This is a genomic window from Paraburkholderia sp. (assembly GCF_047605525.1).
Classification (GTDB): Bacteria; Pseudomonadota; Gammaproteobacteria; order Burkholderiales; family Burkholderiaceae; genus Paraburkholderia.
In genome coordinates this window covers 172,889-229,583 of the sequence record NZ_JASGFN010000007.1, presented here as the reverse complement: position 1 = coordinate 229,583, position 56,695 = coordinate 172,889, and the positions used below count along the sequence as shown (strand labels likewise).

Sequence of the window (56,695 nt, the reverse complement as noted above, 5' to 3'; positions counted from 1 at the left end):
CGAACACATGCAGCGCGTGCTCGTCGCGGCCGTCCGCGTCGAGGCACACATGTGCCTGTTCGACGACGAACACCGCGCTGCGCGCGCGCAGCACCACATACAACTCCCGTGCAGAAAGCTGATCGAATTCCAGCGTTTTCCAGTTCATCACGCTCCCCTGCGCTCAACAGTTACGGCGGCATCGGCCGCGACGGCCACGCCCGAATCGCGCGGCCGTGCATCACGGCCCTTCGTCAATGAGCTACACGGTACGTGCGCGAACCACCTGTTTCCGTGCGCCATCCCACTGACGCTGGACTTTAACGATTCTTAAATGACGGCGATCACGCCGCGCGGACCGATCAATACACCCCATCACCGCCGACGATCGATGGACGTCGGGATCGATCGATAAACCTTTGAGCATGAGAGAAACCACAGCATGACGAAGACCGCATTGAGACGCATCGTTTACGAATCCGGCCGTCTGGACGTGTGCGTCGACAGCCTCGCCGACGACGCCGATCTGTACGCAGCCGGTCTGTCGTCGCTCGCGACCGTGCATCTGATGCTCGCCATGGAAAACGAATTCGGCGTTGAAATCCCCGACCGCATGCTGACGCGGCGGCTCTTCTCCAGCATCGATTCGATGGCCGCCGCGATCACCGAGCTGCAACAGGCAAAAGCAGCATGAGCGCGCCGCTGGGATCGAGCTGCTGCACGGCTTCGGGCTCGATCCGCGCGCGGCGCTCGCGTTTACCGTCACGCAGGATTTCGAAGGCGATCAGTGCACGTTCTTCAAGTTTCCGCACGAGGATCTCGAACGGCCATACCGTGCTCGTCGACGTGGACGGCTTCGCAAGCTGTCGCATCTCGCCGAGCAACCCGATCTGCTGTTCCCGCATGTCGAATTCGTCAAGCACGCGCGGCCCGCGCTCGAAGGCATCGCGCTCGCGGATGCATCGGCGGAATTGTTGTGCGCGCATCTGGATGCGGCATGCGCTGGTCAATCCGGTTTCGCCATGGCGTGCCGCGTTTCCCGCGCATCTCGACACGCTGTTCGAACGCGGCGACGCGTACTTCCATCCGTACTCGTTCAATCTGATGCGGCAGCTCGGCGCGAACTTCGAGTTTCTGTCGAAGTATCTGCCGTCGCTGTTCGTGCAAGGCTTCGAGATTCCGCCGACGATTCCGGCCGTCGCGACCTCTGCGAGGACTCTTCGACGTGCTCGAAAGCGCTTATGAAAGAACGCTGCCGCCGCTCGCCGCGCTGGTACGTTGACGCGCGCGGTGGTCTCCGGTCGAAATGCGCGGCGACGCTCCGCACGCATTCGACACCATTGATCTGACCAGACGGCTCGATCACGGCGACGGCGCTGTTTCGTTGACGTTACGTTTCGCTCATCGCACCACGTCACCGCGCGCCGCGCGATGCTCAAATTCGGGGACCCTGATTCGTCTTTGCAATGGAACCATGCCTATGCAATGACCGGCAGCGTACGCGTGCCGCATGCGCAACGCCGGTGGTCGCGCACGCATGAGGCGTCCACGTCATATGCGCGCCGGCGCGGACTGGCGTGATCGACGCGACGAGATAGCCGAAGGGCGCACTGAATGGTCTCGTGCAACTATTGCAGCCGATTCAGGCTGCGATCACCGGCGCAGACCTGAACGGCCTCGATATCCATCTGCTCAACGAGCGCGCGCAAACGTTTAGCGGCGAGCTCGAACCGGTCCCGCCGCGCGAGCCTCGCGTGCACGAACGTCATGACCTCAGTATGAAGATTGACGTCACGCGCAACGACGGTGGCGATGGCCGGCAGTTCGTCATCGAAACAAAGCGCTTTGCACGCTTCGTTCGTATCATCGATGCACACTTCCGTCGACGTCATCCTTCGTCATTCACTTCGCGCCGCCGGATGGTTGCGCGAGCATCGAGCGGCCGTGAACACCGTTGAAACATGCGCGGCACCCACGGGTGAAGTACGCGCGATCAATGCGTTATCCGCCATCTTCCACGGCTGGTGGTCGTCACGCACTAGTCGCATCGTCGCGAAGCACATGGAACCTCGCGACACGCGAAGCCAACTGTCTGTTCTGTTAAATCACTGTTGGCTCGCGCGCGACTTTTGCCGCTGCGAAAGGGCTCTGCGCGCGATAGCGCATGCCGTGCATTTAACACTTCTGAATCATTTCCTGCACTTCACGAAGAGCGCATCAAAACGTGCATGCGGCGGCAAGTTCAATTCTGAGACATCTTCGACAAGCCCCCTGGCGCGCGCTGTGAGGCCCGTCGTATCAAGGGATTGCGCCGGTTCGAAAGCTCTCATGTCATGCACTCCCCGAACGGAGGGGTTGTGCAAATCTGAAACAAAAAGGCGTCGGCGGCTTCCCGGTGCGCCAGCGCTATGTTCGCTGCGCCGCATCAGCACGCGTTTCTCCTCCCGTTGGCACGGTCCTCGCTATTAGGTGAGCGCAGCACAGCGCCACCGCAAACGGGAGCCACAAGAAACGCGGCGGCGTAAAGGCCACTACGGGGCCGATCCTGCAAATCCTCGCTGCTCGCCAGGCAGCATCTTCGGGGACGCAGGCATCGGATCAAACAAACAGGGAGTCGCTCGATACGCGGCTTCCACGCGAGGACCGATCATGTTGACACTTCAATCCGATCTGCACGGTAACCATCTGCTGGGCGCATTGCCGTCGCACGAATGGCAGGCGCTAGCTCCTCATCTCGAACTGGTTCACCTGCGTACCGAACAGTTGCTGTGCGACTCCGGTCAACGCATCCATCACGTGTACTTCCCCACCACCGCGATCATCTCGATGCTCTCGACGATGGAAGACGGCAGCTCCGTCGAAATCGCCGCGGTCGGCCGCGAAGGCATGACCGGCGTGCCGGTGCTTACCGGCGGCGAGACGATGCCGAACCGCGTGCAGGTGCAATGCGCGGGCTTCGCGTATCGCATGAGCGCGCAGGCGCTCAAGCAGCAGTTCGCGCGCTCCGATTTTCTGCGCCGCCTGATGCTGCTGTATATGCACGCGCTGCTCACGCAGGTCGCGCAGACCGCCGCGTGCAATCGTCACCACTCGCTGAACAAGCAGTTGTGCCGGTGGCTGCTGATCGAGGTCGATCGCGTCGCCTCGAACGATCTGACGGTCACGCAGCAACTGATCGCCGACATGCTCGGCGTGCGCCGCGAAGGCATCACCGAAGCGGCCGGCAAGCTGCACGACGAAGGTCTGATCCACCATAGCCGCGGCCATATCAAGGTGCTCGACCGCAAGGGTCTCGAGGCACGCGCGTGCGAATGCTATGGACTCGTCAAGCGCGAATTCGATCGTCTGCTGCCGCGTCTGCGCCAGGCCGAAACGGTCGAATGAGCGGCGCATGAGCGTCATCGAGCGTTGCATCATTCGACTACCGGAATCGACTCAGATATGTTCAGAAATACCGCGCGGTGTCTCGACGCACTCCTCGTGATTGCGGGTGGACTGCTCGCCCATTGGATGCGATTCTCGACACCGATCGCGCTGTCCGATGTCGAGCGCCTTCTGATCGCTTTCAACTGCGTACTCGTGCTGCTGCTGTTTCCGGGCTTCGGCGTCTATGAGACGTGGCGCGGCAAGGCGCTGGCGCCGGTGCTCGCAAGAGTCGCCGCCGCGTGGCTGACGGTGGTTGCCACCGCGCTCGTGCTCGCGTTTACGCTGCACCGGATGGATACGGTGTCGCGCCTGTGGTTCGGCTACTCGACGCTGATCTCCGGCGTGCTGCTCATCGCGGCTCGCTGCGCGATGCACGTGGTATTACGCAGCCTGCGCCGCCGCGGCATGAACGCGCGCACCGTCGCAATCGTCGGCGCGCCGGGCTTTGCGCGCACGCTGCTCGCGCATCTCGAGCATGCGCCGCAGGCGGGTTTCAAACCGGTCTGCTTCTTCGATACCGGCGCCATGACCGATGCGCTCGGCACGGACATCGAAGGCGCGCATAACTATGGCGCGCGGCTGAACCGCCTGCCGGTGCTGACCGATCTGAACGCGTTCGCCGCCAGGGTGCGCGAAGAACGCGTGAACGAGGTGTGGCTCGCGCTGCCGCTTTCGCAGGAACATACGATCTATCGTTTCACGCACACGTTCCGGCATGACTTCGTCAACCTGCGCTTCATTCCCGACGTGCGCGGCCTGTCGCTGTTCAATCACACGCTCGTCGACGTGGTCGGTCTGCCGACGCTCAACCTGAGCGCGACGCCGTTCTCGCCGCCGCAGATGTGGCCCAAGCTGATGTTCGACCGTCTGTTCGCGGCGCTCGCGCTGCTCATGCTCGCGCCGGTCTTCATCGCGCTCGCGATCGGCATCAAGCTCACGTCACCCGGGCCGGTGTTCTTCCGGCAGACCCGCAAGGGCGTCGACGGACAGCCGTTCGCGATCTACAAGTTCCGCTCGATGAGCGTGCATCAGGAAGCGCACGGCCAGGTCACGCAAGCCACGCGCAACGACTCGCGCGTGACGAAGCTCGGTGGCTTCATGCGCCGCACGAGTCTCGACGAGCTGCCGCAGTTTCTCAACGTGCTACTCGGCCAGATGTCGGTGGTCGGCCCGCGTCCGCACGCGGTCGAACACGACGATCTGTACAAGGACCAGGTGTACGGCTACATGCACCGTTACCGCATCAAGCCCGGCATCACCGGCTGGGCCCAGGTCAACGGTTATCGCGGCGCGACCACCAAGGTCGAAAAGATGGAAGCTCGCGTGAAATTCGATCTCTTCTACATCCACAACTGGTCGTTCTGGTTCGACATGAAGATCGTGTTCATCACGATCTTCAAGGGCTTTATCGGCCGCAACGCATTCTGAGCATGCGAGGACGGGAACCGCTAATACCAGTCCCGTCATCGTCCCGACCTGCCGGCGCAGCGCCGACCTCACCCGTTGCCTCATCGCGCTCGATGCGCGGCGATTCGCACGAAACGGCGGTGGACCCAAAGCGCGCTTGCAGCCGTCAGCGCAGCCACAAGCTCAAACACAAACGCAAATACCGGCTAAATACAAACGCCAATGCCGGCGGCTCGATCGCAAGCCGCCGGCATTGGCGCGAATAGCAAGACCTCGAGGCGAAGCGTGGCGGCCGTCAGGCCGCCGCGGCGACGCGCTACGCCGCTTTCACAGAAACGCGCTGACGTCGGTCTGAAAACGCACGGCGAGCGCCTTGGCGACCTTTTTGCTGATCGCGCGCCGGCCCGCGAGAATATCGCTGACCACGGTCGGCGACGCGATACCGGCCAGATCCTTCTGCTTCAGTCCGTGCGTGATCAGCAGATGTCGCAGCACCTCGCGCGGCTCCGCTTTCGGAATCGTCACGTTGTGCGCTTTCCAGTTGCCGATCAGATCGGTCACGATCGCATGCAGATCGGCGAGCGGACTCTTGTCGTCGCTGTTCAGATGCTCGGCCAGCGAATTCGCGATCCGCGTCATCCGCTGATAATCCTCTTCGGTGCGAATGGGTGTGATCGGCAACTGGCCTTGCAGTGCGGCCCAGGTTTCAGAGATGTCGGGAAAAGATCCCGGAAAGCGATCGGCATTCATGAGATTAAATTCGTCCTCGTCCAAAGTCGCATAGGCACGTTTCGGTACGTGTGAACACGTGTCGCCGGATAACGCACGTACGACGACTACCCGTCGTAATGAATCGCCGCCGGAGCCGGCCGCCGCCCGTATCGAAAACGATGCAGTGGGACAGCGGCGAGCCCACGCCGGCGAAACGTCTGCTTCAGGTCGTTGTGGCCACGCGAGGCAAGCCTGCGCCAGTGAATACCGCGTCAATGGCGTACAGCGCGTACCCTGCTGATATTGATTTGTGAAGTCCTGCCATGCTTCCGATTCAATGATCCGCCCGCGACTGTCCTTGCAGGCAAAGCGCACACCGGCGGCATACGCTCTACACGCGAGAGCCAGACGGAGCGGATCGACAACCTGGCCGCCCGGATACGTCGAGGCCGAACGGCCAGCTACTGCTCGCTGCGAAGTCACTGCTTTACGACGAAACCTCATCGTTCTTCCATCGATCACTTCCCGCGCGAGGGACCTTGGCGGGAACCCCGGCACGGTCTGGCCTCAGTGCCCCCAGTTGCCTTTCGGTGCCGCGTCGCCGGGCCAGCCGGGCTGCCGCGCCACCACTTCGTGATCGCCCCACTCCACCGCCGCGACGCGCTCACGCAGGTCCGCCGCCGCAATCGCCCGCGTGACCTCGGCCATGAACGCGCGCCGGAACACCGCCGCCGAAAAGCGCCCGGCATTTGCACGGCAGGCCGCGGGGGTGATGGACTTGTGCAGCCGCTCGAAGCGGTTGATCGCATCGCGTATCGACACGGCCGTCTGGCGCGCGAAGAAAACGCCGGTGGGTTGCGCCTCGCCGACCGGCACCACCGTTTCGAGCGCGCCGCCGTTGCCGAACGCGATGACCGGCGTGCCGCAAGCCTGCGCCTCGAGCGGCACGCGGCCGACATCTTCGCCGGCGGCGCACACGAACGCGCGCGCGCGTTGCAGATAGTCCTTGAACACGTCGAACGGCTGATAGCCGAGGATCGTCACGTTCGCGCCGGCTCGCGCGCGAATCGATGCCATCCGCGGGCCGTCGCCGATCACCACCAGCCGGCGCTCCGGTGTCGCGTTGAACGCCTCGACAAGCAGATCGATGCGCTGGTACGGCACCATCCGCGACACGGTCAGATAGAAGTCTTCCTTCCGCGCGCGCGGTTCGAATTCGTCCAGGTCGACCGGCGGCGGAATCACCGCCGCGTCGCGCCGGTACGTTTTCATCAGATGGCGCGCGGCGAACTGCGAATTCGTGATCAGACGATCGACGCCGTTCGCCGAATTCGCATCCCTGCCGCGCAGGTAATGGAGCATCGCGCGCGCGGCCCACGACGTCGGCCCGCGCAGCAGATTCGCTTCGCGCAGATACTGGTGCTGCCGGTCGCACGCGTAGCGCGTCGGCGCATGCACATAGCTGATGTGCGTCTGATCGGGGCCGGTCAGCACGCCCCTCGCGACCGCATGGGAACTCGTGATGATCAGGTCGTAGCGGGACAGATCGAACTGCTCGACGGCGAGCCGCATCAACGGCAGATACGCGCGGTAGCGGCTGCGCGCAAACGGCAGACGCTGGATGAACGACGTGATGACCGGCTTGTTCGCGAGCAGCCGGCGATCTTCGAGAAAGTCGACGAGGCTGAAAAGATCGGCGTCGGGAAAGCACTTGATGATCTGCTCGAGCACCTTCTCGGCACCGCCGGGTGCGACGAGCCAGTCGTGCACGATCGCGACTTTCATATTTGTTTCCTACATGTCAGAAAACGCCACTGGGGCTCAACAGGAAGTGTATGTGCCCCATTCCTTACCGTGCGTGCGCGCGCCCACATTCGACGCGCGACAGTGAAGTCGTGCTGCTTTCCGACGCTCTGTTTCGCGCGCGTGTCGAAGCGCCCGGCGCGCGCGGGTAATCAGCAACGCGCGCGTATCGGGCGTCGAGAGGCAGGCCTCCGTACCGGATTGTTTACGCGCGGCGCCAGGCATTTTCCGCCAGGTGCGCGTGATCGCCACGCCGCTCGCGACACAGGTGCTCAGCGAGACGTGCCCGGAATTTTCAGTGGAGCGGTATTTACAGCGAATGGCGCGGGCGATCGAACAGGCCCTGCGCCGAGGAAGAGGAACTGCGAGGAGGATGCAGCGCGCGAGTCTGCCGAAGGCGGCTCACGCACTGCATGAAGAGCAGACGCGATCAGGAGCGTCGCTGCCTAGTTCCGGTCATATGTGATCGTCTGCACGCCGGTGTCCGTGCCGAGCAGGCACAGGTTCGCGCCGCGGCCCGCGAACAGGCCCACCGTCACGACGCCGGGCCATGCGTTGATGTGGGTCTCGAGCGTGCGCGGATCGCTGATGCTGAGACCCTTCACGTCGATGATCTCGTTGCCGTTGTCGGTGATGAACGGCACGCCCTCCTTCGTCACGCGCACGATGGGCACGCCGCCGAGCGCCGTCACGCGGCGGCCGATCGCAGTGCGCGCCATCGGCACGACTTCGATCGGCAGCGGGAAATTGCCGAGCGTGTCGACGAGCTTGCTGGCATCCGCGATGCAGACGAACACCTCCGACACCGACGCGACGATTTTCTCGCGCGTGAGCGCGCCGCCGCCGCCCTTGATCATCGCGCCGCCGCGATCGATCTCGTCGGCGCCGTCGACGTACACCGGCAGCGAATCGATCTCGTTGAGATCGAGCACCTTGAAGCCGTGCGATTGCAGCCGCGCGGTGGTGGCGAGCGAACTCGACACCGCGCCGCGATAACGGGATCGGGTGGCGGCCAGCGCGTCGATGAAGCAGTTCGCGGTGGAGCCGGTGCCGACGCCGATCACCGAGCCTTGCGGCACGTTGGCGTTCACGTAATCGGCGGCGGCCTGGCCGACCAGTTGCTTGAGTTCGTCTTGAGTCATGGGGGATGCGCGGGGGAACGGGGAAAAGCGCTAGTTTAGCGGAGAGGCGCGCGGGCCACTGGACTGGTTGGCCAGCGTGGCGCGCATCGAGCGCGCGCTCTCCAGGCTCATGCGATAAAGCGCAACAAAAACGCAGAATCATCCTTCGCCCATTCCATACCGCTGTAGTTGCTTGTTAGCTTCGCAGGTCCGCAAGACTACAGAGGACTTTCGAATGTTGCGGGAATACGATTCGGATAGCGTGCGCGTAAATCAGATCGGCCTGTCGCTCGATATCGCGGTGCCGCTCGGCTTCGCAGGCTCGATCAAGGCCGCGCGCGTCGCGCGGATCACTTCAAACCGCTGAACGAGCTATATCGGACGTCATGCTTCTCAATGAAATGAGAATCCAGGCTTGGGCTCAGTCTTGAAGTAGCCGTATTCCGCTAACTTTGATCAGGCAGGTTGCTGGAGATGTCCGATAAAATATGACCCCGGATCGCCACCCTCGGATGTATGAAATTTTTGGAGCCTATCTTAATCAGGATTACGACCGGTGGGGCACAACAATTCGTCAAATAGTCTCCTGCTATAAGGAAGACAGCTCACGGGAATATCATCATGAACTCATCAATGAAATTAATTCATTCGTGAATGAGCACCCTACTGATCTTGATTCCGCATTCGAAAAAAAGTATGACACTGGATTTTCCCCAAAATGGTGGGGATACACAACACAGGCCTTTTTTGAGGAGCTAAAGCGACTCCTACGGGAATAGCTGGGCAAGTGAAAATGTTTTTTTGCAGCGCGGAATCCACAATGATATGCCGTTCTACATTCTGACGATTTATCTTGAATATAAATCCCGGCTGTTGAGTCCCCGGAGGTGGAAAATTCATGGAAGTAACAGCAACGCATCATATCGACAGCAGTGAGCCTGACGAAAACGGAATGTACGACTATTACTACGAATACGACATCTACGAGTTTACTGACGGAAATATTAGCTATATAGCCAGGTCCTACATCGACGAACCATTAGACGCGCATTTCCTGAAGATGAAAGCCGATGGTGAACACGAGTGGCGAATAATGGGCGATCGGGATAGGGATACTCCCCTATTCACGGACGCTGTCACCTATCTCAGAGGCAAAGGAAAAATTAATATCCAATGCTTGTTTGAGGGCGGCTACAAGGATATTTGAAAACTCTCGAAGAAACTGAAGTCGTCTCATCGAGATGATATTCGCCGAATTTTTGTTGCAAGGGGATACTGTAATTGAAACGGCTCCTGAGCGAGTAGCCCGCCGTTTACCCCCATCACAGGCAACCACCCGGAAACACCACCGTGATCCGGGCGTACGCGCCCAACCGCCAGGCACTACTTCTTCACCGCCCGCTGCCGCACCGCCTCGAACAGACACACACCGCTGGCAACGGAAACGTTCAGACTCTCCACCGTGCCCGCCATCGGAATGCGCATGACGACATCGCAGGTATCGTGCGTAAGACGCCGCATGCCCTCGCCTTCCGCACCCGTTACGATCGCCACCGGACCATCGAGCTCCGTTTCATACAGGCTCTTCGTCGCCTCGCCGGCCGTGCCGACCACCCACACACCCGCGTCCTTCAGCTCGCGCAGCGCGCGCGCCAGGTTCGTCACGGTGATGTACGGCACGGTATCGGCCGCGCCGCTCGCGACCTTCGCGGCGGTCGCGTTCAGCCCGACCGCGCGATCGCGTGGCGCGATCACCGCGTGCGCGCCGGCCGCGTCGGCCACCCGCAGGCACGCGCCGAGATTGTGCGGATCGGTCACGCCGTCGAGCACGAGAATCAGCGGCGAGCCGGTGATGCCGTCGAGCAGCTCGGCCAGGTTCTGCGCGAGCGGCAGATCGCCCGCGCGCGCAACCACACCCTGGTGGCGCTCGGTGCGCGCGAGGCCCCACAGACGCGTTTCGTCGGCGGCGATCAGACGCACGCCGGCCTCTTTCGCGGCATTCAGGAATTCGGTCATCCGACGGTCCTTGCGCGTCGCGTCGTAATAAACATCCTCGACCGTCGACGCATCGTGCCGGATACGCGCGGTCACTGCGTGGAAACCGTATAAGACCTTGAGACGTGCCATGACTGAACAACCTTTGATTGGGCGCGCACGACGCGCGCCGCTGTGATGAAGATGAAGCCGGAAATCTGTACGTGCTTTCGTACGTGCTTTCGCGCCGCCGCGCGCTACGACACCAGAACGCCAAAACGCAGACCGCGCGCAACCGGCACGGCTTCACGTGCCCGCTGCGCGCGGTGTGGACGCTGCAATGGCTTCAGCGCTTCTTGCGTGCCTGCTTCGACGCCGCCTTCGTCGCGACGCCATGCTTCGCCGCGCCGCGCGCCGCGCGCGCTTCCTTGACCGCCGCGCTCTGCGCGGGTGGGGCCTTCTTGCGCCGTGAACCCGGCACCGCGCCGCCTTCCGCCGCCGGCAATGCACGCATGCGCGGCCCGCCGCCGTCGCCCTTCTCCGCCGCGACGCCGCGCGCCGCGGGCGGCTTGATCGGCGTATCGCGCACGAGCCGGAAGTCGATCTTGCGCGCGTCGAGATCGACCCGGCTTACCTGCACGCGCACGCGATCCGACAGACGATAGCGAATGCCGGTGCGCTCGCCGCGCAGTTCGTTCTTGATCTCGTCGTACTGGAAGTAGTCCGAGCCGAGTTCGGTGACGTGCACGAGACCTTCGATGAACAGCGAATCGAGCTGCACGAAAATGCCGAACGACGTGACGCCGTTGACCATGCCGCCATACTCTTCGCCGAGCTTGTCGCGCATGAAATAGCACTTGAGCCAGGCCTCGACGTCGCGCGATGCTTCGTCCGCGCGGCGCTCGTTCGCCGAGCAGTGCAGGCCGAGCTCTTCCCAGATCGCGACGTTGTTCGCGCGCGAACGGCCGCGCTTTTCGTCGTCGGCCTGCTGCATTGCGCGGGCGCGCGGCGACAGCGCGGTATTCAGCTCGACGCCGCGCGGCGGCTCCGGCTGGTACTTACGGCCCTGCAGGATCGCGTAGATCGCGCGATGCGTGAGCAGATCGGGATAACGGCGGATCGGGCTCGTGAAGTGCGCGTAAGCCTCGTACGCGAGACCGAAGTGGCCGATGTTGTCGGGACTGTAGACCGCCTGCTGCATCGAGCGCAGCAGCATCGTCTGCAGCATCGGTGCGTCGGGCCGGTCGCGGATCTGCGCCATCAGCGCCGCGTAGTCGCTCGCGTGCGGCGTGTCGCCGCCGCCGAGCGTCAGGCCCATGCCACGCAGGAAGGTGCGCAGATTCTCGAGCTTTTCCGCGCCCGGCCCCGCGTGCACGCGAAACAGACCCGGATGCTTGTTGCGTTTGAGGAAGTCGGCCGCGCACACGTTCGCGGCCAGCATGCATTCCTCGATCAGCTTGTGTGCATCGTTGCGGGTGCGCGGCACGATCTGCTCGATCTTGCCCTGCGCGTTGCAGACGATATACGTCTCGGTCGTATCGAAGTCGATCGCGCCGCGCTTCTGGCGCGCCGCGAACAGCGACTTGTAGACGCCGTACAGATTCTGCAGTTGCGGCAGCAACGCGGCGCGGCGGATCGCCTCCGGACCCTTGGTGTTCTTCAGCACCGCCGCGACTTCGGTATAGGTGAGCCGCGCGGCCGAATGCATGACGCCCGGATAGAACTGATAGCCCTTCACGTCGCCGCGCGCGGTGATGATCATGTCGCACACGAGCACGCAGCGGTCGACCTCCGGATTCAGCGAGCACAGCCCGTTCGACAGCTTTTCCGGCAGCATCGGAATCACGCGGCGCGGGAAATACACCGACGTACTGCGCTCGATCGCATCGGTATCGAGCCCGCTTTGCGGATGCACGTAGTGCGACACGTCGGCGATCGCGACGATCAGGCGGAAGCCGTCGCCACGGCCGACCTTGACCGGCTCGCAATAGACCGCGTCGTCGAAGTCGCGCGCGTCCTCGCCGTCGATCGTGACGAGCGGCACGTCGCGCAGGTCGATGCGATGACGGATATCGGTCGGGCACACTTCGTCGGGCAGACGCGCGGCTTCGTCGAGCGCGGCCTCGCTGAACTCGTGCGGCACGCCGTACTTGCGCACCGCGATTTCGATTTCCATGCCGGGGTCGTCGATATCGCCGAGCACTTCGGCCACGCGGCCGAGCGGCTGGGAATGACGGCTCGGGAAATCGGTCAGCTCGACCACGACGACCTGGCCGACCTTCGCCTTCCGCGTGTTCTGCGTGATCAGGATGTCGTGGCCGATGCGCTTGTCTTCGGGCGCGACGATCAGCGCGCCGTTCTCGTTGAGCAGGCGGCCGATCACGCGCTTGTTCGCGCGATCCGTGACCTCGACGATGTGTCCTTCCGGCCGCCCGCGCCGGTCATAGCCGACGATGCGCGCGAGCACGCGGTCGTTGTGCATGACCTTCTGCATCTCGCCGTTGGGCAGGAACAGGTCGTCCTGGCCGTCGTCGCGAATCAGGAAACCGTAGCCGTCGCGATGCCCCTGCACCCGGCCCGCGACGAAGTTCGACGGATGCGTGAGCTGATAGAGATTGCGCTGGTCGAGCCGGATCTGGCCGTCGCGCTCCATCGCGCCGAGACGCTTGAAAAATCCTTCGCGCTCCTGGCGCTTGATCGACAGGGCTTCGGCGATGTCGTTCGCGGCAAGCGGCGTTTCACTCGTGCGCAGCACGCCGAGGATTTCTTCGCGGCTTGGAATCGGATACGGAAATTTGCTCAAGGGTTTGTCGATGGTTTTTTCTCGTTGCATGGACGTCGGTCGGCAATATGGTCCGGCCTGGAAGGCGTTTGGGTAATGCGCTCAGTAACACCCGCGTTATACCTGCTTGACTGCGTTTGCACCGAAAACTGCCGGGGGCGGCTCGTTCAGGGCCGGGCACGGCCAACTTCACGGGCGTAGGGACACCGTATGCGCACCGTGCCAACGAACTACTGCGAGGCATTCTAACACCCGTGCTGCGCGCCAAGCGGGCCGTCCGAAGCCGTTCGCAGGCGGATCGCGATGGCTCGCGACGAGGCTCGGCCGGTTATGGCGAAACGCTTGACAGGCCCGAATCTGTCGCTATAATGCCGGTCTTCGCTGTTCATCGCCTGCCCAGGTGGCGAAATTGGTAGACGCACTAGGTTCAGGTCCTAGCGGTGGCAACACTGTGGAGGTTCGAGTCCTCTCCTGGGCACCACGAGGCTGTATAGCCGTAGTAAAGAGAAGTCTGGAAGACCCCGTAAATCATTGAATTTGCGGGGTTTTTTGTTTATTGCTGTCCAGGCTGGAACACGGCGAGCCAGATGCGGATGAGTGCGTTTTTAAGTACATTGAAAGTTCGAGATCACTCGATGTACTCACCCTGTCTCTTACCGTCGGCGAAGTCGAAGCCGGCCGCCCCTGGCCGAAGCCCTACGGTGTCGCCGATGGCGACGGTCTGGTCCTCTGGGTCACCGGAGGGCAACAGGTTCTGGCATTTCCGCTATCGCTTGCGCGGCAAGCAGCCGTGCATCTCGTTGGGACGCCACCCTGAGGTCACGCCTCAGAAGTCCAGGCAGCAGGCGGCGGCATACCGGACCCTCGTCGCTAACGGCGCCGATCCGGGCGCGAAACGCAGTCCGGATGTACCTCGACAAGGACATCCTGCCCGAACTCGATTCGATCAAGCTGGTAAACATCCCGCGCGCCGACTGCGCCCGAGTCCAGAAACGTTTCGAAAAGCGTGACGCGCTGAATGTATCGAAAAAAGCCCGCGGATGGTTACGCGAAATCTTCAGTCAGGCTACTGCCTGAAGCGCGCTTGTGAGTTCCGGCACGACACTGAACAAATCATCCACGACGCCATAATCCGCCACACTAAAAATCGGCGCTTCTTCGTCCTTGTTGATCGCGACGATCACCTTCGAGTCCTTCATGCCCGCCAGATGCTGGATCGCACCCGAGATGCCCACCGCGACGTACAGTTGCGGCGCGACGATCTTGCCGGTCTGGCCGACCTGGTAGTCGTTCGGCACGAAGCCGGCATCCACTGCTGCACGCGAGGCGCCCAGTGCGGCGTTCAGCTTGTCTGCGAGCGGTTCGAGAACCTTGGTGTAGTTTTCGCCGTTGCCCAGACCCCGGCCGCCCGACACGATGATCTTCGCGCTCGTCAGTTCCGGACGGTCCAGCTTCGTCACTTCGCGGCTCACGAATTGCGAGAGGCCGCTGTCGGCTGCCGCCTCGATCTTTTCGACCGCCGCGCTGCCGCCTTCGGCCGCCACTGGATCGAAGCCGGTCGAGCGCACGGTGATGACCTTGACCGGGTCCTGGGATTGAACGGTCGCGATGGCATTGCCCGCGTAGATCGGACGCTCGAACGTGTCGGCGCTATCCACGGCGGTGATGTCGCTGATCTGCGCGACGTCGAGCTTCGCCGCGATACGCGGCGCGATGTTCTTGCCGTAAGCAGTCGCCGGCGCGAGGATGTGCGAGTAATCCTTCGCGATGTTCAGCACCGTTGCTTCGACGTTTTCCGCGAGGCCTTCGGCGAGTTGCGGCGCGTCGGCCAGCAGCACCTTGCTGACGCCCGCGATCTTCGCCGCGGCATCGGCCGCGGTCTGTGCGTTGTGACCTGCCACCAGCACGTGGACGTCGCCGCCAATTTTCTGTGCCGCTGCAATCGTATTCAGCGTCGCGGCCTTGATCGACGCATTGTCGTGTTCTGCAATTACCAGATTCGTCATTTGCTCTGTCTCCGTGTCTCTTAGAGCACCTTGGCTTCGGTCTTCAGCTTCTCGACCAGCGTCTTCACGTCCGGCACCTTCACACCGGCGGAGCGCTTCGGCGGCTCGGCGACTTTCAGCGTCTTCAGACGCGGCGTGACATCGACGCCGAGGTCTTCCGGCTTGACCGTTTCCAGCGGTTTCTTCTTCGCCTTCATGATGTTGGGCAGCGTCACGTAGCGCGGCTCGTTCAGGCGCAGGTCGGTCGTGACGACAGCGGGCAGCGTCAGCGACAGCGTTTCCGCGCCGCCGTCCACTTCGCGCGAAACCGTTGCCTTACCGTCGGCTACGACGACCTTCGATGCAAACGTCGCTTGCGGCAAACCAGCGAGCGCGGCGAGCATCTGGCCGGTCTGGTTCGAATCGTCGTCGATCGCCTGCTTGCCGAGGAGTACCAGTTGCGGCTGCTCCTTGTCCACGAGCGCCTTGAGCAGCTTCGCGACCGCGAGCGGCTGCAGGTCTTCGTTCGACTCGACGAGGATCGCGCGGTCGGCGCCGATGGCGAGCGCGGTGCGCAGCGTTTCCTGGGCTTGCGCAACGCCTGCGGAAACCGCGATGACTTCCGTCACCACACCCGCTTCCTTCAGCCGCACCGCTTCCTCGACGGCAATTTCGTCGAACGGGTTCATCGACATCTTCACGTTCGTGATGTCGACGCCCGTGCCGTCCGATTTCGCGCCGACCTTGACATTTGCATCCACCACGCGCTTCACTGCTACGACGACTTTCAAACGGTATCTCCTTCATTCGAAGAAACAGCCGACGCGCTCGCGCGTCAGCGGCTCGGTCACACCACGATTCCCGCACCGCGCTTCGGAATGAGCACCGTGCGCTCGAAACGCAGAAATTCCTTTCCGTCCGCCTTGAGTCCAACCGTTCTCACGGTAACGATGCCCTGAGTCGGACGCGATTTCGACTCGCGTTTCGAAAGCACTTCCGATTCGGCGTAGATCGTGTCCCCCACGAATACCGGCGAGGTGAGCGTTACCTTGTCCCAGCCGAGATTGCCGATTGCGTGCTGACTGACGTCCCGCACGCTCATGCCCACCACCATCGATAACGTGAGGCAACTATTGACCAGCGCTTGCCCAAATTCCGATTTCGCCGCATAGGCATTATCAAAGTGCAGCGGATGAGTGTTCATGGTTAGCAACGTGAACCAGATATTGTCCGTTTCCGTAATCGTTCTGCCAGGCCGATGTTCGTAAATATGCCCCGGCTCGAAATCCTCGAAATAGCGGCCGGCACTGTCCCGAAACCGGACGCTCTTTTCTATCGTTTCACTCATTGCCTGTACTCCTTCGACTGTTTATTTCGAAACGTGCATCGCCCGGCCTGCACCGAGGAACACGCCGTTGTGTTCTCCGAGCGCCGGCGCTCGCAGGTCCGGCGCAGCCGGTTGCCGGGCAAAGCGGACGGGAGGTGCGATGTGACGCCGTCCTGCCTCGTCGATCAACACCATCTCGCGCATCACGGCGTTATCGTCTTCGAGTGCCTCCGGCAATGTCTTCACGATGGCGTAACAAAGGTCGAGGGTCGACAGGCTCGCATCCCACTGCGCCGCCGTCCGGGTGAGGAACGTTTGCGCGAGGAAATCGATCACTGGCTGTTGATGCGGCCCCGGGCCGCGCGCGCACAACGCCTGAAGATCGAGCCGACCAAGAAAGCCGAGCAGCGACTCGACGAACCTGGGTTCCTGCCCCGCCAGCGACAGATAGCGTCCGTCTGCCGTGCGGTAGGTCCGATAGAACGCCGCGCCGCCCGTGGTGCGCTGGTGTTTGGCAACGGGCTGCTCGCCATGGGCCATCGCGGGGCCGAGAATGTTCAGGCAGCCCGCGAGCATCGCGTCGTGCATGCCGATATCGATGAAGTCCCCCTCGCCTGTCCTTTCGCGTGCGAGCAGCGCCATCAACACCCCGGAAACGCCCTGCAGCCCCGCCAGCAGATCCGCCACCGGCACGCCGGGCAGCGCCGGTTCATCTTGCATGCCCAGCGTCATGCTCAGCACGCCGCTGAGCGCTTCGACGGCCAGATCGTGCGCCGGGCGCGCCGCGTAAGGCCCTGTCTGTCCGAACGCGCTGATCGAGCAATAGACGATGCGCGGATTGCGTTCGCGCACCCGCTCGTAGTCCACACCGAGACGCTTGACCACACCCGGCCGGAACGATTCAACGAATACGTCCGCCGTTTCGCAAAGCGCGAGCAATGCCTCGCGCCCCGCTTCGGTCTTCAGATCGAGCGTGACGCTCTTCTTCCCCCGATTCAGGTTGCGAAAGAAAACGGTCACGTCTCCATCGACGGGGCCGATCTGGCGTCCCGGATCGCCGCCTCCGGGCTGCTCGATCTTGATCACTTCCGCTCCGTGATCGGCAAGCGACAGCGTGAGGTAAGGCCCGGGCAAAAACGAGGAGAGATCGAGTACGCGAATACCGGCAAGCTTCATTTCAACGCCTCCTCCTGTTGCGAGAGCGCCTGAAGAATGGCGGCATTATCTTTCCCGAGCGCGGAACACGACTTTTGCGTCAGACGCAGCCCGTCGATTTTCAACGGATTCGCCAGCATGCGGAAATCGGCGCGCGCGGGGTGCGGCACGTGGCTGATCATGCCGTTACGCGTCAGCAGCGGATTGCGCAGCGCCTCTGCAACGCTCAATACCGGCCCGATCGGCAGACGTCCCTGCAGCTTCGCAAGCCAGTGCGCCGTTGTCGCACCACGAAAGATTGCGTCGAGCCGCTCGCTCAGCGCCGCGCGATTCGCGTGCCGCGCGGCGGCATTCGCGAAGCGCGGGTCGTCACCCAGCGCCCGGGCATCGACGCCATCGAGCAGCGCCTGCCAGAATTTATCAGTCATGCACATGATGAAGATCCAGCCGTCAGCGGTGGGGAACGTCTGCACTGGCGTGAGCGAGAAGTGTGAACTGCGGGGCTGACGTGTCACGTTATGCCCTTCGTTCAGATTCCAGATTGCCGCATAGCCCAGCTGGTGCAGCGCCACGTCGAACAGACAGGTATCGACGTCGCACCCCTTGCCGCTCGCGCGCGCGCCGAGAATCGCCGCTAGCAAGCCCAATGCGCCGGTAATGCCGGTCATGTGGTCGATGATCGAAGGCGCGCCGAGGCGCGACGGCGGACCGTCGGGCTCGCCGGTCAAGTCCATCAGCCCGGATTCCGCCTGCATCAGATAGTCGTATCCCGGCCACGACGCGCGCTCGTTGTCGCGGCCGTAAGCGGAAATATGCAGGCAAACGATAGCCGGGTTAACCTCGCGCAGTCCCGCGTAGTCGAGCCCCATCTTCGCGGGCAGGTCGCCGCGCAGGTTGTTGACGAGCGCGTCCGACGATTCCACGAGCTTGCGCAGCGTCGCCTTGCCCTCATCGGTGCGCAGGTCGATCGCGAGGCTGCGCTTGTTCGCGTTCCAGGTCTGGAAATACTGGCTGTCGGCCTCGCCGAGGAAATGCGGGCCCGTCCGCCGCGCGGGGTCGCCGCCTATCGAAGCGTTCTCGATCTTGATGACCTCTGCACCGAGATCGGCCAGAAACATGGAGCCATAAGGGGCCGCGCCGAACTGCTCGACCGAGACGATGCGGATTCCGTTGAGCGGTTTCATGCGATCGCATTCCTCTTGATCCACTGCTTCGCGATGATGATGCGCTGCATCTCGTTGGTACCCTCGCCGATGCAGGTGAGCGGTGCGTCCCGGTAGAGCCGCTCAATGGGATATTCCTTCGAATAACCGTACGCGCCGTGAATGCGCAGCGACTCCGTGCTGTTCTCGAGCGCCGCCTCCGAAGCGAAATACTTGGCCATGCCCGCCTGCATGTCGCAACGCTCGCCGCGATCGAACGCCTCTGCCGCGTCGAGCACGAGAAGCCGCGCGGCGCGCGCGCGCGTGGCCATTTCGCCGAGCTTGAGCTGGATGGCCTGGTGTTCCGCGATGGGCTTGCCGAAGGTCTTGCGGATTTGCGCATACTGGGTCGCAAGCGCGAGGGCACCTTCCGCAATGCCTACGCCGCGCGCCGCTACGTTGATGCGCCCCAGTTCGAGTCCACCGGTCGCCTGATAGAAGCCCTGGCCTTCCACGCCACCGATCAGGCAATCGGCCGGCACCCGGTAGTTGTCGAACACGAGCTCAGCGGAGTCGATCGACTTGTAACCGAGCTTTTCGAGCTTGCGGCCAACGGTGAACCCTTCGGCCTTCGGCGCGATGAACAGGCTCATGCCCTTGTGACGCGGCTGCGCATTCGGATCGGTCTTCACGAGCAGCGCGAAGCACGAACCCTCCACACCGTTGGTAATCCAGGTCTTCGTGCCGTTGATGACGTAATGGTCGCCCTCGCGCCGTGCGGTCATGCGGATGCCCTGGAGATCCGTGCCCGCATCCGGCTCGGTCAGCGCAAGGCCGCCGCGGATCTCGCCGCTCGCCAGTTTCGGCAGCCACTGAGCCTTTTGCGCATCGGTGCCGAACTTTTCGACGGCAAGCGCAAGCATCAGATGCGAGTTGACGATGCCCGTGATCGCCATCCACACCGACGAAATCCGCATGATGATCTGCGCATACGTCGTGGCGGGCAGCCCGAGCCCGCCGTACTCCTGGCTCACCGTGGCGCCGAACAGCCCCAGCTCCTTCATCTGCTCGACGATCCTGATCGGATAGCTGTCCTCGTGGTCATGACGCATCGCCACCGGCTCGACTTCCCGTTTGAGCCATCGATCGATGGCGTCCAGCAACTGCGCCTGCTCAGCAGACTCGATGGTCCGGTCGTTCATCCCTTGCTCCTCCACAAAAAATTTGCTTTACTGGTCTGGCCTCTCAACATGTACGTACAACTCTATTCCTGGAGTTTCATGATGTCAACCAGACCAGTCAAAAATCTTGGGCAATTTTGCGCATAATGCGCGTACCTGGTGTTTACCGGCATAGCAACATTATCATCTTGTACGTACATGTATAGTTCTGGAAACAACGAACATCACGCGCCTCATGGCGACGCAAAGGAGACGTTATGCAAACAGCAAGCCCCAACGCCGGCGCCCGCCTCGACCGGCTGCCGGTATCGCGTTTTCATTGGCGCATCGTGGGTCTCGTCGCGGGAGGCATGTTCCTCGACGGCTTTGAAATTTATCTGGGCGCAGCCGTGCTCAGTGCGCTGCTCAAGACCGGCTGGTCCGATCTCGCGCACAACGCCCAATTCGTCTCGCTCACTTTCGCCGGAATGGTGCTGGGCGCGTGGCTCGCCGGTGTGCTCGGCGACCGCTATGGACGGCGCTTCTCGTATCAGGCCAACCTGTTGCTGTTCGGCGTGGCTTCGCTCGCGGGCGCGTGCGCGCCGGACATGACATGGCTCGTCATAGCGCGCTTTTTCATGGGCATCGGCCTTGGCGCGGAGATTGTCGTCGGCTACGTCACCGTAAGCGAATTCGTGCCGCCGGCGCAGCGCGGCCGGTGGGGCTCGGCGCTGTCCGCGCTGACCAATCTCTCGCTGTTCGTTTCCGCCCTGCTCGGCTACCTCATCATTCCGCGCTACGGCTGGCGATGGATGTTCGTGATCGTCGGAACCGGAGCCCTCGTCGTGTGGTATCTGCGCAAGAAGATGCCGGAGTCGCCGCGCTGGCTGGAATCGCACGGTCGCAACGAGGAAGCGGAGCAAGTGCTCGCGGCAATCGAAGCGGAGGTGGGCAACGTGCAATTGCTGCCGCCCGTGGCGTCCACGCTTCGGCAACCGCCGCGGCAGCGGCCGTTCACGGCGCTCTTCTCGCGGGCGCTGATTCGCCGCACGCTCGTCGCGAGTGTCATCCTCATCGTGCTCAACACCGTGATCTACGGCTTCATTGCGTGGATCCCCTCGTTCATGGCCAAAAGCGGCATGAGCATCGTGAGTTCGCTCGGGTTCGCCACGCTCATGTCGCTCGGCGGCCCCGTCGGCGGGGGCATCGGCATGCTGGCTGGCGACCGCATCGGCCGCAAGCCCGGCATCGTCATCTTTTCCGCGCTGGCGATCGTGCTCGGGGCGCTCTATCCGAACGTCTCGGCGCCGGCGCTGCTCGCCATCATCGGCTTTGCGCTCGTGACCACCATCTACGCGATGGTGGCATTCGCGTGGGCGCTTTATGTGCCCGAGCTTTTCCCCACCGATCTGCGCATGCGTGGCTCGGGCTTCTGCAACACGCTGGGCCGGCTGATGACCGTGCTCACGCCGTGGCTGGTCGTCTGGCTGTACGGGCGCTATCAGCTCACCGGGGTCGTCGTCGCCATGCTCGCGCTCCTCGTCGTGCAGATACTCGTGGTGGCCACGTTCGGCATCGAAACACGAGGCATCTCGCTCGAAACGCTTGCTCCTGAGGAGGACGCCGATGCCTCGAATCTCAGCATCTCCGCGCTCGTAAGCGGCAGCCATGGGCAGGATTCGTAGCATTTCCCCGTCACCGTTCACTTTCACTCCATTGCCATGTCCAATTCACCTTCTGACGCACACAACGAATCCCGTTCCTGGCTATTCGTACCGGGCGACCGCGCGGATCGTTTCGCGAAAGCGCTAGCCGCGGGCGCGGACGCCGTCATCGTCGATCTCGAAGACGCCGTGGCGCCGCCGGACAAGACGCGCGCGCGGGACGCCGTCGCGACATGGCTCGACGCTGGCGCGGCCGATGGCCGCCGCAACGTCTACGTGCGCATCAATGGAGCCGACACGGCGTGGTTCGCCGAAGACGTCGGCGCCTTTGCCGCTCATCCCGGAGTCCGCGGCATCATGCTGCCCAAGGCTGCCGATACTGCGGTGCTCGACGCGGCGCGGGCGCGTGCGCGCGTTGGCTTGCGCCTCGTTCCTCTGCTCGAATCGGCCGCAGGCTTTGCAGCGATACGCGAAATCGCCTCGACGCCCGGCGTCGAGCGGCTCGCGTTCGGCACCGTCGACTTCCAGGTCGACACCGGTATCGGCGGGGACGGCGAAGAGCTGTCCTTCTTCCGGTCGCTGATGACCTTCGCGTCGCGTGTGGCCGGCATCGGCAGTCCCGTGGACGGCGTCACCACTACCATCGACGACGCCGACGCCATCGAAGCCGCCGCGCGGCGCGCACGGCGATTCGGCTTCGGCGGGCGCCTGTGCATTCATCCGCGCCAGATCGTACCGACGCATCGCGGCTTTGCACCCGCCATGGAGGAGCGCATCTGGGCGCAACGCGTGATCGAAGCCGCGGAGGCAAGTTCGGGATCGGCAACGGTGCTCGACGGCAAGATGATCGATGCGCCCGTGATCCAGCGCGCCAGGCTCGTTCTTGCCGCCGCACGCTAGGCGGCGCGGCATTCGAAGCGACTCCAGAAATGAAAGCAGGCGGCCGGATAACCCGGCCGCCTTTCGCGCAGCGGTCAGACTAGAAGCGATGCGTAATGCCAACGCGCACAGCGATCTGGTGATTGCTCGCGGAAGGGGTTTGCCCCGTGATATAGGCAACCGCCGGCTGGCCGAACGAATCGGTGCCGCTCGCGTGCTGGTACACGACGATCAGATAGGTATCGGTGCGCTTCGAGAGGAAGTAGTCGGTGCCCGCCTGAACCTGGTGATAGGTCGCCGCCCCGCGATCGTCCGCGCCGCCCGCATGCGTATAAACGTAAGCGAGGCCCCCAAGCCATGCAGGGGTAATCTGGTACCTGAAGTTCGCCTCGACGTTGTCGAACGACGCATTGCCCGAATAGCCCAGCGGATTCGGCCCGGAGTTCGAACCGAGGCCTCGGAACTGAACATTCGAGTAGTTCACACCGAACGTTGCGCTGCCCAGCTGATACGAGCCGGCGGCGCTGACGATCTGCGTCGTCGAGGCCGACGCATAGCCTGCGTAGATCGGGTTCGACTGCGGCGCGGTCGCGGAGCCCAGGCTGCCGAGGTTATTGCTCGCCGCCGTCGTACCGGCATTGGGGTTCGTGCCATAGAAGGACAGATTCGGGTTCCGCGCATTGAGGTAACCCACGCCCAGACCAAAGGGGCCGTTATAGTACGATGCGCCGAGCGACCACACCTGATTGCGGCCCACCGAGCCCGGCACTCCACCGAAGCTGTACAGGCCACCGAATTTCAGACCATGGTAATCAGCGCTCGCGAACTTCACGGCGTTGTTGATGCGGCGTGTGTTCAATGTGTTGTCGATATCGCCGGCATGCCCTCCCAGATACCCAGCCCAGATGGCCCCGGACTGAAAAAGCTGCGTGTAGTCAACGACCGGGTCATACTGGCGTCCGAACGTCACCGTACCGTAGGGATTTTGCAGCCCGACATAAGCCTGCCGTCCGAATTCGGCGCCGCCTTGTGCCAGCGTTCCATTGCCGATCGCGAAACCGTTCTCGAGCACGAAGATCGCCTTCAGGCCGCCGCCCAGATCTTCCGTTCCTCTGAGGCCCCAGCGGCTGCCGCGAATGCCGCCGGTAGCGCCATCCTGAAACGAGTACTGATTGGCGCCGTGCAGACCCGTGGCAGAGCGCCCCGTCTGAACGTTGCTCGTGTAGTTGAGGCCCGCGTCGATCACCCCGTAGAGCGTGACGCTGCTTTGCGCGAACGCGAGCGGCGTGCCCGCAAGCGAGCTAACGGCTGCGGCAATCGCCAGTCTTGCAAACTTCATTTAAGTCTCCTTGATTGTCAGGTGCGTAGCACGAACGGATCCTGCACTTCGTCGCCGAGCTCGCACCACACGCTCTTGGTTTGCAGATATTGCTCGATCGCCTGCGCACCGTTGACACGGCCCACCCCGCTCGCCTTGTAACCGCCAAACGGCGAGTTAAAAGCCAGCGCACGGTACATGTTGATCCACACGGTGCCTGCCTCCAGCCGCTTCGCGAAGGAATGGGCCCGCTGGAGATTGCACGTCCACATGCCCGCGGCGAGGCCGAAGCGCGTGCCGTTCGCTTCGGCGAGCACTTCCTCGTCATCGTCGAACGGTGTCACGCAGAGCACCGGCCCGAACACCTCCTCGTTCATGATGCGGTTTGCGCGCGTCGCACCGCCGAAGATCGTAGGCTCGAAGAAAAGGCCGCCCTCGTAGCCGGGCACGCTCGCACGCCTGCCGCCGCATAGCAGCTCGGCGCCGTCCTCCCGCGCCTGCCCGACCATGGTCATGTCCTTGTTCAACTGGGCCGAAGTCGCCACCGGCCCCATCTGCGTGTCGGCCAGCAGCGGATTGCCAAGCCGGATCTGCCGCGCGCGCGCGACCAGCCGCTCGACGAACGGCTCGTAAATCGAGCGATGCACATACGCACGCGAACCCGCGATGCAGGTCTGCCCGGCCGCCGCGAAAATACCCGCCAACACGCCGGCCTCGGCCTGATCGAGCCGTGCGTCCTCGAACACGATGTTCGCGCTTTTGCCGCCCAGCTCGAGCGTGCAGCCCGCCAGCCGGCTGCCTGCCTTGGCGGCAATGCTGCGGCCGGCCGGCTCGCTGCCGGTGAAAATGATTTTGGCAACGCCCGGATGCGTGACCAGGGCCTCGCCCGACTCGCGGGCGCCCGTCACGACGTTGATCACCCCCGCCGGAATGCCGGCGGCCTCGGCAAGCCGCGCCAGTTCAAATGCCGACGCGGACGTCACTTCCGAAGGCTTGAGCACGATCGTGTTGCCTGCCGCCAGCGCGGGAGCCATGCTCATGATCGTGATGAGCGTCGGAGAATTCCAAGGCACGATCACACCGATGACACCAAGCGGTTCGCGCAACGTGTAGTTGAGCACGCTCTGGCGTTCAAGCGGTATGACCCTGCCTTCCACCTTGTCGGCAAGGCCGCCGAAGTAAAACAGCCAGTCCTTCACGATCTTCGCTTGCGCCTGCATTTCGGCAAGCAGCTTGCCGTTCTGTTCGGTTTCCAGCGTGGCGATCGGCAATGCGTGTTCGGCGATCTTCTCGCCCCAGGCGATCAGCAGGCGTCCGCGTGCGCTGGCCGAAAGCCGTCCCCACGGTCCCTTGAGCGCGGTGCTCGCGGCGAGGACGGCGTCGTCGACATCCGCCGCCGTCGACAGGGCGAAGGTGCCCCACTCGCGCCCGGTCGTGGGATTGATCGAGACGAAGCTCTCCTTTTCGCGTGCGGGGACCTGCTGGCCGCCGATGTAATTGCCGTAGCGCGGATGACCGGCATGCGGATCGATACTGTTCATACACCCTCCATGGTTTTCTTCGTGCCGGCGCCCGGCTGGCCGTCGTCGCCGGAATCCGCCGGGCGGCGGATCTTCAGGCGCGCGCTGACCACCCACGCCACGGCGATGTTCAGAATCAGCGCCCAGATGGCCGAATAAAGCGGAACGGTATAGCCGCCGATCTGCAGCGGATAGACCGACGACTTGAAGTGCAACTGCGCAACCATCCAGGTGCCGCAGGCGAGACCCACCAGGAGGCCGCCCAGCAGGCCGCGGTGATCGAACTTGCGGCCGAAAAGACCGAAGAGCACGGCAGGGAGCGTCTGGATGATCCACACGCCGCCCAGCAGCTGAAAGTCGGTCGCGTAATGCACGGGAAGCGCAAAGATGATCGCCACCGCGCCGATCTTCACGACCACCGCGACGAGCTTCGACACGCGGGTCTCGTCCGCGCCCGTCATGCGTGGATTGACGAACGCGCGATGTACGTTGCGCGTATAGAGATTCGCCGCGGCAATCGACATGATGGCGGCAGGCACCAGCGCGCCGATGCCGATGGCCGCGAACGCGAGTCCCGCCAGCCACGACGGGAAGAAGTGCAGGAACAGGGCGGGCACCGCGAAATTCGCGCCATACGCCGTGAAATAGCGCGCGAACTCCGGCATGTCACGCACGCCCGCCGCGATCGCCATGTATCCCAGCAGCGTAATGAAGCCGAGCAGCAAGGTGTACATCGGCAGCAGCGCCATGTTCCGGCGCACGGTATTGCCGGACTTCGACGAGAGCAGCGCCGTGGCGGCGTGCGGATAGAGCACCGCCGAAACCGCCGAGCCGATCGCCAGCGAAACGTAGACGCTGTACTGATCGAGGCTCGTTGCCGTCGGGGAATGCAGCAACAGCTTCGACTGTGGCACGGCCGCGAAGATGTGCTCGAAGCCGCCAAGCTGCCCCGGAATGATGATCGCGGCTGCGATGACGGTCACGTAGATCAGCACGTCCTTCACCACGGCGATCAGCGCCGGTGCGCGCAGCCCTGATTTCCACGTATAGGCTGCGAGCAGCGCGAAGGCGATGGTCAGCGGAATGTCGCCCGCGATGCCCGTCGTGTCGAAGCCCAGTGCGCCGATCGCCACTTCGAGACCGACCAGTTGGAGCGCGATGTACGGCATCAGGGCGACGATGCCCGTCACGGCAACCGCGAGTGCAAGCGCCTTGCTGCCGTATCGTGCGTGTACGAAGTCCGCCACGGTCACGTAGCCGTGCTGCTTCGCGATATTCCAGAGCCGCGGGAATATGATGAAGATGAACGGGAACAGCACGATGCAGAACGGAATCGCGAACATGCCCATCGCGCCGGTGCCGAATGCAAGCGCCGGAATGGCGACGACGGTGAACGCGGTGAACAGGTCTCCGCCCAGCAGAAACCATGTGACGATCGTGCCGAACTGGCGGCCGCCCAGGCCCCATTCGTGCAATTCGTCGAGATTGCCCCGTCGCCATCGCGCGGCCATGAATCCGACCACCGTCACGAAGAGGAACAGCGCGACGAAAACCGAGGTGGCAACGACGTTCATGAGGTTTCTCCGTCTTGCGGCAGCGTCGAGCCACATTCCGGCGTGAGGCAATAGACGAGCCCCGTTACCAGTGCCCCGACGATCACGAAGGCCAGTTGCGACCAGTAGAAAAACGGGATGCCCCATAGACGAGGCTCCACGCGGTTGTAGAACGGCACGCCGACGACCAGCGCGAGCGGGATAAGGAAAGCCCAGTACCAGCCGGCTCCGGACCTTCCGGCAGCGGATGTGCGATTCATGAAGTCTCCTGTTTGTTATTGACTGTGTACGTGCATTCCAGCCGTTTCAGCCGCGCAGCGCCTTCGACTGCGCCAGATATCCGCTCGGATCGACCTGCACGTCGATGAGCACGGGCCCTTGCGCTTCCCACGCGCGCGCGAGCGCGGCCTCGTAGGTCTCGGGCGTCGAGGCAGACCAGGCCTGCAAACCGAAACCGCGAGCGATTGCGGCAAAATCCTGACGCGGCCAGTCGACGCCATCGCGCGTCATCCCGCGGCCTTGTTGCTTGATCTGGATGAGCGAGAGCGTCGAATCGTTGAACACCACGACGCAGAGCTTTGCACCTATCCTGGCCGCCGTGGCCAGCTCGCCAATGCACATCAGCAAGCCGCCATCGCCGGTGAAGGCGATGACCTGCCGGCCGGGCGACGCGAGACTCGCCGCAATACCGGCCGGCAATGCGAACGCCATCGATGCGAGGCCGTTCGAGATGAGCACGTCCGAGCCGCGCCGCGCGCGCCAGAACGCCATTGCGGAGAACATGTGCGCGCCGGCGTCCACCGTCACGCGCGCGTCGAGGTTTTGGTTTTGCGCGCTCGCATGCGCGAGGGTCACGACCTGCTCGGGCGTGAGTCCGGAGCCATGCCCGGTGTAGGCGAGCCGCGCACGCATGCGCTCCTTGTGCCGCGCGATCTCGCCCGGCTCCCAGCCAGGCGCGCGCCCGGCGTCCGCCAGCGCATCGAGCGCGGAGGCAATCGGCGAGCGTACCGCGGCGCGCGGCGCGACGTAATGCGGCCGATGCTCGACGGGCCCGACATCCAGCACGGGTGCCTCATATCCCCAAGGCCGCCCGATCAGCTCGACCGGGTCCAGCCCGCAAAGCACGATCAAATCGGCACTGCCGACGCATTCACGTTCAAGTGCCCCGCCCGTGAACAGGCCGACCGAGTGGACGGCATCATCGGGCACGACACCTTTCGCCTTATAGGTCGTGAAAAGCGGGCAGTCGAGCCGCTCCACGAGCGCGCGCAGTTTCGGCGCAACTTCGGGTAGCCGTGTTTCGAGGCCTACAATGACGACCGGGCGGCGTGCCGACTCGATCAGCGCCTTGGCCGCCGCGATCTCGTCGGGCCGCGGAGCGGCATTGGCCGACTGCTGCGGCGCCGCGGTGTCGCAGATCGTCGCGCGCGCATCGAGTTCTCTGCGCGCGTTCTCGCCTGTCAACTCGATGTACACCGGCCCCCATGGCTCGGTCCTGGCGAGCGCAATGAGGCGCTCGATCCCTGCTTCGACGTCGTCGCCCTCGAGGCGCGAATGCGCCTTGACGAGCGGGCTGAGCAGCGCGCGCTGATCGAATACCTGGTGCGAATCCGTCTGCGCCTGCCGGCTTGTCCAGCCGTCCGTAATCAGCAGCACCGGGGCACGGTCGAGGCTCGCCTGGGCGATGGCGTTGGCGACGCTTGCCGTGCCGGGCCCCTGCGTCGTGACGACGACCGAGAGGCAGCCGCTCGCCTCGGCTTCGGCGGCCGCCATCATGCCGGCTGCGGCTTCCGTGTGGGCCAGCACGAACGGCACGTCGAGCGCGGCGAACGCCTGAATGATGTCGAGGCTGCTGCCGCCTCCGGGCACGCCGTAAATGCGGCGGACGCCATGACGCTTGCCCGCGTCGGCGATGAGTTGCGCGATGTTCTTTGGCGATTTCATTGAATCGAGGTTTTGGGAAGTGACGCGCGCCCGACGTGGGCGCCCGGGTTAGCGACGTTAGCCGCGAACGTTTAGTGCCCTGTTGCGGGCACCGCGTCTTCTTCGGCGTGCGAATACATCCGGGCGCCCACGACAGGCGTATCCGCCACCAGTACCGAGCAGCCCTGCGTAATGAAGAGGCGCCGGTTCTGCGGTCCGCCGAATGCGCAATTGGTCGTCATGTTGCCGTGCGCGGAATTGATGCGCAGGACCGGTTCCCCTGTCGGGCCGAAGACCCAGACCGCGCCGAGGCCGACGTGGCAAACGGCCAGCGAGCCGTCGCTGGCGAGCGCAAGTCCGTCCGGGCCGCCGCCGCCCGACATCTGCACGTAAACGCCCACCTTCGTCACGAGACCATCGCGCACGAGCGGCACGCGCCAGATCGCGTTATCGCGCGTCACGGCAAGGAGCACTGTGTTCGTCTTCTCGTTGAGCACCAGTCCGTTCGGGCTCGGCACGTTGCTCAGCAGGCAGTCGAGGCGACCGTTGCGATCGAGTCGGTACAGCTTGCCGGTCGCATCGTGCAAGCCCGTCTGGCCCTGGTCCGTGAAATAGACGTCGCCGTTCGACGCGAACACGAGATCGTTGAGCCCCTTGAATCGCTGCACGAGCGCGCGCTCGAGGAACGGCTCGATCTTTCCCGTAGCGGGATCGAACACCATGAGACCGTTCTTGCAGTCGGCGATGAAGGCCCGACCGTCGCGATGAAACTTCAGGCCATTCGGCTCGCCGTCGTACTCCAGTTCGCAGCTCACGCGCGCATCGGGGGTGATCTTGAACAGGCGTCCCCACGGAATGTCGACGACCCAGAGATTGCCCTCGCGATCGAACGACGGCCCTTCGAGGAATGCCGGTGCGTCCGCGCCGTGAAGCTGCACGTCCACCCACGTCGAGCGACGGCCCTTGACGTGAAATTCGGAAGGTATCCGCACGAACTCCTCGGCTCGAACGGTAGGCGGCGGTGGGAACATGACAAGTCCTCGAGAAGAAAAGTAGATGGTCGATTCAAAAAGCTGTACGTACATGTTATCTTCAACATGTCTTTCAGACGCATTGGGACAAACACCTAAATACTCTCTTTATTGCAGACTTATTGTTCGCATGCCAGAATTTAACCAGCAACTTCCGTTTAATTCTTATACGTACAGGTTATTGGAATTTTTGACAAGATCCGCACGACCGCGTCCGATGCGATTTTTTCTGAGGCAAATCATGAAAGTTCACAAGGCTCTGAGCATCGACGACCTTCGCAAGCTCGCGAAGGCACGTCTTCCCAAGGTGATCTTCGACTATCTCGAAGGGGGAGCCGAGGACGAGGCTTGCCTCGACTCGAACGCCGCCGCCTTCGCACGACACAAATTCATTCCACGCTATCTCGTGGACATTTCCCGCCGCGATCAGTCGGTGAACCTGTTCGGGCAGACCTACGCCTCTCCTTTCGGTATCGCGCCCACCGGCATGATCGCGATGGTGCGGCCCGACGCGGACCTGATGCTCGCGCAAGCGGCCGCGCAGGCCGATGTGCCGTTCGTGATCTCTGGCGCGAGTACCGCGTCCATCGAGAAGATTGCGCGCGTAGCGCCCAAATCCTGGTATCAACACTACCCATGCCGCGACGAAGCGATGGCGAGCGATCTGTTCAGGCGCGTAGCCGACGCCGGGCTGATGACACTGGTAATCACCGTCGACGTGCCGCTGCATTCCAAGCGCGAGCGCAACATCCGCAGCGGCTGGGTGAGACCCTACAAACCCACGCTGCCGGTCATGCTGGAGGCGGCGCGGCACCCTGCGTGGGTGATCGAATACCTCACCAGCGGCCTTCCGTATATGGAGAACTACCGCCGCTACGCGCCGCCCGGCACGAACGCGCGCGCGCTTACGAGCTTTTACGCGGAGCAGGTGCCGACCGCGCAGTCGTGGAAAACGATCGAGCAGATCCGCAGCGAATGGAGCGGCACGCTCGTGCTCAAGGGCATCATGCATCCCGACGACGCGGCGACGGCGGTTGCGGCCGGCGTCGACGGCATCATCGTGTCGAACCACGGCGGCCGCCAGCTCGACCGTTCCATCGCGCCGATCGACATGCTCCCCGACGTCGTGGCGGCCGTAGGCGATCGCGTCACGGTCATGCTCGACAGCGGCATTCGCCGCGGCGCGGACATCGCGACCGCGCTGTGCCTCGGCGCGCGTTTCACGTTTGTCGGGCGCGCGCCGGCCTATGGCGTGAGTGCAGGCGGTACCGAGGGTGCGCTGCGTGCGCTCTCGATCCTGCGACAGGAACTCGATCTCGTCTGCGGTCAGCTGGGTTGCCCGCGCGTGGACGAGTTGAACGAAGCCTGGCTGGAAGCGCCGCGCGCGAACGCGCATGCGCCGAAGCCGGCCGACGCCGCTTCGACTACGCCAGCGCTGCGAACGAATCGCCCGACGGCATACGCGACGGCCACGAACTGACGGACGCCACGGACCGATGCAATCGCGGCGGCCGCCGGCATGCCCTTGCGGCGCGCTCCGCCGTGCCCGCGCCACCTCGTTGACAAGCCGACCAGGACGCCGCAGCCCGCGTGGTAAAGTTCCACTGCCCATTTTCGGCACGGAGGAAATCGTTGGGTCAGCGCACAGCATCATCGGCCGCTAAAGCAAAGAGCGAACGCGCGAGGGGAGCACGCACGCCGGCAAAACGCACGGGCGGCGCCCAAGCGCGTTCGGAGCCGCTCTATGTTCAGGTCGTCTCCACCCTGAAAGAGGAAATTCTCAGGGGCGTTCATCCGGTCGGCACGCAGTTGCCTTCCGAGGATCTGCTTGCCGATCGCTTTGCGGTGAGCCGCCATACGATTCGCGAAGCGCTGCGCCGGCTGCGCGACGATGGCCTGATCGCATCCCGACAGGGCGCGCCGACCACCGTCGTGCGGCCCGCCGCGGGCAGCGGCGCCTATGTTCACGAGATCGCTTCGATCAACGACCTGTTCTCGTTCGTGTCGGCGCTGCAGTTCCAGATCGATTCGGTGGAAATGGTGACCGCGAACGCCGCGCTCGCGGCGCGGCTCGGCACTGGCGTGGGCAAACAGTGGCTGCGCATCGACGGATTTCGCTATCCCGCCGATGACACAACACCCGCCTGCTGGATGGAAGTTTTCGTTCACGAAGACTACGCAGGCGTCGCGCGCCTGCTGGACCACAACAAAGGGCCGATCTTCGAACTGATCGAGACGCTTTACGGCGAGCGCATCGTCGAGGTGGAGCAAACGCTGCGCACCTCGCCGATGCCGGCCCAGGTGGCGGCCGCGTTCCACGCCGATCCAGGCGAAACGTCGGTCGAGGTGATCCGCACGTTCCGGATCGCCTCGGGCAAGACCGCCGAAGTGTCGATCGCCCACTATCCCGCCGAAAGCTTCACGTTTTCGATGACGTTGCGCCGAACGCGCTGACGTGCCGCCCCCTTTAGTCAGGCAAACCAGCGCTCGCCGAGGACCAGCGGCACTTCCTTGTTCGCTTCGGAAAAGCCGTCCAGCGGCAGATTGTCGATACCGACGCGCGCAAGCGGGTCTGCCGACGCATCCGCCACGGCCCCGACACGCAGCATGACCAGCGGCTCGTGTTCGTCCGCGCAGAAGGAATAGAACGAGCCGCGCGGCAACAGAATGCCTTCATTCTTCGACACGACCCGCACTTCCCCGTTGGGTCCGTGGAAAGTCGCGCTGCCCTGCAGGATGTAGAACATGTGATCTTCGTTCGTGTGCGCGTGCAGTTCGTTCTCCCCGCCGCTCGCGTACGTCTTGAGGACCACACTGAGCGTGCGCGTCGCGCCCAGCACGATGTTCGTGCGGCCCTGCTCCGGCAACTGGGCGCGTGCATGGAAGAATGTAGGTTTCGTGCGCTTTTCCATCTCGGCCATGGCCCTCAGCCATTCGGCCGTGCTTCGGACGATGCTGGAAGAAGACGGTGTCGATTCGAAGGTTTGCATGTTCCGGCTCCTGAATGAAAGTCACTCGGCGGCAGACGTGCCGCACGTATCGACGCCACTGTCACAGGCGAGGTCGTCGTCGAAGTCATAGAGCCTCGCCGGGTTGTCGACGAGGATGCACTGGCGCATTGTCGGGTCGGGCGCCCACTCGCCCAGCAGGTTCAATAGTTCGCCATCGTTCACCGCGTACGGTGCGCTGATGCGCGTGAGGTCCGGCTTGCCGTCGTGCGAGGCGCCCGGGTGCGGCCAGTTGCTTGCCCATACCACGCGCTGCTCATTAGCCGCAATGAACGCACGCGCGATCGCGCCGAGGCCGGCTCGATCCGCGTCGCTTTGCGTACACAGATAAGGCGCGGACAGCTTCACGTAGACGCGGCCTTCGCCCATCAGCCGGAAAATCGCTTCGAGACCGGGCTGCGCCGGCCCTGCGTTGGCGCGCGCACGCGCGAAATGATCGAGCACCACGGGCACATCAAGCGCGGCGATCACGTCGCTCAAGGCCGCGACAACCTCGAGCCGGCTATAGATCTGCATATGCCAGCCGCGGCCCGCAATCTGCCGCGCGGTGTGCCGTAACAGCGCGCCGCAGCGCCCGGGGTCGCTTTCGCCCAGCATCTCCAGATTTACACGCACGCCGCGCACGCCCGCAGCGTGGAGCGTGTCGAGTTGCGCGCCCGAGGTGTCGCCGCCGATTACCGCAACGGCTCGCGCCCGCCGCTGCCCGATCGCCTCGACCGCGTGCAAGGTCGCCGAATTGTCCGCGCCGTACACGCTCGGCTGCACGATCACCACACGTTGAAGTCGCTGACGATCGAGCAGGGAGCAAAGCTGTTCGACACTCGCGAACGGCGGCGTATATTTTCTGGCCGGCGAAAACGGGAAGCGCGGATCGTTCGGGAACACGTGCGTGTGACAATCGCACGCGCCGGGAGGCATCGGAAAGCTGATATCGGCCATGTCGAAACCTGTTCGCGGATTCATTGCAATGGCCTGCCTTTCGTCTCGGGCAGCGTTGCCGCCATCACCACCGAAATGGCATAGGCAAAACCCGCGAAGATCGCGATCGCGCCGCCGAGTGACGACGATTCGCTGAGAAAGCCGACCAATGCGGGAAATAACGCACCGATGCCGCGGCCGAAGTTGTAGCAGAAGCTTTGACCCGAAGCCCGTACGTGCGACGGATACAGTTCGCTCAGGTATGCCCCCATGCCGGAGAAGACGCCGCAGGACGTCACGCCGAGCGGGAAGCCCAGAACGAGTATCTGCGCATCGGTAAGCGGAAGTTTCAGATACACGTACAGGCACACCGCCGCCGCCAGCGAAAAGGCGATAAAAGTCCGGCGCCGGCCCCACAGATCCGCCAGATACGCTCCCGCGATAAACCCGCAAAACGAACCGACGATCAGCACCATCAGATAGCCGCCGGTGTTGAGCACCGAGAGATGCCGCTCGACCTTGAGGAAGGTCGGCAGCCAGGTCGACATTGCGTAGTAGCCGCCGGTAAGAGCCGTGCAGAGGGCCGAGGCCTTGAGGGTCGTCATCGCGAGCGGCGGTGAAAAGATCGCGAGCAGATTCGATTTTTCGCCCGACATTCGTTGTTTCGCGCGCGCGTGAAGAAAGATGTCGGGCTCGTCGACGTTGCGCCTCACGAAGAGCACGAGCAGCGCGGGAAGCACGCCAGCCCAGAACAGCGAGCGCCAGGCCAGTTGCTCCGGCAGGAGGGAAAACGCCACGCTGTAGGCAATCGCCGCCGCACCCCAGCCAAGCGACCAGCCGCTTTGCACAAAACCCACGGCCTTGCCGCGATCTTCCGAACGGACCGTTTCCGCAATGAGGACTGCGCCGATCGCCCATTCGCCGCCGAAGCCCAAGCCCTGGAGAATGCGCAGGACGAGAAGCTGCTCGAAGTTCTGCACGAAGCCAATCAGGATGGTGCATACGGAAAACCAGAGAATGGTCGCCTGCAGCATTCGCACCCGTCCGAACCGGTCGGCAAGCATGCCGGCAATCCATCCCCCTACCGCAGATGCGAGCAGGGTCGCCGTGCCGACCAGCCCGATCTTCCCCCTGTCGATGGCGAGACCGCGCGTAAGCGCCGAAATGACGAAACTGAAGATCATGAAATCGAATGCGTCGATGGCCCATCCTCCGAAGGAGGCCGCGAATGCCTTCTTGCCCCGGGCGTCGAGGCGCGAGATCCAGGCCGGCGTCCACCATGCGTTCGACTGCGGCAATTCCTCCGTTTCTGCTAGCTTCATTTCCCTCTCCATGAAGGTCTGGCACGAGGCGCCGCTAACCCGGGAGCGGCGGCCCGCGACGCGCGTGGCAGCGCACTTGAACGAGACTGCCGACTGAGTTATTATTCACACACAGGAACAAATTGTCCCCAGGTATGAACCCTTAAGCAGTTTAGGGAGAACTGAAGCACCGGGAGGCGCGTGGCAGCGGCGATTCCGGAAATGAAGGACCGCAACAAGAACGTCAGGGCAGTTATCGAAAAGCGGCGACGGTACACTGCGTACGACGTCCCCATCCAATTGAAAGAGTGAAAGGCCAATGGTCAGGCAAGCCGCCCAGGTACTCGAACTGCTGGAATTTTTCGCCCAGATCAAGCGCCCCGCAGCGCTCGCGGAGATCTCCGAAACATTGAACTGGCCGCGCTCCAGTACGTTTAATCTGCTTTCAACGCTGAAGTCGCTCGGCTACCTTTATGAACCGCGTCCAAAGGGAGGCGTCTATCCGTCGCCGCGTTGGGCCGAACTGCTCGAGGCCATCCGCATTGGCGACACGCCGCCGCTCGAAATGGAGGGCTTGCTCGTCCACCTCGCCAATGCGACGGCCGAAACCGCGGCACTGGCGGCGCCCAATGCCGGACAGGCCATGTTCGTGGGCGTGAGCGAATCACCCTATCCCGTTCGGTTCACCACGCAGGTCGGCAACTGCGTACCGCTGCACGCCACGGCTGCTGGACGCGCGCTGCTGTCGCAACGACCGCGCGCCGAGCGGCTGGCACTACTCAGAAGAGCGGAATATATTCATTACACGGCCAGGACCCTCATGACGCCGGACGAAGTCGACGCCGAAATCGAGCGATCCATCCGACAAGGATGGTTTCTCGGCATCGAAGAGTACTCCCCGGGTCTCATGGGGATCGCGCTGGCACTTCCTCTGCCGGGGCGGCATTACGCATTGCTCGTTTCCGGGCCGACCGATCGGCTCGGCTCACGTGTCCAGGAAGTGGTCGATCTGATGCGCAATGCCGTGCGAGAAATGCTCGGTATCGAAGTGACGTCTGCGGGCGCGCAGGAGCGCTGACGCACATGGCCGTGCTGGCGATTTTCCCGCCCTTGCCCTTCACCGTTCTGGATACGGTGACATCCGCCGTGCTGGCTTTCCTGGCGTCGAGCATAGACGACTATGCGCTGTTGATCTGCCTGTACGCCAGCCCTCAGGCCCGCATCGGCGAGATCACCGTCGCCAGAATGCTTTGTACGACTCTGGTACTCTGCATGGCAGCCGCCTTCGCGACCGCTAGCCTTGCATTACCTCCCCCGGTATCACGGCTCGCGGGACTCGCCCCGCTTGCGATTGGCGTCAAGAGGTTGATCGGCAATCGCAACTCGCGTAGCGCTACGGATGCCGGGACCGGCGACCTGAACCCGCGCCGTCAACCGGTGGGCGCGATACGTCGCGTCATATGCCTTGCAGTCCTTTTTTTCGGATCGAGCCTCGACAATCTCGCGCTCTACGTGCCGCTCTTCGTGCATGCGCGTCTGGCAGAGGCCGCCACGACGTTTGGCTTTGTCTTCACACTGACCTTGATGCTCTGCGGCATTGCCTTGATATCTGGGGCGTTGCCGGGTCGGTTTCATTGCGTCCGATTGAAGCTCGGCACTGCCGTGCCCTATCTGATGATGTTTATCGGTATCAAGGCGCTAGCAACCTAACCCCCGTCTTGTCTGTTCGAGTATGAAACGCCTCGCACAGCCTGATCTCGTCGTCGGCCGGTTCGTCTGCGACCAATTACAAATCCCTCAAGCGATGACCCGCCGCAAGTATTCGAGCACATCGGGGGCGGTGCGTTCAAACCTGAGCGGCGTCACCGTGACGTGCCCGGCTCCGAGCAGCGCGCTTTCGGCTTCAGCAGCATCGCCATGCGGCCGATGCTTCAGCCGAAGCCAGTGATACTCGATGTCCCTCGGGTCGGACCGCGAAATGATCTCCACGCCTTGCAGCAAGCCTGCACCTTGATGGGCAGCATGTAGCGCCTTCACTTGCGCGACCGCCTCCGAAGGGAAATTCACGCTGAGACAGACCGGCTCGGGGTAACGAAGCGATACGAGCCGCCGTATGATTTCCGGCGCAAGTTCTGCCGCGCGCGCCCACGGTACCTTGTTTCTATCGACAAAATCCTGACTCAACGCAATAGCGGGTACAGCGAGCAGCATGCTTGTCATCGCGGCGCCGACCGTTCCGGAGAAGACCGTCTCAATCCCGAGGTTCGCGCCGCAGTTGATGCCTGACAAGACGAAGTCGGGCGCGCAGTCCTTCATGATCCGTCCCAGCGCAACGGCCACGCAATCACCCGGCGTACCTGCGACAGCGTAGCGCCGCTCCGCGCGGCGATCCACTCTGATGGGCGAGTACAGACTCAGCGAGTGTGACTTACCGCTCTGATCCTCGACCGGCGCAACCGTCCAGACCTCGCGCGCAATCGACGCAGCGGCTTCCTCCAATACGCGTAAGCCAGGCGCGTCGATGCCGTCGTCGTTCGTCAGAAGCACCCGCTCGACTGGAAAGTCAGTGTGGACCATGACGCTATCCTCGATTCACAGCGCGAGTCAGAATGTGTGTCGGATGCCGAGGTTCACGCCCGTGGTCGTTTGTCCCGTGGGGACCGCGAACGACGAAGGCGCCAGCACGGCCAGGTTGGTCTGGAATGCGCCCTGGTTGTGCACGATACCGACCTGGGTATAGACGACGGTCCGTTTTGACAGCGCGTAGTCGGCACCGAACGCAAACATCCGGGACTTGTTCTCACTCATCCCCTTGTTGGTCGCGTAATAGAATCCGCCGTTGAGTGAAAGCGCGGGTGTGGTATGCCACACAGCACCCGCACCATAGACGTTCACATTGGACAGCGGCGCCGTCGACGACGGGTTCAGATAGTTGACCCAGTCTATCTTTGCGAAGACAGATCCGATCGTGTAACCGATCGCAGCAGTCTTGCCGATTGCAACGGTTTGGCCGGTGTCCTCGTCGGCATGAGTGTAGTACGCCGCGTTCGCGTAGACCGAGCCTCGATCGAACGTGAGGGACGCCGACATGCTTCGGCCTTTCTTCGTCGATCCGGCGACGCCGCCCACCGCATATTCCACCGCACCGACCAGTCCGTAAAAGCTCGGCGTCGTGTAGACGATCGCATTGCTGTCGAAAATCCCGGTAATGCCGAATTGCTGGAAGTACTGAACGAGCTGGCTGCCGAATTGAGGCATTCCGCGCGGATCGCCATTCGTGACCGCAAGAAAAAATGGCGAAAACTGCAGACCGAACTTCACATCTCCGAACGGCCCCGATAATCCAATTGTCGCGGCCCGGCCAAAGATGCCGCCATTGGAATCCCCCAGCGCACCCGTGCCGGTCGAAAAGCCGCCTTGCAGATTGAAGTTGACCGCATACCCGTTGCCGATATCCTCGCGCCCGCGAATACCGTAGACGGATGGGAGGTACGCGCCGTCGACAAAAGCGACACCGCTGTGGCCTGATACCGTCCTGTTCTGGTAGAGAAGGCTCGAGTCAAGAATACCGTACAGGGTCACGCTGCTTTGCGCCATCGCCGACATGCTAAGCCCAAAGAGCACACCTGCAATCAAGGTTCGTCTCATCATTGTCTCCTGTTCTTTTCGCATGGGCCGATGTTGCTGCCCACGCGTCGTCGTTTATCGGGGGACGTTCGACGGTTTGCCGATTGCGTACCCGTACCATGACGATATGCATCGTTGGAGAGCGACGATAGGTTCGCCGCCGATAAAACGTTGGCCCCGTTTCTATCCATCACCGCGCATCAATTCGCGAGCAAATTGGAGAGCGGTCTTCTGGTAGTGCGCGCGCGGACAGGCAAAAAAGCGCTGCGACCTGGTTAGGTTCGCAGCGCTAATCATCAGGAACCGCCTAAGGAGAGCGTAATCGTCGGGACGCACTCTCTACAATGCATCCCGATGAAAAAGATCAGGGAAAAAGACTACGACACGGTATTGCCGGTCAACGACCGCGCTCTAAGTTCGCGTCGCAGAACTTTGCCGGAGCTGGTTTTCGGCAGGTCGTCGACCACCTCGATCAGTCGGGGCACCTTGTACGCGGCGAGCCGCTCCCGGCAGAACTGAAGCACGTTCTCCGGATCGAGCGCGATCCCATTCCTCTGGACGACAAAGGCTTTGGCCAGTTCTCCTTTGGTCTCGTCAGGCACGCCTACTACAGCGGCCATCGCAACCGCGGGGTGCTCGCATAGAACGCGCTCCAGTTCGGCTGGATAGACGTTGAACCCACCGGTGATAACCATGTCCTTCAGACGATCCACCACGAAGATGAAACCTTCTTCGTCCTTATATGCGAGGTCACCCGTGTGAAGCCATCCGTCCGCTTCGATCGTCTCCGCCGTCGCCTCCGGACGACCGAAATAGCCGATCATCGTAATCGGCCCCTTCATTTGCAATTCGCCGATCTCTCCCACCTTCAGCTCCACGCAAGGCCGCTCCAGAGACCCGATGCGCGCGTCGCAGAAAGTCAGCGGCACGCCAATCGACCCATGCTTTCGCGGTCCATAGAAGGAATGCGTGGTTCCGAGGCCGCCTAGCTCCGTCATGCCCCACAACTCGAGAAGCGGCGCATTGAATCTGCTCTCGACCTCTTTCATCTTGTGCGGCGGCATCGTCTGGCCGCCGACCGTGCACCGCGTGATCGACGATATGTCGTAATCGCCCAATTCGGGAGAATTGAGGAGGTACATGTACATCGTCGGCACGCCTTCGAACAGCGTGGCCTTGTAGGTCTCAATGCTCGACAGGATGGAGCGGGCGTCGAACACCGCGTGCAGCACCAGCGTCATACCGCATGCAATGGCGCTGTTCATCACAATGTTTCCATACACATGCGAACACGGGAGCGCACTGACGACCGTATCGCGCTCCGTGCGCACATGGAACATCGCTGTCATTGCGGTGTTCATCAGGATCGCGCCGTGAGACAACATCGCCCCTTTTGGATGACCCGTCGTGCCGGACGTATAGCCGATGGTGCTCATGTCGCCGGCCCGGATGTCATCGACTGGAACAAATCCTTCGCTGCCCTCGGAAAGCAGATCGTCAAGGCATTCACCGGCTTCTGCCGCATCCCCGAATGAGATCAGCCGCGCGCCCGCGTTGCCGAGCGCCTCGCGAAGCGGCGCAACCTTGTCCAGCGAGCCCAATACAGCCACTGCCTTGCAATCGTTCACCGCGTACGCCGCCTCCGCCGGCGTCAGCATCAGGTTCAACGGATTGACCACTGCGCCGAGCTTGAGAACCGCGTAGTAGCTAACGACCCACTGAACACAATTGGGCGAGTACAACGACACGACCGAGCCGCGACTCACGCCTCGCTTTCTCAGCCCGTTGGCGATGGCGGACGACAGGTTGTCGAGTTGACGGAACGACCATTCCGTTCCGTCAACGACGAGAGCAGTCTTGCCGCCGAACTTCCTCGCCGAGTGCGTCAACAACGCACCGATCGACTGCTCCATTTGCATCTCCCTATAGATCAATGTATGGATATTCCCGGGATCATCCGACGGCATCAAACATTCAGCGGTCGTTCCATGATCGTCTGCATGTTGCAGTACCCGGCCAGCCCATGAAGCGAGTTTTCGATGCCCATGCCCGATTGCTTGTGGCCTCCAAACGCAATGTCGGGGCCGAAAACATGGATCTGATTGATCCACACGGTGCCGGCTTCCAGGCGCCGCGCGACTGCCTGCGCTTTTGCCACGTCCGCCGACCACACCGAGGCCGCAAGACCGTATTCCGTCCGGTTTGCGCGATCGATGGCCTCATCGATATCGCGGTACTTCAGCACCGGCAGGACCGGACCAAACGCCTCCTCGACCACGCACCGGGATTCGTCGGGCGGATTGTCGATGATCGTGACAGGGATGAAAAAGCCCCTGGTGTCGGTGGGAAGGCCGCCGAGCAGAATCTGATGCCCCTGCGCGACCGAGTCCCGCAGGAGATCGCGCACCTTGTCGTATTGCATCCGGTTCTGCAGCGGTCCCAACTGACTTTCGACGAGCAGCCCATTGTCGACCTTCACCGTTCGCGCGTAGTCGACCAGCGCTGCGACCGCGCGGTCGTAGATCTGTTCGTGGATATAAAGGCGCTTGGTGGCCACGCAGAACTGTGAGCTGTTCTGGAAGCTGGCCCAGAACAGATCCCTGGCAATGGCTTCAGGGTCGACGTCCGGCAGCACGATAGCCGGATCGTTTCCGCCGAGTTCGAGCGTCAGGCGCTTCAGATTCGAAGCCGCACTAGCCATCACCTTCTTGCCGGTCGCCGTCGAACCGGTGAACGCGATCTTGCCGATGTCCGGATGTTCGGTCATCCATCGGCCCGGCTCGTTGCCGCCGGACACAATATTCAGCACACCCGGCGGCAGGATCTTCTGCGCCAATTCGCCGAACCATAGCGTGCACAGCGGCGTGTACGGCGACGGTTTCAACACCATCGTGTTCCCCGCCATCAGCGCCGGCGCAATCTTCCACACGGCCAGCAGAAGCGGGAAGTTCCACGGCGTGATGCCCCCGATGACGCCAATCGGCGTATAACGTGTCACCACCTTGTTCTCGCCTTCGTCACGAACGACCTCTTCCGGCAGCGACTGCTTGCCGATTTCCCGCAACCAGTAGATCGATCCGCCGATTTCCCACTCCGCGCCGGCGCGCGGTTTGCCCTGTTCCATCGTGAGCAGCGTGAGAAAGGCTTCGTAATTCGCCTCGATCTGGTCGGCAAGACCGTTCAGCGCCTTCTGACGTTCCGAAAAGCTCGTGTGACGCCATGTATCGAATGCGGTCTTCGCCGCCTGCACCGCCTGATCGAGATGCTGGCGGGTTGCAAGCGGATACGCTGCGATCGGCTGCCCGGTCGCGGGGTTGATCGCGAAGTCCGTGTCCTTCGACACGACCCGGTTTCCGTTGATCGACATCGCAAACTCACGAGCGGGGATTTGCGTCCCCCATACTGCGTTTTCAATCTTCATTTCTCTCTCCAATCTCGTTGCTGCTGCACGCTATCCGATCCGGTTGCCTATTCCATATGGAGCACGGCCTTGATCGCATGCCCCTCCTCCGTATCGGCGACTGCCTTGTTGATTTCGTCGAACCGATAGTGCGTCATGATCTTTTCGACGGGGAATCGGCCCTGCTGATGCAATTCGATCAGCCGGCCGATAAAAATGCCCGGCACGCTGTCGCCCTCGATCACACCTCGCAGCGTGCGGCCAAAGAGAATCGACAGCATGTCGAGGGTGACTTCGGTTCCCGCGGGCGGCAGGCCGATCGATCCACACACGCCGCGGGCGTGCAAACATTCGACCGCCTGGCGCAGCACGCGCGGCAACGCCGTGGTTTCGAGCGAATAGTCGGCGCCTCGGCCTTTCGTCGCGGACTTGACGACTTCGACCGGATCGTCTGACTTTGCATTGATGATGTGGGTCGCCCCGAGCTGCCGGGCGAGATCGAGACGCGCGGGATTCAGGTCGACCGCAACGATGGTCGTGCAGCCTGCCAGACGTGCCGCCATGACGGCGGACAACCCCACGGAACCGGCACCGAACACGACGATCGAAGTACCCGCCCGCGGGTTCAACGTGTTGAGCACGGCTCCCGCACCTGTCTGGATGCCGCAGCCGAGCGGACCATAGAGAGGAAGCTGCTCCACGCCGACACTATCCGGCACCTTGACGACGTTGCGCTCTGTCGCCAGCGCGTGCGTCGCAAACGACGACTGCTGGAAAAAATTGGCGCTGATCTCCGTGCCGTTTTTCTTTACCGATGCGGAGCCATCAATCCGGCGCCCACTAAAATTATTTGGCATCAGATGATCGCAGTACGCCGGTTCTCCTTCTTCGCAACTCGGACAGTGACCGCACGAGTGATACGACATCACCACATGATCGCCCTTTTTGAAACGCGTGACGTCGCGCCCCACCGCTTCGATAACGCCGGCGCCTTCATGGCCTAGCACGATGGGTAGCGGAATCGGCACGTACTGGTCCCTGACGACGAGGTCGGTGTGACATACGCCGGAACCGACGATGCGCACGAGAATTTCGTCGGGACGCGGGTCGTCCAGACTCAACGTTTCGATACTGAACTTGCCGGCCTTTTCATTGACTACCGCTGCCTTGATTTCCATGTCTTCCTCCGGTTCGGGGCACCTGCCCACACCTCACCGCTCTGTTATGGACGCCATCTCTATTCGCAACGCGCGCACGCCGATCAATCGAACGCCGTTTTGCCGATGCTGGAATGCCCGAGGCACAGACGCAGCATCTCGACCTTTTCCGCGGGAACCGAGAAGTGCCGCAATCCAAGCCCATACAACTCACGCACCATTTCCATCACCGGAGAAGCCCCCATCTCGACGACGACCTTCCAGCCTCGCTCCGTTGCAGTGGCCGAAAGCCGTGCTAACGAATCGAGCAGATAACCTTCAAGCGTTTTCAACGGCGAACGCGAGTAGTTTCCCGCCGCTTCGTAGCGGTCGATCACCTCGGCGGAAAACGACATTTCATCGGGCCACCCGTGAAACGTACGAACGAGTTCGGGCACATCGACCCAGATCTCCACGCCGTCGATCGTCGCCGTTGCGAGCTCCGACAGCATCGCCGCGTTCTGGACGAGCACGGCCGGCTTGAGGCCTCCGATCGACTGGAGGATCTTTTTGAAAGCCTCGATCTCAAGAACCTCGGACACCGCGGGGAGCGCGACGGACACGGATCGATGCCCGGCAGCCGACGCCGCTTCGGCCACCCCTTTCAGCAAACCGTTCATCAGTCGCGGCGCACCCAGGGGCAGGAGCATTCCCGGTTCGAGCGCGGCCCATCCGTCCACCATATGGCGCGCCCGCGATCCGCTCAGCCGCGGCAACCGGAGTGCGACGGGAAAATCACGACTGTCGGTCAAAAAGCTTTTGCACGCGTTTGCGGTGTTCTGCTGGAACAGCTCCTCGACTTTCGAGGCGGGCGCGGATGCATTCGCACTCAGCGCCTGAACCGCGTCCACGAGGCCGTGTGCGCCTCCATGGGCGATCAGCAGATCGACGATCGGCACGATCCCGACGCCAGCCGGATGCCGCCTGCCGATCGCGGCGAGCTCGGCGCCCATGCGCGCCGAAGTCCACACGCAAACACCCGATGCCTCTTCCGCCCACGCAAGCAGTTGATTGAGGTGCGGATTCGACGCACCGGTATCGTCGAGCGGAATTGCGCCGACGTAAATACTCCCGGTCTTACCGTCGATCGACAATTGATCGCCCTCCCGAAGCTCCCGGTCACCCACCTTGAAGGAGCGGGACGCCTCGTCGATTTCGAGCGCCCCACAACCGACCACGCACGGCTTGTCGAGCGCGCGCGCGACGACCGCCGCATGGCTGGCCGAACCGCCGCGGGCGGTCACTACGCCTTGAGAATGGAGCATGCCCCTGACGTCGAGCGGACTCGTGGTGGGCCGAACGAGGATCACTGCTTCACCCGTCGCCGCACGCTCGACGGCCCGGTCGCTGTCGAGCACGGCGACGCCGCTCGCATGGCCCGGCGATGCGCCGACGCCGCCGACCAGCAGGCTGCCGTTTTCGTTCGCGGCTTCGAGATCCGAAGGAACGAACCCGGGACGGACGAGTTGCCGTAACTGGTCCTCCGTGACTCTCGCCAAAGCGGTTTTGCGGTCGATCAGATCTTCATTGGTCATTTCGACCGCGATCCTGACCGCGGATGCCGCCGTACGCTTCGCCGGACGCACCTGCAGCAAATGCAGTTCTCCCCTCTCCACCGTGAACTCGATATCCAGCGCATCCCGGTAAATCTCTTCGAGCCGCTCGCCCACGGAGCGCACTTCTTCGGCGATGCCCGAAATGGCCGGCGAAGGTGCGCTGAGCGAATCCGGGGTCTTCGTTCCGGCGACCAGGTCCTCGCCTTGATGACCCGCCAGATATTCGCCGAACAGCCGCCGTTCACCGGTCATCGGATCACGTGTGAACGCAACGCCGGTTCCGGACTCGGCATCGAGATTGCCGAATACCATCGCCTGGATGACGACAGCCGTTCCCAGGTCGTCAGGAATGCGGTGATGCTTGCGATAGGCCCTGGCTCGCGCGGAGTTCCAGGAGTCGAACACCGCGATCACCGCACGCTCGAGCTGCTCTCGCGCAGAGGCAGACGGCCGTTCGCCCAGCTCCGATTCGATCGCCGCGAGAATCTCGCGCTCGACGCGCGCGAACGCGTCCGCGGCCGGCTGATCCGGCGGCGAAAGAGCTTTTTTCAGATCCGGCGCGAGCGATTCCAGATCGACGCCCAGCACGGTATCCGCGTACATCGCCCAGAACCGCAGCCAGGTGTCTTCGACGAAAGCGCGCGCTCCGCAAGCCGACGCAAATTCAGCCGCCGAAGCCGCGTCGAGCCCGAGGTTCAGGATCGTGTCCATCATCCCGGGCATGCTGATTTTCGCGCCCGATCGGACCGACAGCAGCAGCGGAATACCTTTTCCGCAAAACGACTTGCCCGTGCGTTGTTCGAGCAGGTGTATCGCCGTATCGATTTCGTCACTCAACGATGCGGGCAGTTTGCCACCCGCGTCGTGGAACGCCCTGAAGGCGTCGGTGCTGATTACGACAGCCGGCGGAACCGGCAACCCAATCTGGCGCATCTTCGCCAGACCGCTTGCCTTGCCGCCAAAGCGCGCCTTGTCGTTCGGATCGATAGTGTCGACATCCCACAGGTACTTGATAGCTGCCATATTCAGTGCAGATCCTCTACGGTCTCGCGCGGACGCCCAACGACCGCGAGAATGTCCTCGTGGAACTCGAACCAGATGTTGTGGATGGAGTCAGCGCGCGGATTTGTGACGAACGACCTGTCTCCCAGATCGACCCGCTCCAAGGCGGTGGCGAAGCGGCCGGCGTAGACGCCGTATCGTGGAATCTCCGCCTCGATCTTGCGCAGCGCGGTGATCTGCCGCTCGACCACCTTCGTCAACTGCGCCAGCACGCGCGGCTCGCCGTCGGAGGTCTGCCATTCGCTGACCAGCTTGAGAAACTGGCTGTTCAATACCTCGAACCGTTGATACCAGTCGAGGACTGCCGCGCGCTTCGGCAGGTAGGCTTCGTTGTAGTATTCGAGCACTGCCCGGCGGCCGGTGGTATCCAGCAGGTATTCACCGTTCAGATCGATGGCCTGGCCTGCCTGAATTGCATCGCGCAGTGCGTCCCGCACCGTCGATTCCGGCAGATGCACACATTCGATCAGCCCGCTGACGTTCGCCATCTTCTTCAGGTACAGCGCGTTGAGGACCAGAAATGCGGTTTCCGTCAACATGAACATGTCTCCATGTGTTGTTGCTGGCGGAGTGCGAAGCTCCGCCGCACGTTGTCGTCAGAGCCAGACGTACTTCGAGTGCCGGATATCCGCGTCCTTGGAAAACGGCAGATAACCTTGCCCGGAAAAGATTTTCTGCGGAACCACGGACTGCACGAAATTGCGCTTGGTGATCTCGTAGTAGTAGTTCGAGACCCGCTGATCGAGTTCCCAGAAGTTCAGTTTCTCGTTCACGTGGTCATACAGACCCGCTTTGCGCAGATGAGGAAGGATCATGCCGACGTAATAGCTGTAAATCCCGTTGGTGCAAAGCTCGCGGCGCGGCATCTTCAGCGTCTTCTTGTACAGCTTGAACGTCGCCTCCTTGATCCTGTCGAGATGCGACGCGAGGTCCTTGATCTTCACCGGGTAGACTTCACCCATCGGCGTATCCCATGCCTCGCGAACGAACACCGCCGCGCCGCAGATGGCGGGAACGTAGTTCTTGGGAATGGTGAATGTCGTGGAGATGTCGTTGACGCGGATCTCCTCGAGCGCGAGCTTCTCCGGGTCGATGACCAGTGCCAGCGTGAAGCAGTGCGGCAGGCCTTCGCACACGTCGCTCCAGTGATAAACGTCTTCATTGACGAACAGATCGCGGATGATCAGGATCCTGCCGTCTTTCAGCTCGTACGGCCCCGTATCGCCGAGACCCAGCCGGCAGTCGTAGTGATCGAAGAACGCGAGGAGTTCAGCGGCCGCGTTGAAGGCCGTCAGTTCCTTGAACGTGTCCGAGTCCTCTTCGAAGTACTCGACCTCGCCCACCAGGCGGTCGAGCAGTTCCTGATCGTGAATCTGACAGCGATAGCGATCCTGTGAATTCAGGATGTAGCCGTCCTGACGCTTTCCCCATAGCACGCGCTGGGCAAACTTCAGAATGGTGTTGCTCTCTTCCACATAATCGTCAGGACCGATCGCTTCGAGCGCCAGCAACCCGCAACGTCCCATCCCGAATGCCACTGCACCAAGACACCAGTCGTGCACGCAGTTGATCTTGGTGCCGATTTCCTTGCGCGCGCTGGCGCCGATGTCCATCACGCCCTGCGGTCCGAGCTGGTCGGTAATCAGGCGCATGAACTCCGGGTACCGATAGAATTCCTGCATGAACGCAAGAATCTCGTATTCCTGGCGTGGAATCATGCCCGACACGCCTTCAGTGGCGCGCATCACGAGAACGTCCCAGATGTTCCACGCGAAGTAGTTGTTCAGATCGTTCAATTCGTCGATCGTGAATTCCGGCTTCAATACGTCTTCTTTCGTCACCTTTTCGAGAACACCCGTCTTCATACGGGAGCGCATTTCGCGATCTCCGGCGATGCCGTCGGAAACCGGCGGCAGCCCCGCATAGTTTCCGGTGTACTCCAGGGACTGGAAGCGTAGTCCCTCGTCGTCCTTCTCGTAACGCTTCTTATATGTGCTCTTATTTGGCTGATCCATCTTCGTCTCCTGACTATTTTTGCGCGCTTTACAGAACGACCTGACCAACGTCGGCGTTTGAGCATTTGAGCGTGACCTGCTTGCCGCTCAGTTCCCTGATGATCTCGTCGAAGTGCGCGGCATCGGTATTGCCCACTTCATAGCGCGACTCGCTATTCTTCAGGTGCGCGGTCATGATGCAAGGAATCTGGAATTCACGCGAAAGAATGCCGAGGTGAGACTCGGGGGCACCCGACATCGTGATCACGCCGATTGCGCCCATCGAAAGCGCAGGCGCGAGAAAGGTCGTGGTACCGCCGCGGACCAGAAGGATATGGTCCTTCAGCTTGCCGCTCTGAATGAGCTTCACGACCGATTGAGGATCCGGCAAATACATGACCGTTCCGCTCGGCTCTTTTTTCGTTTCGAACGCGTTGTAGCCCTCTGCAACTACAGTCATTTCTGTCTCCTTGGATATGTGGCGCTGTCCTGTCTGGTTCAACAACCATTCGATCTACGATCCCGTTACTGCCGAATCAATCTTAGTCAAACTCTTATTCCTTGCCCTTATCCACCGGGGATAAAAGCAGCCGTCCGTTTTTCGGAATCCGCTAGCCGCGCGAAGATCCGTATGTCACGTCATGGAGAAACGTCCGGGCCCTCGCTCTCGTGGAAATGGATCAGAAGCTCCTCCGGCCAGACCGCGACGAACTCCGCACCCGCGGCAGCGAGTCGATCCGGCGCATGCATACCCCAGGACACGCCCACCGCGCGCGCGCCCGCGGCTTTTGCCGCGTTGACGTCACCGACCGTATCCGTTACGAGCACGATGTCGCCGGAGTGCGCGCCGCTTGTCTCGTCGTAGCTGTGGGTTCCTCTTCTGCCAAAGCCGTAGCTCGGGTCCCGAAGAACTTTCTGAATGACGCTTTCCTTGTCCGGTTCGACGTCTCCCGAGAAAACATGGCCGAAACACTGGGCAATGTTGGCTTCGTCCAGCACATGCCGAATTGCGCCCATCGCATTGGATGAAACGACGGCAAGCGGGAATTGAAGTGCAAGATTCCGAACGACGCTTCGCATGCCGGGGATGACGGCCGGACGATACTCGCTCAGCAACAGGTCGAAGAAGTAATTCTTGACCTCGCCCGCTAGCGCGTCGTCGCCGCATCTTTCCTTCAAACCCGCAAAGAAGTTGGACGCGAACAATGCGTAGAACGCTTCGGCGGAGTCGACACCGAGCGCGAATCGCCGGTTCACTTTCTCGAATACGACCCACGACGCCTCTCTCGTCTGCACGAGGGTCCCGTCGAGGTCGAACAGAATCATTCGCACCGGCACGACTACCCCCGGTTATCCAGAAGGGAAGCTGGATGCTCGCTGTTCAGGCGGGTCATCGACGGCGTTTCGAAGAAGTCCATCACCTCTCCGTATCCTGTCTCTCCCTGACAGCGCCATTTCGTCAACGTATTGAATGCCACCATGTTCGGCCAGCATTGCCACGGGAACGTCGTGGTGGCGTCGCCGGTGAACTCCCAGGTCCGGTCCGCGCTATCGGTGACGGCCAGCTGGATGTGTTCGGGGTAACGGTCCAGCACGCGAATCGTGTTGCCAGTACCGGCCTTCAGGCCATACACCTTGCCGTCCTGAAGCACGTACCCGTGACTAAGCGTGAGGCGCTTGCCACCGTCGTTTTCATCGAATGCGAAGATCGCGTGCATCGCGAAGCGCCCGGAGAAATGGGCGTGTAGCCAGCTCATGTTCGGTGCGCCGCGCTCCGGCCTCGGTCCCCAGCTATGATCCATCGTCGACACACAGTCGATCTCGTAGCGCTTGCCACGCAGCACGATGTAACCCGTGGCGAGTCCCGTCTGATCGAAGTGGCCGTTATACGCGGTGCCCCACGCGAACTTCCCCGCTTCCTTTTGCGCCGCGACGATCGGATCCATCCCGGGATCGTGAATGTCGAATGGCGGCATCAGCGAGTCCCACCTGACATGAATCTCCGTCTGCTGGCCGTCGTCGTAATCGATCGTCCAGACCATATTGGGCTCGAGACATTTGACGCTCAGGCCGTTCGCGAGTGAGTAGTCGAGGAGATTTCTCGGCTCGGGAATCAACAGGTGCGACTGAAGGTCGTTGAAGTCCGCGTGCCACGGAGTCACCGCGCGCCGCGAATTTATGCTTATTGTCGAATTGACCACGCCCAGGTTCGGCCGGAAAAGCGCATAGACGCCGACGTTGATATTCGCCTCCGCGCTATAGAAGCCGAAGTAGTTGGTTTCGGCCCAGTTTGGCTTGTCTGCGTCTGCTGCATGAAACTGTGCGTCTTCTGCCTTGATCATTTTCACTCCGAGGTAGCTGATTGGCCGTCATCACTCGATGGGTGATGCCGGAACGTGATCAGTGAGTCTGGTGACAGAGAGCCCCGAATGCCGGCCGACCGGCATTCGCCGGGTAGATTCGCCATGTATCGTCCGTGTGCCGGAAGAAACGGCTTTTCATGACATTGTCTCCGCGCCATGGTGTCCATGCGGGCCGGCGTCGTGCAAACAGCCAGGGCCGACCTCGGCATCTCCAGACAGGTTTTCACCAGTCCATCCGGGCTGTGCCAGCGGCTGGGTGTTGGAAGGATCATAGCCGCCCGTTCCGCCCGTTCGTATGGCGTTCGCGGTTAGATCGTCGCTCCATTTTTATCTCCGGGAGATAAATTAGCGCGCGCGGAGGGCGATATTTGGTCTCCATCAGGAAAAAACCCTGGCTCCAAGGGAAAACGCCAATTGGATCAAACAGGGATGTCGGCGATACATCGGGCTATCGGTAAGCGAAAACGACTGGTGCGGCAGCGCAACAAACGCCGCCCGACGGAGTGACGATGGATATTTATCGTGCAGACGAAGTCGCGACAGCCGGCAGGAAGGGTTCGATCGCGGATTTTTCGTTGCAGACGGCGTTGGATACACTGTCCGCCGCGGTTCAGGACGGCACCGAGTCGGTTACGTCACTGGCACTCGATCTCGCGCGCACGGCAACGGGAATCGACGCCCTGATCGTGCTCCGCTATGCGAACGGCGAGTGGATTCCCCAGAGCCCGCTGACGGTCGAGTACAGTGACCATCTCCTCGCCGGTCTTCCGGAATTTCAGCGCGATGAGAGCAAAGTGTGCGTTTCCCGGCACGGATGTTACGTGCCGCTCGCGCCCGGCTTCGAGGCGATCTTCCTGCCCGGCTATTCACCGACCGCCGCGCAGGAAAAAAACCTGCATCTGCTCTGCTCCGCATTCATCCTCGCATCGTCCGCGGCCAGTCGCGGACGTGCGGTAGTCGCCGCGCTCGATGAGATCAGCGGATTGCAAAGCGTTGTCAGAGAGACGTTGTCCGCTCGCGAACTGAATCAGGTTCTATCGTGCGCGACGCACGAAACGCTGCGCTTGCTGTCATCGAACATTTGCGGCGTGTTCCTCAAGGAAAAAGATGAAGTCGTCATGCGCAGTTGCGTCGGCAATCTTCGTGTGGAGACGGCCAATCTGCGGATGAAGAAGGGCCGCGGCGTAGCGGGGCGTGTCTTTGAAACCGGCGAAGCGGTGCGGGTCGACGAATACGTGCGGGACAGTACCATCAGCCCGGACTACATGGATCTTGCCCGGCTCGAGCACGCCTATTCGGCGCTTGCCGCGCCGCTCAAAATTCACGATGAAGTGGTGGGCGTGCTCGAGGTCTGGCGGCGGCGCAAATCGACTTTCTCCGATCGTGACGTACGGCGGATCAAGGCGCTTGCCGATCTCGTCGCGATCGCCATACAGAACGCCCGCCTGTACGAAACGCAGTTGCGCGCCGTTGAACAGCTGGCGGCAGCCAATGCGCAACTCAAGGACCAGAACAGCGCGTTCGGGCAATCCGCCGCCATCCAGCAGGCGATGATCGAAGCGGTTCTGGCGGGCGAAGGCATGGATGGCATCGCACGCGCCATCGCACGTTTTGCCCATGCGGAAGTCGCGATCGTGAACGACGAAATGCAGTCGATGACGCGACATGCGCTCAGCCAGCATGTCACCACGGCACTTTCGCACCTTCCCCAATTGATCCGGCAGGCCCGGAACGACGAATCCGAGTGCCGCGGACGCATAGACGGTTTCTGGCTGCGGGCCAAACCGATCGTCGTATCCACCGAGGAAGTCGGATGGGCTTGTCTCATCGCCGAATCGGAGCCCGCGGACGTAGCGGAAATGGCGCTTGGCGCCGGAGCCATCGCGTGTGCGTTGAGCTATCTCGAAAGCCGCGCGGCCATGCTCGCGAGAGCGGAGGTCAGCAGCGAGCTCCTGTGGGACCTGCTCGAGGGAGATCCGAAGGTACGGCTGGCCGCCGTTTCCCGCGCGAAGGGACTACGAATCGAATTGAATGGACCACATCGGGTTCTGCATGGCTCAATCGCCGCACTCGACGAGATCAGTCGCGCGGAAGGCTGGGACGCCGGCACCGCGGAGCGCAATCGCCGGATTGCGCTTGAGCAATGCACACGCGGTCTCGAGGCGGCTGGCCTGAAACTGCTTACGGTACGCGGCAATCTTTTGATCGCGCTGGTTTGCGGGAGGGAAAGCGACGAGATCAGACGCGTGCTGCATTCGATTCAGAAAGCGACGTCCGAAAAACTTCATGGCTTCAGCGCGACATGGGGCGTCAGCTCGATTAGCGGAGGCAGTGGAGACTTCCGGTCGGCGCATCGCGAAGCGGCGATATCCCTGCTTGCCGCGACCAAATTCAGCGCCGACGAAATTGCGATATCAGATGAGCTGGGGGTGCTCGGTTTGCTGCTCTCGATCCGGCACGACAGTGATCTCGAAGGTCTGGTCGGATCGATCCTCGGGGACGTGGTGGATTACGACAGCAAGCACAATCAGGCACTGGCGAAGACACTGCGCATGTATTTCGATTCCGACTGCTCTCTTCAGACCACGGCATCCGCGCTGCATGTTCACCAGAAGACAGTCCGGTATCGACTGACGCAATTCGAGCAACTCAGCGGAGTGGATCTTAGGAGACACGAGACCAGAATGATGGTAGATATCGCGCTGCGCATGCAGATGTTCAGGCAGAACGCGACAGAACGGTCATAGCAGCGGGATGGCGATGCGAGCGGAATTCCTGGCCGTCCGCGCAACGCACCACCCGGTTCCAGAGCGGGCACCGCGCTGGGATTTCACGTCGGCGCGCGCCGCTTCAAGCGCCCGGCGCTCGTCAGAGCCGACCATCGACCGCTACGGCACTCTGGCTGCGCTGAACGCATACGCCACGCTGCGCGACGACGAAAGATTGCTGCTTGTAACGCTATACCTGTTCCCCCCATATGATCAACGCGTGTCGCGACCCGGCATCACAAGGCTGCTTCGACGCACGCATGGCGCAACGCTGCAAACTCGGTGAATGCACGCGCGCTGGGCGACAGCGTGCGCTCCTTGAGCCACACCATGTGAAGTTGCCGATCGATCCGCATGCTCTCGACTTCGATCGCCCGCAATTCGTCACGCGCGAGTTCGTCGCGCACGCTCAGCACCGACAGATACGCGAGCGTGCGGCTCACGCGCAGCATCCGCTTGATCGCTTCGGTATCGCTGACCGACATCAGCGGCTGGATCGACAGACCGCGGTTCGCATACGCATCCTCAACGATCGCGCGCGTTCCCGAACCAGGCTCGCGCATCACGACCGCCTTGTCGACGAGATCGGTCGCCTGAAGGCGCGTATCGATCAACGGATGATCCGACGCGGCGATCACCGCGATTTCGTCCTGACCGATCGGACACGCATGCAGCACCGAAGCGTCGAATGGTCCTTCGACGAAACCCACCGCGAACTTCAACTCGCGCAAACCGGCCTCGACGCTTTCCGTGTTCGTGACGGTGAGATCGATGGTCACCTTCGGATGCGAATCGCTGAACCGGGCGATCAGTTCGGGCACGAGATAGACGCCCAGCGTCGCGCTCGCGCCGATATGCAGATGGCCCGCGTCGAGACCGGCGAGTTCATTCAGCTGGCTTTCGGCGATATCGGCGAGCGTGAAAATTTTCTCGGCGTGGCCAAATAGCAGCCGGCCCGCTTCGGTGAGCGCGACGCCGCGCGGCAGACGGTCGAACAGCACGAGACCGATGCGCTCTTCCAGCTCGCGGATCTCGCGCGTCACCGCAGGCTGGCTGACGCGCAAGCGCTCGGCGCCCGCGCTGATGCTGCCCGCGCGGGCCACTTCGCGGAAGGCGAAAAGATGGGTGAAATTCATCGAATACGCGAAGGTTTCACGTCATATGACGAGCGCTTGCCGTGCCGGTTAATCATGGCTGCGCGGACTGACCGGTCGTCCATCTCCAGCGCGCGAAGATCGTCGCGCCGGCGTCGGAGCGCAGATTCATGGCTTGCCGGCGCTACGCAGCGAACCACCGCTCGGCGTCGACTGACTGCCGAGCAACACGCCTTCGACCGTCTTGCCGTACATCGACATCGGCGAATCGTGGAACTTCGCGCGCGTCGTCGCGACGTCGCCGGTGAAGCGCGGATCCTGCGGACGCTCGTGACTGTCGATGAACATCGCGACGTCCCACGCGTCCTGATCGCTCAGCGAGCCCCCTTGTCCGAGCGGCATGTTGGCCTGGATGAAGCCCGCGGCATTGCTGATGCTGCCCATGCCCGCGCCCCAGTTGAACGAATGATCGCCCCACAACGCGGGGAACGCGGGCACGCCGTTGTTGGCGTGCCGACCGCCGCCGTCGGCGGCATGACACAGCGCGCAGCGCGCCTGATAAACACGTTCGCCGCGATGGTAGTCGGGCGTTTGCGCGGGCTTCGCGAGCTTCGGGTAGCCGCGTCCCGGGATCTTCGGATCGAGCGGTGCGCCCTGCGCGAGCCAGTAGGAATACGTCTCCAGCGCGACCAGCACCGGATCGCCGAGCGGCGGCGCCTTGCCGTTCATGCTGAAGCGAAAGCAACCCTGCAGCCGCTCGGCGAACGTGTTCACGTGATGATTCTTCGATCGATACGCGGGATACGACACGTACGCGGCCCACATCGGCGCGGAACCCGTTTTGCGACCGGCGTCCAGGTGACAGCTCGCGCAGCGCAGCTGATTGCCGACGTAGGCTTTCGCGTAGGTCGCCGGATCGTTGAAGATGCGCTGGCCTTGCGCCACGACCTTGCCGAAATCGTCGTCGGGAATCGGGCGATCGGCGGGCGTGAACGCCGGCTTCGCCGCCGGCGCTTGGGCGGGCCCGGCGCTCGCCGACGCCGTCGATGACATCGCCGCGTCCTTGACGGTGGCCACTTTCGGATCCGACGACGCTTCGTGCACGAGCGAATGCGCGATCGCGCCGAACGCGAGCGCGCCCGCCGCGCCCGCGACGAACACCGCGGTCCATGCGATCGATGAGGTCGTTTTCATCGCGCGGCTCCTTGTGCGGGCGGTGAAGCGGAAGCGTGCGCCGCCGCGGGCAACGACGCGAAATAATCGGCGGCGGCATCCGCTTCGCTGTCGGAAAGCTTCCCGGCGATGGTGCTCATCAGCCCGAGCGGTCCGGGCGAGCGCGCGCCGTGCTTCCATGCGACGAGTTGCGCGCGCAGATACGCGGCGGGTTGTCCCGCGAGCGCCGGAAACTGCTCGCCGACGCCGCTGCCCGCGTCACCATGACACGACACGCACGCCGGCACGCCTTCCTTCCAGTTGCCGATCAACGCGAGTCGCTCGCCGGTCGGGTTGGCTTGCACGGGCTTCTGCGCGCCGTTTGCGCCAGAAGGCGCCGGCAACGACGCGAAATACTTCGCGACGCTTTCGCGGGCGTCCATCGGCAACGCCTTGGCGATCGTCGACATCACGGTTTGCTGACGCGTTCCCGCGGCGAAATCGGCGAGCTGTTCCTGGAGATAACCGGACGGCAAGCCGGCGAGCCGTGGAAATCCCGCCGCCGTGTTGCCCTCGCCCGACGCGCCGTGACACGACGCGCACGCGGGCACCGACGGCGCGATGCCCTGCTGCGCGATCGATGCGCCCGAACGCGCCGGTGTCTGCGCGAATGCGCTGGCTTGCGTGGCGATCGACAGGCATGTGGCGAGCAGCCATCGACGCGACCGGGCGGTGGAGAACGCCCCTTGCTGTGTCGCTTTGTTTTTCATTGTGGTTCCGGTTGCTGGCGTCGTCAGCGGATGCCTGCTTCTCGACGATTCGCCGCGCACCCGTTCGACCGCCGCAAGCTTCGCAGACTCTCGACGGTTACACCAATCTCGATTCCGGATGTTTGCCATCAGGCTCCGTTATGGTGGGCGCGTCGCGCATTCGACGCCGCGCGCGCCGCCATAACGTGCAGGCATCGCACACATATCACGAATGTATTTTTCGACGCGAAAGGCGATTGCTAGACTGCGCTCACTTCGAACCACATAACCACATCGGAAACGCTCATGAACCGCTCTGTCCTGCTCAAGCTCGCGCTGCCGATAATCGCCGTGTTCAGCGCGACGCTCGCGCACGCCGCGGGCGGCGAGACCGAAGGCTTCTGGTCTACGCCGACGATTCACAACTACGGCACGATCCACTATCTGCCAGACGCGGCGTTCAAACCGGATCCGAAGCGTTCGTACAAGATCGTGTTCTCGCTGACGCAGGCATCGCAATCGCCCGACAAGGTCAATCCGGGGCTCGATCACGTCGCGCGTACGGTGAATCTGTACGTCGCCGCGGGCGTGCCGCTGTCTCATCTTAAAGCAGTCGCGGTCGCGTATGGCGCGGCCACGCCGCTCGC

51 protein-coding genes, 1 tRNA gene and 2 pseudogenes (2 of these 54 cut by a window edge) are annotated in these 56,695 nt (G+C 62.5%); 18 read left to right on the top strand and 36 right to left on the bottom strand.

Going from position 1 to position 56,695, the window contains the following annotated elements; genetic code table 11:
• Nucleotides 1-148, bottom strand: partial view of a GNAT family N-acetyltransferase gene (locus QM685_RS12800; RefSeq protein WP_415116359.1) — the beginning only. It extends 386 nt beyond the left edge of the window; only the first 148 of its 534 coding nucleotides appear in the window; the start codon lies at nt 146-148; its stop codon lies beyond the left edge, outside the window.
• A gap of 273 nt (nt 149-421) precedes the next feature.
• Here QM685_RS12800 and QM685_RS12795 point away from each other — a divergent pair, with 273 nt between their 5' ends.
• A complete protein-coding gene (locus QM685_RS12795; protein WP_415116357.1) occupies nt 422-673 on the top strand; it encodes an acyl carrier protein in 252 nt (83 codons plus the stop codon).
• Nucleotides 674-686: 13 nt separating this feature from the next.
• Nucleotides 687-1,261 (top strand): annotated as a pseudogene (locus QM685_RS12790) (DUF1839 family protein); the annotation flags it as partial.
• 346 nt (nt 1,262-1,607) lie between these two features.
• Here the strand turns inward: QM685_RS12790 and QM685_RS12785 are convergent.
• Nucleotides 1,608-1,871, bottom strand: coding sequence for a hypothetical protein (locus tag QM685_RS12785; protein ID WP_415116355.1), 264 nt, complete (start codon nt 1,869-1,871; stop codon nt 1,608-1,610).
• 757 nt (nt 1,872-2,628) lie between these two features.
• On the opposite strand from QM685_RS12785, the gene QM685_RS12780 reads away from it, so the two are divergent.
• Complete coding sequence (locus QM685_RS12780) at nt 2,629-3,363, top strand: Crp/Fnr family transcriptional regulator (RefSeq protein ID WP_025599790.1); 735 nt, start codon at nt 2,629-2,631, stop codon at nt 3,361-3,363.
• 57 nt (nt 3,364-3,420) lie between these two features.
• On the top strand, nt 3,421-4,833 hold the full coding sequence (locus QM685_RS12775) for an undecaprenyl-phosphate glucose phosphotransferase (protein WP_415116353.1): 1,413 nt from the start codon (nt 3,421-3,423) through the stop codon (nt 4,831-4,833).
• 306 nt (nt 4,834-5,139) lie between these two features.
• On the opposite strand, the gene QM685_RS12770 is transcribed toward QM685_RS12775, so the two are convergent.
• The 3 genes from QM685_RS12770 to rpiA all read right to left on the bottom strand — a co-directional run bounded on the left by QM685_RS12770 (nt 5,140) and on the right by rpiA (nt 8,468).
• The gene (locus QM685_RS12770) at nt 5,140-5,562 is read right to left on the bottom strand and encodes a helix-turn-helix domain-containing protein (RefSeq protein ID WP_415116351.1); all 423 of its coding nucleotides are present in this window, start codon (nt 5,560-5,562) and stop codon (nt 5,140-5,142) included.
• A 528-nt stretch (nt 5,563-6,090) separates the two neighbouring features.
• Nucleotides 6,091-7,308, bottom strand: a complete 1,218-nt coding sequence (locus QM685_RS12765) for a glycosyltransferase (RefSeq protein WP_415116349.1) — start codon at nt 7,306-7,308, stop codon at nt 6,091-6,093.
• A 464-nt stretch (nt 7,309-7,772) separates the two neighbouring features.
• Complete coding sequence (rpiA, locus tag QM685_RS12760; RefSeq protein WP_415116347.1) at nt 7,773-8,468, bottom strand: ribose-5-phosphate isomerase RpiA; 696 nt, start codon at nt 8,466-8,468, stop codon at nt 7,773-7,775.
• Between the two features lie 214 nt (nt 8,469-8,682).
• On the opposite strand from rpiA, the gene QM685_RS12755 reads away from it, so the two are divergent.
• From QM685_RS12755 to QM685_RS12745, 3 genes are all read left to right on the top strand, one after another.
• Nucleotides 8,683-8,814, top strand: a complete 132-nt coding sequence (locus QM685_RS12755; protein ID WP_415116532.1) for a hypothetical protein — start codon at nt 8,683-8,685, stop codon at nt 8,812-8,814.
• Between the two features lie 121 nt (nt 8,815-8,935).
• Nucleotides 8,936-9,226, top strand: coding sequence for a contact-dependent growth inhibition system immunity protein (locus QM685_RS12750; RefSeq protein ID WP_415116345.1), 291 nt, complete (start codon nt 8,936-8,938; stop codon nt 9,224-9,226).
• A 119-nt stretch (nt 9,227-9,345) separates the two neighbouring features.
• Nucleotides 9,346-9,654, top strand: coding sequence for a hypothetical protein (locus QM685_RS12745; protein ID WP_415116343.1), 309 nt, complete (start codon nt 9,346-9,348; stop codon nt 9,652-9,654).
• A 176-nt stretch (nt 9,655-9,830) separates the two neighbouring features.
• Here QM685_RS12745 and rlmB read toward each other — a convergent pair whose 3' ends face one another.
• Nucleotides 9,831-10,574 carry a 23S rRNA (guanosine(2251)-2'-O)-methyltransferase RlmB gene (gene rlmB / locus QM685_RS12740; RefSeq protein ID WP_415116342.1) on the bottom strand — a complete coding sequence of 248 codons (744 nt, stop codon included), beginning with the start codon at nt 10,572-10,574 and terminating at the stop codon, nt 9,831-9,833.
• A 193-nt stretch (nt 10,575-10,767) separates the two neighbouring features.
• Nucleotides 10,768-13,254: a ribonuclease R gene (rnr, locus tag QM685_RS12735; RefSeq protein WP_415116341.1), complete on the bottom strand. Its 2,487-nt coding sequence runs from the start codon at nt 13,252-13,254 to the stop codon at nt 10,768-10,770.
• A gap of 343 nt (nt 13,255-13,597) precedes the next feature.
• On the opposite strand from rnr, the gene QM685_RS12730 reads away from it, so the two are divergent.
• From QM685_RS12730 to QM685_RS12720, 3 genes and pseudogenes are all read left to right on the top strand, one after another.
• Nucleotides 13,598-13,684: transfer RNA gene (locus QM685_RS12730), tRNA-Leu, on the top strand.
• A gap of 106 nt (nt 13,685-13,790) precedes the next feature.
• Nucleotides 13,791-14,042 (top strand): annotated as a pseudogene (locus QM685_RS12725) (Arm DNA-binding domain-containing protein); the annotation flags it as partial.
• A gap of 67 nt (nt 14,043-14,109) precedes the next feature.
• The gene (locus QM685_RS12720) at nt 14,110-14,280 is read left to right on the top strand and encodes a hypothetical protein (protein ID WP_415116530.1); all 171 of its coding nucleotides are present in this window, start codon (nt 14,110-14,112) and stop codon (nt 14,278-14,280) included.
• On the opposite strand, the gene QM685_RS12715 is transcribed toward QM685_RS12720, so the two are convergent.
• The 6 genes from QM685_RS12715 to QM685_RS12690 are packed head-to-tail and all read right to left on the bottom strand — an operon-like array spanning nt 14,265 to nt 20,014.
• The gene (locus QM685_RS12715) at nt 14,265-15,209 is read right to left on the bottom strand and encodes an electron transfer flavoprotein subunit alpha/FixB family protein (protein ID WP_415116339.1); all 945 of its coding nucleotides are present in this window, start codon (nt 15,207-15,209) and stop codon (nt 14,265-14,267) included. The genes QM685_RS12720 and QM685_RS12715 overlap by 16 nt on opposite strands.
• Before the next feature lie 20 nt (nt 15,210-15,229).
• Nucleotides 15,230-15,979, bottom strand: coding sequence for an electron transfer flavoprotein subunit beta/FixA family protein (locus QM685_RS12710; protein WP_415116338.1), 750 nt, complete (start codon nt 15,977-15,979; stop codon nt 15,230-15,232).
• A 56-nt stretch (nt 15,980-16,035) separates the two neighbouring features.
• The gene (locus QM685_RS12705) at nt 16,036-16,536 is read right to left on the bottom strand and encodes a MaoC family dehydratase (RefSeq protein ID WP_415116336.1); all 501 of its coding nucleotides are present in this window, start codon (nt 16,534-16,536) and stop codon (nt 16,036-16,038) included.
• A gap of 21 nt (nt 16,537-16,557) precedes the next feature.
• Nucleotides 16,558-17,691 carry a CaiB/BaiF CoA transferase family protein gene (locus QM685_RS12700; RefSeq protein ID WP_415116334.1) on the bottom strand — a complete coding sequence of 378 codons (1,134 nt, stop codon included), beginning with the start codon at nt 17,689-17,691 and terminating at the stop codon, nt 16,558-16,560.
• Nucleotides 17,688-18,854: a CaiB/BaiF CoA transferase family protein gene (locus QM685_RS12695; RefSeq protein ID WP_415116332.1), complete on the bottom strand. Its 1,167-nt coding sequence runs from the start codon at nt 18,852-18,854 to the stop codon at nt 17,688-17,690. Before QM685_RS12695 ends, QM685_RS12700 begins: the two co-directional genes overlap by 4 nt.
• Nucleotides 18,851-20,014, bottom strand: coding sequence for an acyl-CoA dehydrogenase family protein (locus QM685_RS12690; RefSeq protein WP_415116330.1), 1,164 nt, complete (start codon nt 20,012-20,014; stop codon nt 18,851-18,853). Before QM685_RS12690 ends, QM685_RS12695 begins: the two co-directional genes overlap by 4 nt.
• 236 nt (nt 20,015-20,250) lie before the next feature.
• Between QM685_RS12690 and QM685_RS12685 the strand changes: the two genes are divergently transcribed.
• Together QM685_RS12685 and QM685_RS12680 are read left to right on the top strand one after the other, a co-directional pair.
• The gene (locus tag QM685_RS12685) at nt 20,251-21,657 is read left to right on the top strand and encodes an MFS transporter (protein WP_415116328.1); all 1,407 of its coding nucleotides are present in this window, start codon (nt 20,251-20,253) and stop codon (nt 21,655-21,657) included.
• Between the two features lie 36 nt (nt 21,658-21,693).
• A complete protein-coding gene (locus QM685_RS12680) occupies nt 21,694-22,536 on the top strand; it encodes an HpcH/HpaI aldolase/citrate lyase family protein (RefSeq protein ID WP_415116326.1) in 843 nt (280 codons plus the stop codon).
• A gap of 79 nt (nt 22,537-22,615) precedes the next feature.
• On the opposite strand, the gene QM685_RS12675 is transcribed toward QM685_RS12680, so the two are convergent.
• The 6 genes from QM685_RS12675 to QM685_RS12650 form a co-directional block, all read right to left on the bottom strand.
• Nucleotides 22,616-23,854 carry a porin gene (locus QM685_RS12675; RefSeq protein WP_415116324.1) on the bottom strand — a complete coding sequence of 413 codons (1,239 nt, stop codon included), beginning with the start codon at nt 23,852-23,854 and terminating at the stop codon, nt 22,616-22,618.
• Nucleotides 23,855-23,871: 17 nt separating this feature from the next.
• The gene (locus tag QM685_RS12670; RefSeq protein ID WP_415116322.1) at nt 23,872-25,374 is read right to left on the bottom strand and encodes an aldehyde dehydrogenase; all 1,503 of its coding nucleotides are present in this window, start codon (nt 25,372-25,374) and stop codon (nt 23,872-23,874) included.
• Nucleotides 25,371-26,927, bottom strand: coding sequence for a monocarboxylate uptake permease MctP (mctP, locus tag QM685_RS12665; RefSeq protein ID WP_415116320.1), 1,557 nt, complete (start codon nt 26,925-26,927; stop codon nt 25,371-25,373). Before mctP ends, QM685_RS12670 begins: the two co-directional genes overlap by 4 nt.
• The gene (locus QM685_RS12660; protein ID WP_415116318.1) at nt 26,924-27,166 is read right to left on the bottom strand and encodes a DUF3311 domain-containing protein; all 243 of its coding nucleotides are present in this window, start codon (nt 27,164-27,166) and stop codon (nt 26,924-26,926) included. The genes mctP and QM685_RS12660 overlap by 4 nt, the downstream gene beginning before the upstream one ends.
• Before the next feature lie 46 nt (nt 27,167-27,212).
• On the bottom strand, nt 27,213-28,850 hold the full coding sequence (locus QM685_RS12655; RefSeq protein WP_415116316.1) for a thiamine pyrophosphate-binding protein: 1,638 nt from the start codon (nt 28,848-28,850) through the stop codon (nt 27,213-27,215).
• Between the two features lie 71 nt (nt 28,851-28,921).
• Entirely contained in the window at nt 28,922-29,860 is a 939-nt protein-coding gene (locus QM685_RS12650; protein ID WP_415116314.1) for an SMP-30/gluconolactonase/LRE family protein, read from the bottom strand.
• A 25-nt stretch (nt 29,861-29,885) separates the two neighbouring features.
• On the opposite strand from QM685_RS12650, the gene QM685_RS12645 reads away from it, so the two are divergent.
• Both QM685_RS12645 and QM685_RS12640 read left to right on the top strand, forming a co-directional pair.
• A complete protein-coding gene (locus QM685_RS12645; RefSeq protein ID WP_415116312.1) occupies nt 29,886-31,340 on the top strand; it encodes an alpha-hydroxy acid oxidase in 1,455 nt (484 codons plus the stop codon).
• Nucleotides 31,341-31,492: 152 nt separating this feature from the next.
• The gene (locus QM685_RS12640; RefSeq protein ID WP_415116310.1) at nt 31,493-32,314 is read left to right on the top strand and encodes a GntR family transcriptional regulator; all 822 of its coding nucleotides are present in this window, start codon (nt 31,493-31,495) and stop codon (nt 32,312-32,314) included.
• 17 nt (nt 32,315-32,331) lie between these two features.
• On the opposite strand, the gene QM685_RS12635 is transcribed toward QM685_RS12640, so the two are convergent.
• The 3 genes from QM685_RS12635 to QM685_RS12625 are packed head-to-tail and all read right to left on the bottom strand — an operon-like array spanning nt 32,332 to nt 35,108.
• Entirely contained in the window at nt 32,332-32,850 is a 519-nt protein-coding gene (locus tag QM685_RS12635; RefSeq protein WP_415116308.1) for a cupin domain-containing protein, read from the bottom strand.
• A 21-nt stretch (nt 32,851-32,871) separates the two neighbouring features.
• The gene (locus QM685_RS12630; RefSeq protein ID WP_415116306.1) at nt 32,872-33,831 is read right to left on the bottom strand and encodes an amidohydrolase family protein; all 960 of its coding nucleotides are present in this window, start codon (nt 33,829-33,831) and stop codon (nt 32,872-32,874) included.
• Nucleotides 33,828-35,108, bottom strand: coding sequence for an MFS transporter (locus tag QM685_RS12625; RefSeq protein ID WP_415116304.1), 1,281 nt, complete (start codon nt 35,106-35,108; stop codon nt 33,828-33,830). Before QM685_RS12625 ends, QM685_RS12630 begins: the two co-directional genes overlap by 4 nt.
• 298 nt (nt 35,109-35,406) lie before the next feature.
• Between QM685_RS12625 and QM685_RS12620 the strand changes: the two genes are divergently transcribed.
• A complete protein-coding gene (locus QM685_RS12620) occupies nt 35,407-36,165 on the top strand; it encodes an IclR family transcriptional regulator (RefSeq protein ID WP_415116302.1) in 759 nt (252 codons plus the stop codon).
• 5 nt (nt 36,166-36,170) lie between these two features.
• Nucleotides 36,171-36,797: a cadmium resistance transporter gene (locus QM685_RS12615; protein ID WP_415116300.1), complete on the top strand. Its 627-nt coding sequence runs from the start codon at nt 36,171-36,173 to the stop codon at nt 36,795-36,797.
• Nucleotides 36,798-36,884: 87 nt separating this feature from the next.
• On the opposite strand, the gene surE is transcribed toward QM685_RS12615, so the two are convergent.
• From surE to QM685_RS12560, 11 genes are all read right to left on the bottom strand, one after another.
• On the bottom strand, nt 36,885-37,664 hold the full coding sequence (gene surE / locus QM685_RS12610) for a 5'/3'-nucleotidase SurE (protein ID WP_415116298.1): 780 nt from the start codon (nt 37,662-37,664) through the stop codon (nt 36,885-36,887).
• 27 nt (nt 37,665-37,691) lie between these two features.
• A complete protein-coding gene (locus QM685_RS12605; protein ID WP_415116296.1) occupies nt 37,692-38,738 on the bottom strand; it encodes a porin in 1,047 nt (348 codons plus the stop codon).
• 353 nt (nt 38,739-39,091) lie between these two features.
• A complete protein-coding gene (locus QM685_RS12600) occupies nt 39,092-40,627 on the bottom strand; it encodes a class I adenylate-forming enzyme family protein (protein WP_415116293.1) in 1,536 nt (511 codons plus the stop codon).
• A 53-nt stretch (nt 40,628-40,680) separates the two neighbouring features.
• Nucleotides 40,681-42,135 (bottom strand): aldehyde dehydrogenase family protein, encoded by a 1,455-nt coding sequence (locus QM685_RS12595; protein WP_415116291.1) that lies wholly within the window; start codon nt 42,133-42,135, stop codon nt 40,681-40,683.
• A gap of 47 nt (nt 42,136-42,182) precedes the next feature.
• Complete coding sequence (locus tag QM685_RS12590; RefSeq protein ID WP_415116289.1) at nt 42,183-43,292, bottom strand: NAD(P)-dependent alcohol dehydrogenase; 1,110 nt, start codon at nt 43,290-43,292, stop codon at nt 42,183-42,185.
• A gap of 83 nt (nt 43,293-43,375) precedes the next feature.
• Nucleotides 43,376-45,889 carry a pyruvate, phosphate dikinase gene (locus QM685_RS12585; RefSeq protein WP_415116287.1) on the bottom strand — a complete coding sequence of 838 codons (2,514 nt, stop codon included), beginning with the start codon at nt 45,887-45,889 and terminating at the stop codon, nt 43,376-43,378.
• A 2-nt stretch (nt 45,890-45,891) separates the two neighbouring features.
• Nucleotides 45,892-46,467 carry a hypothetical protein gene (locus QM685_RS12580; RefSeq protein WP_415116285.1) on the bottom strand — a complete coding sequence of 192 codons (576 nt, stop codon included), beginning with the start codon at nt 46,465-46,467 and terminating at the stop codon, nt 45,892-45,894.
• Between the two features lie 57 nt (nt 46,468-46,524).
• Nucleotides 46,525-47,943, bottom strand: a complete 1,419-nt coding sequence (locus QM685_RS12575) for a hypothetical protein (protein WP_415116283.1) — start codon at nt 47,941-47,943, stop codon at nt 46,525-46,527.
• 28 nt (nt 47,944-47,971) lie between these two features.
• Entirely contained in the window at nt 47,972-48,382 is a 411-nt protein-coding gene (locus tag QM685_RS12570; RefSeq protein ID WP_415116281.1) for a PEP-utilizing enzyme, read from the bottom strand.
• Between the two features lie 179 nt (nt 48,383-48,561).
• Complete coding sequence (locus QM685_RS12565; RefSeq protein WP_415116279.1) at nt 48,562-49,248, bottom strand: HAD family hydrolase; 687 nt, start codon at nt 49,246-49,248, stop codon at nt 48,562-48,564.
• 14 nt (nt 49,249-49,262) lie between these two features.
• Nucleotides 49,263-50,264: a hypothetical protein gene (locus QM685_RS12560; protein WP_415116276.1), complete on the bottom strand. Its 1,002-nt coding sequence runs from the start codon at nt 50,262-50,264 to the stop codon at nt 49,263-49,265.
• Between the two features lie 530 nt (nt 50,265-50,794).
• Between QM685_RS12560 and QM685_RS12555 the strand changes: the two genes are divergently transcribed.
• Nucleotides 50,795-53,032: a helix-turn-helix domain-containing protein gene (locus QM685_RS12555; RefSeq protein WP_415116274.1), complete on the top strand. Its 2,238-nt coding sequence runs from the start codon at nt 50,795-50,797 to the stop codon at nt 53,030-53,032.
• 257 nt (nt 53,033-53,289) lie between these two features.
• Here QM685_RS12555 and QM685_RS12550 read toward each other — a convergent pair whose 3' ends face one another.
• The 3 genes from QM685_RS12550 to QM685_RS12540 all read right to left on the bottom strand — a co-directional run bounded on the left by QM685_RS12550 (nt 53,290) and on the right by QM685_RS12540 (nt 56,069).
• The gene (locus QM685_RS12550; RefSeq protein ID WP_415116272.1) at nt 53,290-54,189 is read right to left on the bottom strand and encodes a LysR substrate-binding domain-containing protein; all 900 of its coding nucleotides are present in this window, start codon (nt 54,187-54,189) and stop codon (nt 53,290-53,292) included.
• A 126-nt stretch (nt 54,190-54,315) separates the two neighbouring features.
• The gene (locus QM685_RS12545) at nt 54,316-55,200 is read right to left on the bottom strand and encodes a c-type cytochrome (protein ID WP_415116522.1); all 885 of its coding nucleotides are present in this window, start codon (nt 55,198-55,200) and stop codon (nt 54,316-54,318) included.
• A 137-nt stretch (nt 55,201-55,337) separates the two neighbouring features.
• Complete coding sequence (locus tag QM685_RS12540; protein WP_415116270.1) at nt 55,338-56,069, bottom strand: c-type cytochrome; 732 nt, start codon at nt 56,067-56,069, stop codon at nt 55,338-55,340.
• Between the two features lie 285 nt (nt 56,070-56,354).
• Between QM685_RS12540 and QM685_RS12535 the strand changes: the two genes are divergently transcribed.
• On the top strand, nt 56,355-56,695 hold the 5' portion of the coding sequence (locus tag QM685_RS12535; protein ID WP_415116268.1) for a DsrE family protein. 226 nt of this gene lie beyond the right edge of the window; 341 of the gene's 567 nt are visible here — the first part of the coding sequence; the start codon lies at nt 56,355-56,357; its stop codon lies off the right edge, out of view.

Excerpts from the sequence above, each read along its gene's own strand:
- QM685_RS12655 (WP_415116316.1), bottom strand. The coding sequence starts at position 28,850 with ATGAAATCGCCAAAGAACATCGCGCAACTCATCGCCGACGCGGGCAAG.
- QM685_RS12590 (WP_415116289.1), bottom strand. The coding sequence starts at position 43,292 with ATGGAAATCAAGGCAGCGGTAGTCAATGAAAAGGCCGGCAAGTTCAGT.
- QM685_RS12795 (WP_415116357.1), top strand. The coding sequence starts at position 422 with ATGACGAAGACCGCATTGAGACGCATCGTTTACGAATCCGGCCGTCTG.
- QM685_RS12645 (WP_415116312.1), top strand. The coding sequence starts at position 29,886 with ATGGTCGATTCAAAAAGCTGTACGTACATGTTATCTTCAACATGTCTT.
- QM685_RS12580 (WP_415116285.1), bottom strand. The coding sequence starts at position 46,467 with ATGTTGACGGAAACCGCATTTCTGGTCCTCAACGCGCTGTACCTGAAG.
- QM685_RS12545 (WP_415116522.1), bottom strand. The coding sequence starts at position 55,200 with ATGTCATCGACGGCGTCGGCGAGCGCCGGGCCCGCCCAAGCGCCGGCG.
- QM685_RS12555 (WP_415116274.1), top strand. The coding sequence starts at position 50,795 with ATGGATATTTATCGTGCAGACGAAGTCGCGACAGCCGGCAGGAAGGGT.
- QM685_RS12635 (WP_415116308.1), bottom strand. The coding sequence starts at position 32,850 with ATGCAAACCTTCGAATCGACACCGTCTTCTTCCAGCATCGTCCGAAGC.
- QM685_RS12595 (WP_415116291.1), bottom strand. The coding sequence starts at position 42,135 with ATGAAGATTGAAAACGCAGTATGGGGGACGCAAATCCCCGCTCGTGAG.
- mctP (WP_415116320.1), bottom strand. The coding sequence starts at position 26,927 with ATGAACGTCGTTGCCACCTCGGTTTTCGTCGCGCTGTTCCTCTTCGTG.
- QM685_RS12685 (WP_415116328.1), top strand. The coding sequence starts at position 20,251 with ATGCAAACAGCAAGCCCCAACGCCGGCGCCCGCCTCGACCGGCTGCCG.
- QM685_RS12680 (WP_415116326.1), top strand. The coding sequence starts at position 21,694 with ATGTCCAATTCACCTTCTGACGCACACAACGAATCCCGTTCCTGGCTA.
- QM685_RS12600 (WP_415116293.1), bottom strand. The coding sequence starts at position 40,627 with ATGGAGCAGTCGATCGGTGCGTTGTTGACGCACTCGGCGAGGAAGTTC.
- QM685_RS12755 (WP_415116532.1), top strand. The coding sequence starts at position 8,683 with ATGTTGCGGGAATACGATTCGGATAGCGTGCGCGTAAATCAGATCGGC.
- QM685_RS12625 (WP_415116304.1), bottom strand. The coding sequence starts at position 35,108 with ATGAAGCTAGCAGAAACGGAGGAATTGCCGCAGTCGAACGCATGGTGG.
- QM685_RS12770 (WP_415116351.1), bottom strand. The coding sequence starts at position 5,562 with ATGAATGCCGATCGCTTTCCGGGATCTTTTCCCGACATCTCTGAAACC.
- QM685_RS12620 (WP_415116302.1), top strand. The coding sequence starts at position 35,407 with ATGGTCAGGCAAGCCGCCCAGGTACTCGAACTGCTGGAATTTTTCGCC.
- QM685_RS12540 (WP_415116270.1), bottom strand. The coding sequence starts at position 56,069 with ATGAAAAACAAAGCGACACAGCAAGGGGCGTTCTCCACCGCCCGGTCG.
- rpiA (WP_415116347.1), bottom strand. The coding sequence starts at position 8,468 with ATGACTCAAGACGAACTCAAGCAACTGGTCGGCCAGGCCGCCGCCGAT.
- QM685_RS12670 (WP_415116322.1), bottom strand. The coding sequence starts at position 25,374 with ATGAACAGTATCGATCCGCATGCCGGTCATCCGCGCTACGGCAATTAC.
- QM685_RS12550 (WP_415116272.1), bottom strand. The coding sequence starts at position 54,189 with ATGAATTTCACCCATCTTTTCGCCTTCCGCGAAGTGGCCCGCGCGGGC.
- QM685_RS12780 (WP_025599790.1), top strand. The coding sequence starts at position 2,629 with ATGTTGACACTTCAATCCGATCTGCACGGTAACCATCTGCTGGGCGCA.
- QM685_RS12750 (WP_415116345.1), top strand. The coding sequence starts at position 8,936 with ATGACCCCGGATCGCCACCCTCGGATGTATGAAATTTTTGGAGCCTAT.
- QM685_RS12615 (WP_415116300.1), top strand. The coding sequence starts at position 36,171 with ATGGCCGTGCTGGCGATTTTCCCGCCCTTGCCCTTCACCGTTCTGGAT.
- QM685_RS12565 (WP_415116279.1), bottom strand. The coding sequence starts at position 49,248 with ATGATTCTGTTCGACCTCGACGGGACCCTCGTGCAGACGAGAGAGGCG.
- rlmB (WP_415116342.1), bottom strand. The coding sequence starts at position 10,574 with ATGGCACGTCTCAAGGTCTTATACGGTTTCCACGCAGTGACCGCGCGT.
- QM685_RS12575 (WP_415116283.1), bottom strand. The coding sequence starts at position 47,943 with ATGGATCAGCCAAATAAGAGCACATATAAGAAGCGTTACGAGAAGGAC.
- QM685_RS12660 (WP_415116318.1), bottom strand. The coding sequence starts at position 27,166 with ATGAATCGCACATCCGCTGCCGGAAGGTCCGGAGCCGGCTGGTACTGG.
- QM685_RS12560 (WP_415116276.1), bottom strand. The coding sequence starts at position 50,264 with ATGATCAAGGCAGAAGACGCACAGTTTCATGCAGCAGACGCAGACAAG.
- rnr (WP_415116341.1), bottom strand. The coding sequence starts at position 13,254 with ATGCAACGAGAAAAAACCATCGACAAACCCTTGAGCAAATTTCCGTAT.
- QM685_RS12720 (WP_415116530.1), top strand. The coding sequence starts at position 14,110 with ATGTACCTCGACAAGGACATCCTGCCCGAACTCGATTCGATCAAGCTG.
- QM685_RS12705 (WP_415116336.1), bottom strand. The coding sequence starts at position 16,536 with ATGAGTGAAACGATAGAAAAGAGCGTCCGGTTTCGGGACAGTGCCGGC.
- QM685_RS12585 (WP_415116287.1), bottom strand. The coding sequence starts at position 45,889 with ATGGCAGCTATCAAGTACCTGTGGGATGTCGACACTATCGATCCGAAC.
- QM685_RS12785 (WP_415116355.1), bottom strand. The coding sequence starts at position 1,871 with ATGACGTCGACGGAAGTGTGCATCGATGATACGAACGAAGCGTGCAAA.
- QM685_RS12570 (WP_415116281.1), bottom strand. The coding sequence starts at position 48,382 with ATGACTGTAGTTGCAGAGGGCTACAACGCGTTCGAAACGAAAAAAGAG.
- QM685_RS12695 (WP_415116332.1), bottom strand. The coding sequence starts at position 18,854 with ATGAAACCGCTCAACGGAATCCGCATCGTCTCGGTCGAGCAGTTCGGC.
- QM685_RS12690 (WP_415116330.1), bottom strand. The coding sequence starts at position 20,014 with ATGAACGACCGGACCATCGAGTCTGCTGAGCAGGCGCAGTTGCTGGAC.
- QM685_RS12775 (WP_415116353.1), top strand. The coding sequence starts at position 3,421 with ATGTTCAGAAATACCGCGCGGTGTCTCGACGCACTCCTCGTGATTGCG.
- QM685_RS12650 (WP_415116314.1), bottom strand. The coding sequence starts at position 29,860 with ATGTTCCCACCGCCGCCTACCGTTCGAGCCGAGGAGTTCGTGCGGATA.
- QM685_RS12765 (WP_415116349.1), bottom strand. The coding sequence starts at position 7,308 with ATGAAAGTCGCGATCGTGCACGACTGGCTCGTCGCACCCGGCGGTGCC.
- QM685_RS12605 (WP_415116296.1), bottom strand. The coding sequence starts at position 38,738 with ATGATGAGACGAACCTTGATTGCAGGTGTGCTCTTTGGGCTTAGCATG.
- surE (WP_415116298.1), bottom strand. The coding sequence starts at position 37,664 with ATGGTCCACACTGACTTTCCAGTCGAGCGGGTGCTTCTGACGAACGAC.
- QM685_RS12630 (WP_415116306.1), bottom strand. The coding sequence starts at position 33,831 with ATGAATCCGCGAACAGGTTTCGACATGGCCGATATCAGCTTTCCGATG.
- QM685_RS12700 (WP_415116334.1), bottom strand. The coding sequence starts at position 17,691 with ATGAAGCTTGCCGGTATTCGCGTACTCGATCTCTCCTCGTTTTTGCCC.
- QM685_RS12715 (WP_415116339.1), bottom strand. The coding sequence starts at position 15,209 with ATGACGAATCTGGTAATTGCAGAACACGACAATGCGTCGATCAAGGCC.
- QM685_RS12745 (WP_415116343.1), top strand. The coding sequence starts at position 9,346 with ATGGAAGTAACAGCAACGCATCATATCGACAGCAGTGAGCCTGACGAA.
- QM685_RS12675 (WP_415116324.1), bottom strand. The coding sequence starts at position 23,854 with ATGAAGTTTGCAAGACTGGCGATTGCCGCAGCCGTTAGCTCGCTTGCG.